This is a genomic window from Paraburkholderia sp. BL6665CI2N2 (assembly GCF_004366535.1).
Taxonomy (GTDB): Bacteria; Pseudomonadota; Gammaproteobacteria; order Burkholderiales; family Burkholderiaceae; genus Paraburkholderia.
Map to the genome: position 1 here is coordinate 692,060 of NZ_SORC01000001.1, position 57,223 is coordinate 749,282.

Here is a 57,223-nt window from a genome sequence, read left to right on the forward strand (position 1 = left end):
CGATCCGTCAACGCAAGCGCTGTTCGACAACGTGGACGTCGACCATGTGAAAGGCGCGATAGATCGCGCGATCCGGCCCAATCAGATCTTTGCCGTCGGCGGCCTGCCGTTCCCATTGCTCGACGGCGCGGCGGCGCGCGCGGTGCTCGAGCAGGTCGAAACGCAATTGCTCACGCCGCTGGGCCTAAGGACGCTCGCGCCGTCCGATCCAGCCTATCGTGGACATTACGGCGGGTCTCCGCTCGAGCGCGACGGCGCCTATCATCAAGGAACCGTGTGGCCGTGGCTGCTCGGCCCGTTCGTCGAAGCATGGCTGCGAGTCCACGGCGGCGCGGCGGACGCCCGCATGCAGGCGAAAACGCGCTTTCTCGACCCGCTCTACGCGCATCTCGATCACGCCGGTCTCGACCATCTCTCCGAAATCGCCGACGGCGATGCGCCGCACGCACCCGCCGGCACGCCGTTTCAGGCATGGTCGCTAGGCGAGTTGCTGCGCGTTGAACGCTTGCTTGCCGAGTTGGTGGCCGCCGGTGCCTAAACCGCGCTACGATGTGTGTCCCACCGCCAAGCCGAATGCAAGGACGTAGTCATGCCACCGCTGCGCGCTGCCAATCTGCTCGCCACCATTGAAGGTTCACGGCTGCATTCGGCCGACTGTGCGCATTGGCAGCGCTGGGGCCCCTATCTCAGCGAGCGGCAATGGGGCACGGTGCGCGAGGATTACAGCGCGGACGGCACCGCCTGGGACTATTTTCCGCACGACCATGCGCGCAGCCGCGCGTATCGCTGGGGTGAGGACGGCATTGCTGGCTTCGGGGACGACACGCTAAGCTGGTGCGTTTCGCTAGCGCTATGGAATCGCAACGACGCGATCCTGAAAGAGCGCCTGTTCGGCGTCACGAATGCGCAGGGCAATCATGGCGAGGACGTGAAGGAGCTGTACTTCTACGTCGACGGCACGCCGACGCATTCGTACATGCGCATGCTCTACAAGTATCCGCACGCCGCCTATCCGTACGACGACCTCGTTCAGGAAAACGCGCGCCGTGGCGGCGACATGCCCGAGTACGAAATTCTCGACACGGGCGTGTTCGACGATTCGCGCTACTTCGACGTGCAGGTGGAATATGCCAAACACGCGCCGGACGACATCCTCATGCGCGTGACCATCGAGAATCGCGCGGATCAGGCGGCCTCGCTCGACGTGCTGCCGCAAATCTGGGCGCGCAATTCGTGGTCGTGGAAAGAGAACAAGGACAAGCCCTCGCTCGTCGCCGGCACGGACCACCATGGCGAGGCGCAGGTGGTTGGGCACCAGCATGGGCATGAGCCGATCGTCGTGACGGCCTGGTCGAAAGACGTGCCGCAGATGACGTGGCTTTTCTGCGAGAACGACACGAACGTCAAGCGCCTCTTTAACATGGACGGCGCGGGGCCGTATAAAGACGGCTTCAACGATTACCTCGTGCATGGCAATGAGCAGGCGATCCGCCGCGACGCCGGCACCAAGGCCGGCGCGCATGCCGCGATCGAGCTCGAACCGTATGGCCGCGCCGTGGTGTACATGCGCTGGCGTCCGCAGTCGAGTCCCGACGACGCGCAACTCGATGCCGACGCGGTCTTCACGCGCCGCATCGCCGAGGCCGACGAATTCTATGGCGCGCTGCAACACGAGATCGCCGATCCCGACGCGCGTCTCGTGCAGCGTCAGGCGCTCGCCGGCATGTTGTGGTCGAAGCAGTACTACCAGTACGACGTGCAGCGCTGGCTCGAAGGCGATCCGCTTCAGCCGACGCCGCCCGCCAGCCGCAAGCAGGGCCGCAATAGGGATTGGCGGCACCTGTGCAATGCGGACATCGTGTCGATGCCTGATAAGTGGGAGTACCCGTGGTACGCGTCGTGGGATCTGGCATTTCATGCGGCCGCATTCGCGCTGATCGACCCGGCGTTCGCGAAACGGCAACTGCTGTTGCTGGTGAAAGACCGCTATCAGCATCCGAACGGACAGATTCCCGCTTATGAATGGGCGCTCGGCGACGCCAATCCGCCCGTGCATGCGTGGGCCGCTTGGCGCGTGTATGAAATCGACCGCGCGCTCACCGGCAAGGCGGATCGCGATTTTCTGGAACTTGTCTTTCATAAGCTACTGCTGAATTTCTCGTGGTGGGTGAACCGCAAGGACGCCGACGGCCACAATATTTTTCAGGGCGGATTTCTCGGGCTGGATAACGTCGGGATCTTCGATCGCTCATCGCCGTTGCCGACCGGCGGGCACATCGACCAGTCCGACGGTACGGCGTGGATGGCCGCGTACGCGCTCGACCTGATGCGTATCGCGCTGGAACTCGCCTACGCCAATCATGTTTTCGTCGACATCGGCGTGAAGTTCTTCGAGCATTTTCTGTATATCGCCGAGGCCGTGAGTTGCGACGACGGCTGCGAAACGGGCCTGTGGGACAGCGAAGACGAGTTCTTCTACGACAAGCTGCGCCTGCCGGACGGCAGCAGCATTCCCATGCGGCTGCGCTCGATCGTGGGTCTGATTCCGCTATTCGCGGTGCACGTGCTCGAAGAGCGTCTGCACGGCGGCCTGCCGGGTTTGCGCGAACGGCTGGTCTGGTTCCTCGAACACCGCCCCGATCTGGCGAGGCTGGTCTCGCGCTGGAACGAGCCGGGCAAGGGCAATGCGCTGCTGCTCTCGCTGTTGCGCGGGCATCGCATGAAAGCGTTGTTGCGCCGCGCGCTCGACGAAAGCGAATTCCTTTCCGATCATGGCGTGCGGGCGCTGTCGCAATACCATCGCGATCATCCGTTCGTGTTCAACCACAACGGCGACAGTTTCACCGTGAAGTATTTGCCGGCCGAATCCGATACGCGCGTGTTCGGCGGCAATTCGAACTGGCGCGGTCCGGTATGGATGCCGGTGAACTATCTGCTGATCGAGTCGCTATACGAATTTCACCGCTACTACGGCGAGGAGTTCAAAGTCGAGTATCCGACCGGTTCGGGCGAGAAGTTCTCGCTGAGCCAGATTGCCGACGAACTGGCGCGCCGCTGCACTACGCTGTTTCTCAAGAACAAGGACGGCGAGCGTCCGGTCATGGGCGCTTATCCGCAATTGCAGGCCGACCCGCGCTCGCGTGACCTGATCCTGTTCCACGAGTATTTCCATGGCGATAACGGGCGCGGTGTGGGCGCTTCGCATCAGACCGGCTGGACCGGGCTGGTTGCGCTGCTGTTGCAGCCGCGCGCGATGAGCGCGTCGGGCAACGTGCCGCTGGCGGGCGAAACAGATCAGGCGCCGATCCCGACGTCACCTTCAGCGCAAGCCACCGCGCCGGCACGCCCGGCCGAACCGGCGCCGGCTGCCGAACCGGCGCACGCATCGGTGAAATAGCGCGCAGTGGCGGCGCGGGCGAGTGAGGTTACACCAGCCATACAACGTCGCAAGGTGGGCAGGTTGCGTGGCCGTTTTTGAACTGTGTGGGTTCAAGCGTGGTCTTTCATGTACCACCACGTCCGTTCCATAGGTTTCCAAAAGTGAATCCCATGTCGACTACACCGAATATTCCAACAGCCGAGCGTCCCGCCGCCAGTCAACCACCGAGCTGCAAAGTCAGCGCGAGCCCGCAGGAAGCGCCGGCCTCGCCGCCCGGCAAGCGGCCGGCACCGCCGTGCACGCTGGTGATCTTCGGTGCCGGCGGCGACCTGACCAAGCGGCTGCTGATGCCGGCGCTGTACAACCTCGCCGTGGATGGCCTGCTCGACGATGGAATGAAAATCATCGGCGTGAATCACGGCGAGCGCGAGACGAGCGTGTGGCGCGAAGATCTGCACAAGTCGCTCGAACAGTTCGCCGCCGACAAAGCCAGCACCTTCCACGCCGGCAAGCTCGACGACAAGGCGTGGGACTGGGTCGCGCAACGCCTCGAATACATGGCCGGCGAATTCGAAACCGACGACACTTTCACGAAGCTTAAGCAACAGCTCGAACAGACGCCGGGCGGCAACGTGATCTTCTATCTCGCGGTCAGCTCGCGCTTCTTCAAACCGATCGTCGAACATCTCGGCAAGGCGGGTCTGCTGAAAGAAGGCGAGGGCGGCGGCTTCCGCCGCATCGTGATCGAGAAACCTTTCGGCACCGATCTCGCTTCCGCAAAAGATCTGAACGCGCACATCCTGTCGTATGCAAAAGAAGATCAGGTGTATCGCATCGATCACTTTCTCGGTAAGGACACCGTGCAGAGCATTCTCGCGGTGCGCTTCGCCAACGCGCTGTTCGAACCGGTGTGGCGGCGCGAATATATCGACAGCGTCCAGATCACGGCGGCGGAAACCATCGGCGTGGAAGGGCGCGGCAAGTTCTACGAACAGACCGGCGCGTTCCGCGACATGCTGCCGAACCATCTGTTCCAGTTGCTCGGCATGGTCGCCATGGAACCGCCCAATTCGTTCGATGCCGAAGCCGTGCGCGACAAGAAGGCCGAAATCTTCGACGCGATCAAGCCGCTGACGCCGGACGACGTGGTGTTCGGTCAATACGAAAAGGGCCCGGCCGGTGTCGGCTATCGCGAGGAGCCGGATGTCGCGCCGGGCAGCACGACGGAAACCTACGCCGCGGCGCGCGTGTTCGTCGAGAACTGGCGCTGGGCCGGCGTGCCGTTCTATTTGCGCACCGGCAAACGGCTGGCGGCGCGCCGCACGGAAATCTCGGTGCAGTTGAAACCGGTGCCGTTCCGCCTGTTTCGCGACACGCCCGTCGACGCGCTCACGCCGAACGTGCTGACCTTGCGCATCGATCCGGCGCACGGCACAAGCTTCGACTTCAATGTGAAAACGCCGGGGCCGGTCATGCAGATCGGCGCCGTGCAGTCGTCGTTCGACTATGGCGACTTCTTCGCGGAACGCGCGAACGTCGGCTATGAAACCCTGCTCTACGACTGCATGCTCGGCGACGAGACGCTGTTCCAGCGGGCCGACAGCATCGAAACGAGCTGGTGCGCGGTCGACGACGTGCTGCATCCAAAAACCGGCGGCGCGGTGCCGGTGCATGGCCATGCAGCGGGCAGCGAAGGCCCCGCGGAAGCCGACGCGCTATTGGCGCGCGACGGCAACGCATGGCGGCCGTTGAAACGGGATGCTGTGCAGAAGAAGTAATTCAACGACGAGTCGCACCAACACAATCGGGGGACACCGTGGTGACACGCAAGACGACACGCAAGACGGCGACAAAGGCGCCGGGGAAGACGGCGAGCAAAGCGCCGACGAAGGCGGCGTTTAAACCGTCCAGTAAGGCGTCAAGTAAGCCGTCGAGTAAGCCATCCAATAAGCCGAAAGCGACCATCAGCACCGAGCGGATACTGGCGATCGACGTCGGCGGCACGGGTTTGAAGGCCGCGATTATCGACGCGGACGGCAACATGAAAACCGAGCGCTTGCGGATAGCGACGCCGCATCCGTGCACGCCGGATCAACTCGTGGACGCACTGGCGAAACTGGTTGCGCCGCTCGTCGAACAGGAACCGCCGACGCTGATGTCGATCGGCTTTCCCGGCGTGGTGCGCAACAACCGCATTCTGACGGCGCCGCACTTCGGCGTGGAAGGCTGGCACGACATCCCGCTCGCCGACTCGCTGGCGCAACGTTTGGGCGGCCTGCCGGTGCGCATGATCAACGACGCCGAGATGCAGGGCTTCGCCGCGATCGAAGGCCATGGCCTCGAATTCGTGCTGACGCTCGGCACCGGTGCGGGCACGGCAATGTTCCGCGACGGCGAGTTGATGCCGCATCTGGAACTCGCCCATCATCCGGTTAGCAAGAAGGGCGTGGCGTACGACGAATACATCGGCGACGCGGCGCGTGAAAAAGCCGGGAATAAACGCTGGAACCGGCGCGTTGAGAAGGTGATCGGGATTCTGAGTGCGCTCGTGAACTACGACAAGCTGTGGATCGGCGGCGGCAATGCGGCACGCCTCACGTTCGATCTGCCGGCGAATGTCGCCACCGTTTCGAACGATGCGGGTATCGAAGGCGGCGCGCGTTTATGGCATCCGAGATCCGTGCGCGAGACGCGGCAACTGCCGGAAGCGAATGAGCGGACGGGCCGCTTCAAGTGATGTTGGACCGTCGCTGAACCCTGGCTGGAGTCGGAAATGAGGATTGGCAGCAATCGTTTACGCGTCGTACGACGCCTGTTACCGGTCGGCGTGTCTGCCGCGTTGGCGCTTGCCGCGGTGCATGTCCGCGCGGCGGAAGTCTTCATGGTGTCGTCGCCGGGAACGGCCGATGGCGGCACGCTGGATTCGAGCCACGCGGGGAGCGCGAACAACTGCGGCGGCGGTAATGTATCGCCGGCTCTGCAATGGCGGAACGCGCCTGCCGGCACGAAGAGTTATGCCGTGACACTGTTCGACCCGGACGGCGCGAAGGGTTTGGGCGTCGTGCACTGGGTGCTATATGGCGTAGCACCGTCGACGACCTCGCTCGGGGCCGGCGGCAGCCAGCCGCCCGGCAGCGTCTCGGGTGCGAATCAGACCGGAGGCATCGGGTATCGCGGTCCATGTCCCCCGGTCGGGGACAATCCGCATCACTACGTCGCGCAAGTCTATGCGCTCGATCTGCCGCCGGACGCGCTGTCGCCCGGTTTGACGAGGGATGCGTTGCTTGCCGCGATCAAGGATCACGTGATTGCGGCGACCAGCACGGTGCTGCGTTACGGGCGATAAACGCAGCGGCCTTCGCCCGCCGCGCATGAGCTTACCGCGCCGCGTCACCCCAGCGATATTCCAGGCTCGCTTCGTCGAGCTGCGTCTTGATCTGCTCATCGAGCACGAGTTCGGACGCCGCGAGCGTGTCGCTCAATTGCTCGACGCGGCTCGCGCCGATAATCGCCGACGTGACGAGCGGATTCGCCAGCACCCAGGCAAGCGAAACCCGCGTCAACGATTCGCCGGTCGGCGCAACGATCGCTTTCAATTGCTCGATCGTCTCGAACTCGCGTTTGTGCCAGTACCGTTGCTGATACATCGCGCCGGCCTTGCCGACAGTTTCGGTGAAGCGGCCGGACGCGGGCGCCGCGTCCAGTTGATGCTTGCCCGTCAGCAGGCCGCCCGCGAGCGGGTTGTACGGCATCACCGCCAATTGCTCTTCGGCGGCGAGCGGCAACAATTCGCGCTCGATCTGGCGGAACAGCAGGTTATAGCGAGGCTGCACGGAGACGAAGCGCGCCACGCGCAGCACATCGGCGCGGCCCAGCGCGCGCGCCAGCCGATACGCGAGGAAGTTCGATACGCCGATATAGCGCGCCTTGCCTGAGCGAACGATCACATCGAGCGCCTCGAGCGTTTCGTCGAGCGGCGTATTCGCGTCGTCGGAATGGAGTTGGTAGAGGTCCACGTAATCCGTGCCGAGGCGTTGCAACGAGGCGTCGATCGCATTCAGCAGATGTTTGCGCGACGCGCCTTGATCCCATGCCGACGGCCCCATCTTGCCTACTGCTTTCGTCGCCAGAATGAAGCGCTCGCGCTTGCCCTTCAGCCAGCGCCCTACGATCTCCTCCGTGCGGCCGGCAACATCTTCCGTGCCGCCGAGCGGATACACGTCGGCCGTGTCGATAAAGTTCACGCCGGCATCCGCCGCCGTGTCGAGAATGCGATGCGAGACGTCTTCTTCAGTTTGCAGGCCAAAGGTCATCGTGCCGAGGCACAGGCGCGATACGGTCAGGCCGGTGCGGCCGAACTTGCGGTATTGCATGATCAACTCCGGGGATGAACGAAACAGTTCGATAGGCAGTGTTGCAAAAAGGATAAACGGAGTCGGGATTGGGCGTCGGCCCCAGTCACGGCTGGTTGTTATTTGGTTGAAAGCTTTCTGCCGGCGTCTTTTTTACTCCCGACGCCGAAAGTCTTTCCTTTCAAAGGCCTTGATATTACAAACACGTAATGAACCGGCGTGCGGACAGGGCTGAAAATTACAAATAGCCTTCATTCGTAAAAAACAGAAACAATTCTGTTACTAGGGGTAAGCGGCGGCGCGATTGATGCGATTTTATGCGTATGGAATGATAGCGATTCTCATTTAACCAGCAGCCAGCCATCCCGACGTCGGTGCTCTGCACACGAGAACGGCAGCCAGCCAATTGCGACTTTGCCGTCGATTCCATCTCAGCCATGCGAATCCGGCAAACGCATCTCCGACGGGAATTCCCATGTTCAACCACACGCCGCTCGCGACAGCGTTAGCGTTAGCTTTTGCCGTTCCTTTTGCGACTCCGGCGGTCGCGCAGACTGCTCCGCAAACCACTTTGCAGCCGGCGGCCGCGAATGCTAATGCGACGACAACGACGACAACGACGACCGTCGCAGCCGACACCGGCAGCTTGCCCACCATCGGCGTCGCGGCTCAAGCTGAACAGCAGGACTTCCAGGCGGAGCGCGCGACGGTCGGTGCAAAGACGCCCACGGCGCTGCGCGACATTCCGCAAACCGTCACCGTCATCAACAAGGCCGTGCTGCAATCGCAAGGCGCCACTTCGTTCCAGGACGCGCTGCGCAATGCGCCGGGCGTAACGATCGGCGCGGCTGAAGGCGGCCAGATCGGCAACAACATCAACCTGCGCGGCTTCACCGCGCAGAACGACATCTACCTCGACGGCTTCCGCGATCGCAACCCGTACTATCGCGACACCTTCGACCTCGAAGAACTCGAAGTGCTGTATGGTCCGTCGTCGATGCTGTTCGGTCGCGGATCGACGGGCGGCGTGATCAACCAGGTCAGCAAGAAAGCGAACCTGCACGACTCGGCGGAAGTCACGGGCATGATCGGCACTGACGCGAAATATCGCAGCACGGTCGACGTGAACCATAAGCTGACGGATACCTCGGCGATTCGCCTGAACGCCTTCGGCCAAAGCCTCGGTTCGACGCGCGATGCGATGAAGAACAAGGACTACGGTATCGCGCCGGAAGTGCGCTTCGGCATCGGCACACCGACCGAAGTGACGATCTCCGCGCTGATCCAGCACAACTACGACATGCCGGACTACGGCGTGCAGGCGTTGAACGGCCGCCCGTCGCCGGTGCCGAAGAACACGTTCTACGGCTTGACCACCGACCGCACGATCCAGGACGTGCAAACGGTCACCGCCGCGGTCAAGCACAAGTTCTCGGACAACCTGATCCTGACGAACCAGACGCAGTTCTCGCACTCGATGACCGATGCGCGCGAAACCGCGCCGCAAGCGGTGTTGACGGGGCCGCTCGCCAGCAGCACCGCGTTGACCAACGGCAATTTCACGACGCTCTCGCCGTCGCAACTGTTCATCAAGTTGCAGAGCCATGACCGTGTGATCGAGAACCACTCGCTCTACAACGACACGATGCTCCAGTACAAGTTCGTTACCGGCCCGATCAAGCACGACCTGATCGCCGGTGTCGACCTCGGCCATGACAGCTATTCGAACCAGGCGTACACCCGCAACAACTTGCCGGTCGTGACGATGGTGAACCCGGCGTATCTGTCCAATCCCGCCGGCGTGACCACCACGGTCGGCAACCACGCCGATTCGGGCTCGAACGAAATTGGCGCGTACGTGAACGACACCGTGTCGATCGGCCAGCAGTGGAAGGTGATTGGCGGTTTGCGTTGGGATCGCTTCCAGGCGCAGATCCACAACACGATCAGCCTGCCGGGCTACGCGACGCAGACCAACTTCTTCACCAGCGTACGCGCCGGGGTAATTTATCAGCCGACCGACTGGCAGTCGTACTACGTGTCGTACGGCACGTCGTTCAATCCGTCGCTCGAAGCGCTGACGGTGACCAACCTCACGCAGAACCTCGCGCCCGAGTCGACCAAGTCGTACGAAGTCGGCGGCAAATGGGATCTGCTCGGCGGCAATCTCTCAGTGACGTCGTCATTCTTCCGCGAAGAAAAGACCAACGCGCGCACGCAGGTCTCGCCGACCGAATACGAACTCGACGGCGACATTCGCGTCGACGGATTCCAGGCCGGCGTGACGGGCCACATTACCGACAAGTGGCAGGTGTTCGGCGGCTACACCTATATGGACGCCATCATCCTGAAGGCGCGCGACGGTACGCAAGGGCACGTGCCGGCCAACACGCCGCGCAACACGCTGACCTTCTGGACCACCTACGCGATCACGCCGCACTGGGAAATCGGCGGCGGTCCGACGTATATGTCGCCGCGCTATGCGTCGAATACCAACTACGTGCAGGTGCCGGGCTACACGCGCTGGGATGCGACCGCTGCGTACCACGCGAAGAAATACGATGTGCGCCTGAACCTGCTGAACATGACCAACAAGTACTACTACGACGCGCTGATTCAGTCCGACGGCGGCCGTTCCGTGCCGGGTATCGGACGCACGTTGCTGGCGACGTTCGACTACCGCTTTTGATACGCGTTGAACCGATGCGTTAGGCTTGCCGTTCTCGAAGACGGCAAGCCGACGCAAAAAGGAAACACCATGTTGCTGCACATACCGAACGTACTGAACGCCGAGCAGTTGCGGCTCGTGCGCGAGCGGCTGGACCAGGCCGGCGATGCCTGGGTGGACGGCCGCGCGACCGCCGGCTATCAGGGCGCGCCGGTCAAGCGTAATCAGCAGATCGCCGAACACACGCCGGTTGCGCGTGAACTCGGCGACGTGATTCTCGCGTCGATCGAACGCAACCCGCTGTTCATCAGCGCGGTGTTGCCGAATCAGGTGTATCCGCCGCTGTTCAATCGTTACGAAGGCGGCATGCAGTTCGGCAGTCACGTCGACGGCGCCGTGCGCGTGCTGCCCAACGGTGTGAAGCTGCGCACCGACGTCTCGGTGACGCTGTTCATTTCCGACCCCGCCGACTACGACGGCGGCGAACTCGTGATCGAAGACACGTATGGCGTGCAGCAGGTCAAACTGCCGGCCGGCGACATGATCGTCTATCCGGCGACGAGTTTGCATCAGGTCACGCCGGTCACGCGCGGCGCGCGAATCGCGAGTTTCTTCTGGGTGCAAAGCCTCGTGCGCAGCGATACGCAGCGCGCAATGCTGTTCGACATGGACACGGCGATTCAACGGCTGAACGCCAGCAACGCCGACGATACCGCGCGCCGCAGCCTCGTCGGCATCTATCACAATCTGTTGCGGACCTGGAGTGAAACGTGAGCGTACCCGAGGCAATCGACATTCAATCGCCCGCGGGCATCGACCGGACGACGCGAGAGCCGCAGCGGCTGGACAACGACGAATTGAAAGCGCGGCAGCAGCGTTCGCGCCGCGCCACCTTCGTCAAATGGCTGCGCAAGGTGCATGGCTGGATCGGCTTGTGGGGCGCGGCGCTGGGTTTGCTGTTCGGCACCACGGGGTTCCTGCTGAACCATCGCGGCGGGCCGCTCAAAGTATCGACCGGCGAGCCGCAAGTAGCGCTGCTGCAAGTGCCGTTGCCGCAGCCCGCGCCGGAAACGCCGCGCGAGCTGGGCAAGTGGCTCAAGCAAGAACTGAAACTGGCGGGCACGCCTGGGCGCGTGCAGAAAGAGCCGGCTCATCCGGTGGCATGGGGCGAGCGTAGCGTCGTCCAGCCGGAGCATTGGCAACTCAACTTCGCGTCGCCGCATGAGAACACCTCCGCCGAGTACTGGGTGGGTAACGGCTATGTGACGGTCAAGCGCAGCGAGAACACATTTCTCGCCATGCTAACGAACCTGCACAAGGGCGTGGGTCTGAGCGTCGGCTGGGTGCTGCTGATCGATACGCTCGCAGGCAGCATCATCTTGCTGTCGCTCACCGGCGTTCTGCTGTGGACGGAGTTGAACAAACGCAAGACCATCGGCGCGGTGTTGGTGCTGGGCTCGATCGTCGCCGCGGTGTGTGTGGGCCTGCTTTAAAGACACTGCAAGCCCGCAGTGATCGAAGAAACCTGGTCGCACGGCGAAGGCATGGCGATCGGGAAAATTGCCTCTCCGCACACACTGCGTCAAGGTACGTTTTACCTGCATTTCGGTTTCATTTCGCGGCGTACCTTCGTCGCCGCCCAATCCTCCGCATAACGCTCAGTGCCGCGCCGCGAAAAGCCCGCTGCTTGCGGTTTCGGCGCGTCGTCTCACCTTCCTCCGGCACACCGCTACGTGCGAGAATCGCGCTACATCAATTGCGGGGTGATCGTTAGCCATCCATCGTATCGGGCACCGCTTTTGCAACAGCGGCCCGCACGAATACGACCCGCCGTGTCGAGGAGATCGCGTTGAAACAGCCGGACCGCTTCATGTCGGACGCACCGCCCGCCGGCGTCGCCGCGCCGTCCTTTCTTGCCGGTGGCGGCGAGCTGGGAGCGCTGATCCGCGCCTACGACTGGACGCAGACAGCACTCGGCGCGCCCGACACCTGGCCACAAGGCCTGAAGATCGCGATCCGCATCATGCTCACCTCGCGTCAGCCGATCTGGATCGGCTGGGGCGACGAGCTGCTCTATTTTTACAACGACCCGTACAAGTCGATCATCGGCGGGAAGCATCCGGTCGCGCTCGGTCAACCGACCCGCGTCGTGTGGCGGGAAATCTGGTCCGACATCGAGCCGCTTCTTGATACGGCGCTGGCGGGCGCCGAGGGTACTTTCGTCGAACAGAAGCTGCTCATCATGGAGCGCAATGGCTTTCCTGAGGAGACGTATTACACCTTCTCGTACAGCCCGATTCCCGCCGAGGATGGCGAACCGGGCGGCATCATCTGCGCCAACAGCGACGACACGGCGCAGGTGGTCGGCGAACGGCAACTGGCGCTGCTGAAGGAGCTGGCGGCGGCCAGTCCGGACGGCCGCGATTGGCGCGAAGCATGCGAACTCAGCGCGCGCGCGTTGCGAGCGAATCCGCAAGACCTGCCCTTCGCCTTGCTCTATGCAGCCGAACCCGGCAGCGACACGGTCACGCTGGTCGGCTCGTGCGGCATCGAGCCGGGCCATCCGGCGGCGCCGCAGACAATGCGCGTCGGCGAATCGCTCTGGCCGATCGCCGACGTCCTCCAGAACCAGGCGCCGCAGACCGTGCGCGACTTGACGCAGCGTTTCGGCACCGCGTTGCCGAGCGGTCCGTGGCATCTCGCGCCGGAGCAGGCAGTCATCCTGCCGGTGTCGGCCGGCGGCGAGTCGACGCAAACAGTCTTGCTGATTGCCGGCCTGAATCCTTGCCGTCTCGTCGACGACGCTTACCGCAGCTTCCTGAACCTCGTCGCCGGACAGATCGGCGCGGCGATCGGCTACGCGCAGGCATATGAAGAAGAGCGGCGGCGCGCGGAAGCGCTGGCCGAAGTCGACCGCGCGAAGACCACGTTCTTCTCCAACATCAGCCACGAATTCCGCACGCCGTTGACGCTGATGCTCGGCCCGCTCGAAGAACTGCTCGCCAGGCCGCAGCCGGCCGCGAGCGGTGATAACGCGCAGACACGCAGCGATATCGAAGACCGTGCGCTGATCGAGATCACGCATCGCAACGGTTTGCGCCTGCTGAAGCTCGTCAACGCGTTGCTGGATTTCTCGCGGATCGAGGCGGGGCGCATCGAGATTCACACGCAGCCCACCGACATCGCTTCCTTCACGGCCGAGCTAGCGTCGCTGTTTCAGTCCGCGATCGAGGCGGCCGGCCTGCGTCTCGAAGTTGACGTTCCGGCTACGCCCGTGATCGTGCAGATCGACCGCGAGATGTGGGAAAAAGTCGTGGTGAACCTGCTGTCGAACGCGTACAAGTTCACGTTCTTCGGCACGATCCGCGTCGCGGTTCGCACTGACGAAGGCGGCGGCGTCGAGGTCAGCGTCACGGATAGCGGCATCGGCGTCGCGGAAGAAGAAGTGCCGCGTCTTTTCGAGCGCTTTCACCGCGTGGCGGGCGCACCGGGCCGCTCGGTGGAAGGCAGCGGCATCGGGCTCGCCATGGTGCAGGAACTGGTGAAGCTGCACGGCGGCACGGTGCGGGTGGACAGTGTGCTCGGCGAAGGTGCGTGCTTTACCGTTTCGCTGCCGCGCGGCGCCGTGCTGTCCCAAGCCGAGGACGAAGCCGTGCATGCGTCCATGAGCAGGCACGCGCGCAGCTATGTCGATGCCGCGTTGCGCTGGAGTCCGGAGAACGAAATACTCGATGCCCCGTCGACCGGCGCAGCGCCGGCCAGCGAAACGTCGGAGGCAGCGCCGGCCGCCGCCGCGCGGCTGCTGGTCGTCGACGACAATGCGGATCTGCGTGAGTACATGAGCCGCATCTTGCGGGCGGCGGGCCACGACGTGCGGCTTGCCACCGACGGTCAGGCGGCGCTCGAAGCCGCGCGCGCCGAACCGCCCGATCTCGTGCTCTCCGACGTGATGATGCCGCGGCTCGACGGCTTCGGCCTGCTGCGCGCACTGCGCGCCGATCCGGATTTGCGCGACACGCCGGTGCTGATGCTGTCGGCCCGCGCGGGTGAGGAAGCGCGCGTCGACGGTATCGAGCACGGCGCCGACGACTATCTGACCAAGCCCTTTTCCGCGCGCGAACTGCTGGCCCGCGTGTCGGGCAACCTGCAACTCGCGCGCTTGCGTCGCGAGACCGAAATGAAGCTGCGCGAGGAATCGCGCACGCTGGAGATTCTCAATCGTGTCGGCTCGACGGTCGCGGCCGAACTCGACCTGAGCCGCGCGGTGCAGATCGTCACGGACGCGGCCACCGAACTGACCGGCGCCGCGTTCGGCTCGTTCTTCTATAACGTGCTCGACCAGAAGGGCGGCAGTTACATGCTCTACACGCTGTCCGGCGTGCCGAAGGAGGCGTTCGAGCAGTTTCCCATGCCGCGCAACACGGCGGTGTTCGCGCCCACGTTTCAGGGCGAAGGCATCGTCCGCGTCGACGACATCACGCTGGATCCGCGCTATGGCCACAACGCGCCGCATCGTGGCATGCCGGAGGGTCATCTGAAGGTGCGCAGCTATCTGGCCGCGCCGGTGCAGTCGCGCAGCGGTACGGTAGTCGGCGGCCTGTTCTTCGGCCACCCGGAGCCCGGCGTGTTCACTGAGCGCGCCGAGCGGATCGTGGCCGGCATCGCCGCGCAGGCGGCGATTGCCATCGACAACGCGCGCTTGTATCAGGCGGCGCAAATCGAAATCGCCGAGCGCACCAAGGCGCAAAGCGCGTTGCGCGATCTGAACGAAACGCTGGAGCGCCGCGTGATCGAAACGGTGGCGGACCGTGATCGTTTATGGGAGTTGAGCGAGGATCTGCTGGTGGTCGCCGACATCGAAGGCGGCCTGCAGCGTGTGAGTCCATCGTGGAGCACGGCGCTCGGTCACGACATGCACTGGCTGATGTCGCGTTCCTATGTCGATCTGGTTCACCCGGACGATGTCGAGACTGTCCGCACGCATCTTGCTGAACTGCGTAGAACGGGCGTGCCGGTGCGCTACGAAAACCGCTTCAGGCGGATCGACGGCACATGGCGTTGGGTCGCGTGGACGCTCGCGCTCGATCCGGACACCGCGCGCATTCACGGCGTGGGCCGCGACGTCACCGCCGACAAGGAAACCACCGAAGCGCTGCGGCACGCCGAAGAAGCGCTGCGCATGGCGCAAAAGATGGAAGCGATCGGCAAGCTCACGGGCGGCGTCGCGCACGACTTCAACAACCTGCTGCAAGTGATCGGCGGCAATCTGCAACTGCTGGCGAAAGACGTCGCCGGTTCGGAGAAGCCCGAGCAGCGTGTGCGCAATGCACTGGCGGGCGTCGCGCGGGGTGCGAACCTCGCCTCGCAACTGCTCGCGTTCGGGCGGCGTCAGCCGCTCGCGCCGAAGGTCGTCAATCTCGGCCGCTTCGTGCGCGGTCTCGACGACATGCTGAGGCGCGCGCTCGGCGACGGCGTCGAAATCGAAACGATCGTGTCGGGCGGCTTGTGGAATACGCTGGTCGATCCGTTCCAGGTCGAGAACGCGCTGCTGAATCTGGCGATCAACGCGCGCGACGCCATGAACGGCCACGGCAAGCTCACGATCGAAGCCGGCAACGCCGCGCTCGACGACGCCTACGCCAAACGCAACGCGGAGGTCACGCCGGGCCAGTACGTGATGCTGGCGGTTACCGACACGGGCCTCGGCATGTCGCCGGAAGTGCGCGAGCGCGTGTTCGAACCGTTCTTCACGACCAAGCCCGAAGGCCAGGGCACGGGCCTCGGCTTGAGCATGGTGTATGGCTTCGTCAAGCAGTCCGGCGGCCATGTGAAGATCTACAGCGAAGAGGGTCACGGCACCACGATTCGCATCTATCTGCCGCGGGTGCGCCAGGAAGAAGACCTCGAAACGAATATCGAAGCCGGTCCCGCCAAGGGCGGCACGGAAACCATTCTCGCGGTCGAGGACGACGAGGAAGTGCGCACGACCGTGGTCGAAATGCTCTCCGATCTCGGCTACCGCGTGCTGAAGGCGAAAGACGCGCAAAGCGCGCTGGCGATCGTGGAAAGCGGCGTGCCGATCGACATGCTGTTTACCGATGTGGTGATGCCCGGCCCATTGCGCAGCACCGAACTCGCCCGCAAGGCGCGCGAGCGATTGCCGTCGATCGCGGTGCTGTTCACGTCGGGCTACACGGATAACGCGATCGTGCATTCAGGGCGGCTGGATGAAGGTATCGAATTGCTCAGCAAGCCGTATACGCACGAAGCGTTGGCGCGCAAAGTGCGCTACGTGCTGCAAGCGCAGAATCCGCGGGCGGTGGAAATCGCCGAGGCCGAGCAGCATCTTCTGGAGATCGATCCGCCCATGATGCCGGATAGCGCCGATAGTTTCGTCACTCAGACGCGGCCGCGGATTCTGCTGGTGGAAGACGACGAGCTGATTCGTGTGAGCACGGCCGAATTGCTGCGCACCTTCGACTTCGACATTCTGGAAGCCGAAGGCGAGCCTGACGCCAGGCAGATTCTCAGCGAACACACGATCAGCGTGATGCTGACCGACGTGGGGCTGGCGGGCAAGTCGGGCATCGATCTCGCGCTCGACGTGTGTCGCGAGCGGCCTGACCTGCGCGTGATCTTTCTGACCGGCTACGACCTCGTGCTGACGCCGGCGCAGCGCGCAGTCTTGCCGCACGCGATCCTGCTGCGCAAGCCCTACGATCTGCTCGATCTCATCGATGCGCTGAAAACGCCCGTGCGCTAAACCGCGCTGCGCGCGGCCGGCGTTGCCGGCGCGCCAGCGCGAAAGTGCGTGCTCGCGCTAGAATTCCTGGAGACCGCCATAATTGCTGGTTCCACCGGAATTCGCCGATGACCACTCCCGCCAACGACGTCGACGCCGCACTCGTCACGCGGCGCTCGATTCGCGCCTTTCTGCCCACGCCGGTGCCGCGCGCCGATATCGAAGCCATTCTCGAAGCCGCCAGCCGCGCACCGTCGAGCACCAATACGCAGCCGTGGAAGGTCTGCGTGGTGACGGGGGAGTCGCTGGCGCGTCTCTCGCAGGCCTTGCTCGACGCTTACGACCACCCGCGACGCGACGCGCTGTACCAGGAAGAGTATCCGTACTATCCGAATCGGTGGGTGTCGCCGTACATCGACCGGCGCCGCAAAATTGGCTGGGATCTGTACGGTTTGCTTGGCATCGAAAAAGGCGACAAGGCGCGCATGCACGAGCAGCATGCGCAAAACTATCGGTTCTTCGGCGCACCGGTGGGCTTGTTCTTTACCATCGACCGGGTGATGGGGCGCGGCAGCTGGCTGGACTACGGCATGTTCCTGCAGGCGATCATGACGGCCGCGCGCGGGCGAGGTCTCGATACGTGTCCGCAAGCTGCCTTTACGCCGTTTCATCGGGTGATTGCCGAGCAACTCGGCTTGCCGCCTGAAGAGCAACTGGTGTGCGGCATGTCACTCGGCTTTGCCGACGAAAACGCTTTGGTCAACACGTTACGCACCGAGCGCGAACCAGTCGAACGGTTCACGCGATTTCTCGATTGACGGCGCTTGATCGCGATCGAGGCAAGTCCCCACTTTCCATCGGACCCATATGAAAACATCGCGTCGCCATTTTCTGCTGCTCGGCGTGAGCGCGGGCTCTGCGCTCATGCTCACGCGCGCCGCTTTCGCCGACACCGCGAACAGACTCAGCGAATCCGATCCGAAGGCGCAGGCCGTCGGCTATAAAGAGGATGCGTCCAAGGTCGACAAAGCGAAGTTTCCGGGCTACGCCGCCGGACAAAGCTGTGCCAACTGCTCGCTGTTTCAGGGCAAAGCCAACGACGCATACGGCGGGTGCACGCTGTTCGGCGACAAGCAGGTCGCGGCGCTCGGCTGGTGCAGTTCGTACTCGAATATGTGAACGGCAAGAGGCGGTGCGCGATCCGGTTCACCGCGCGCCGCATTCACGGCGGTCAATTCAACGCGCTCAGCACCAGTTCGTGCGAATGGCCGATCCATACGGCGGCGTCGCGATGATCGCGTAGCGCATCGCCCGTATTGGGGTGCAGGAAGATATCCAGCGCGCCGTGATTCAGCGTGAGCCAGCCGACCACGTCGGCGAACTGAGCCTGCGTGAACGCGAGCTGATACGACCACATGGGATGCGGCCCAACCGGGCGTTCGTGAAAGCGGCCCAGTTGCAGTGCGTCGCCCCAGTGTGCGTCGATCTGCTCGCGGAAGGTCCATGCGGCGTCGCGGCTGCCCGCGTCGAAATACACGTGGGCGTGCCAGCTTGTGATGGCGGAGGTGTCGCGAAAGGTCATAACAGGTCCGGTGCGTGTCAGTCTTTATCCGACATTCATTCTGCTTCAATTTCCGCCGACGCGCGCGGCGCGCGCCTCATGTGAAACTGTCTCTCATCTTGGCCGACGATCTCGAAGCCGAGGCGCTCATACAGGCGCTGTGCGGGATTGCCTTTGAGCACCTTGAGGGTGACCGGCAACGCGTCGGCCTGCGCGGCGCGCAACACCGTGTGCAGCGCGCGTTCGCCGATACCGCGCCGCTGCAGCGCCGGCTCGATCTGCAATTGCACGACGACCCACTCGGTGTCGGCGCGATACGCTTTAAGCAAACCGGCGGGCACGCCGTCGATGCAAATCACGCGTGCCGTGTCATACCGATGCAGCAGACGAGCGCGATGCTCGGTGTCGTCGGACGGCTCGCCGACGCGCGCGAGATGCTCCGTCATGGTCGCCTTGCGCAGCTCGAATAGAAAGGCCTCGTCTGAGTTCAGTGCGGGGCGCAGGGTGAAGACAGGTTCCTCAACGGACATGTTGGTAACGTTTCCGGCGAACCGGCGGCCAGTAAGAATGGACGTGAATTGTCGCGCCAGCAGCGCTTTTTTACCACGCAGCTATGTTGCGCCTCTCGAGGTTGCTATGCCCCGGTCATGCGGATGCCGTCGTTGCGGCGTCCGCGCTGCGACGGATTCGTGCGCTGCCGCGCGCGTCGTTTCAGGCGCCGTCGGCGTTTACGGCTTACTGGCGGCACGTTGCCGGCTGTTCGCGTCGCGCTCGCCACGGTTCGTGCGACGTGTTTGGCGCCCGTTGGCATGCGCTTTGCTTTTGCCTCACTCGCGAATTGCTGGCGCGTGGGGGTTCGAACGTCGAACCGCCGAGGAACGACGCCAACTGGCATGACAACGAAAATGCTGAATACGAAACCACATACGGTCACGCACGGCGTCGACGCCGAGGCGATCACGCTCGTCTTTTATCCCGATACCGGCTGTCTGCGCTTTGCCGATGCGCGCGGTACGTGTCACGAGCTTCGGCCGCCGCATTCCTGGTTCGCGCTGTCGTCCGCGTCGCGAGGCGCGCGGCGCGGCACGCAAGCCATGACCGAGGGGTTGAATGCGTTGCTGCACGAGTTCCGCGCGAAACGTCCGCGCTGGCCGGGCGCGCACGCTTCAGTCCATTCGACGGTGGTCGAACGCACAGTGAACGCTGCCGTGGAGCGATAGCGTTCATTGATCGGTTGAAAGAACTCGACGAGTGTTTCGCATCTGTATTCAGATTTTTTCGGTGTCGTTCGTTCAACACGGCGAGCGGTTTAACGAACTTTGCGAGGTGGGCCATGGAGATTATCGAGTTTGAACCAAGCGTCTCGGCGGACGGACGCGCGGTGATTTTCCAGCTTTCGACGCGAGGCCGGGACCTCGAATGCGCCGTTACGCGTGAGGCCCTGGAACAGCATTTCTGGTTGCAACGCGACGCCGGCGAGGAACGCGTGCTGAAGACGTTCGCTGACGGCCGCAAACGCATCACCGCTGTGGCGGAAAGAAAACTGCTGGCGCGTCCGGGCGAAAAAGTGCTGCTGACGATCAGCGATTTCGCCGCGCGCGGTTGACGGGATCACGCCGCGCGTCTTGCAAGCCCACATGCTCAAAGAAGATCAGCGAGCGACGGTGACGGCGGCAGTGCCGTCGCTCCCGTCATTGCGGTTCCGATCGGCGCGTTTTTCGGCTGTGCGGTCGAACTCGTCGACAAAGAGCCCGCTCAGTCGATAACCGCATGTTCCGCTGTCGCAGCGTGTGCTGCGCGGCGCTCACTTCTGACGAAACCGGCCAGTTACACCGATTCGCCAAACTGGCCTGCCAAATCCCTTCGCTTCGTCCAATTGCATTCGCACCCGCCGGAATACACTGCTTTCCATGGAGCGACAACTCACCGAGCCCCATCGACGCGGTCTTCCCCCCGCGTTGTTTTGAACCGTACCGTTGATGGCAGTTTGCCGCGCTTGTCGAATGCGGCAGGGCAGTAAAGCAGTAGTTAGTAGAAGCAATGCAAACGGCGCGCGATCCATGTAGTTTGCGCGTGAATCAGCAGGGGGTTGCAGTCAGGCGATGTTGAAGGCGAAGGACCCGGCTGTAATTGCAGTGAGCAGTTCCGAAACGAATGTTTTTTGCAGCAGCAGTATCGGCAGCACGGTTTTATTTGTCGTGGTAGTTCAAGCAACACGGTTTTAGCAGATGCAGTTCAAGTAACAACAGCTTTGCGAGTTTGCGGTGGGTATAGGTCGGCGAGCATCCACGCGCGAGTACGACTGTTCCATCCTGTCAGACCCTGTTCCCTCGCGGGAACAGGGTTTTTTTTCGTCGTGACACGCCACGCGACTTGCAATTGGCAAGTTCGAACCGATATTTCAACGTTGCGCTGCGCGCCACGCTTTTGGCGGAATCGAGCAACCGGCCGGTGGCGCAGTGTGAGATGCTGCATACGAATAGACTTGAAGTCGTTTAAGTCTGTCTTAATAGTTGCTTGCCATGATGGCTTCACAGACTCACATCAGGGCCTGTCAAGCCGCCGGCGTATCGGCGGCGTTTGCCACCGGAGCAGAAGAATTCGGTGGCGAAGCCGAGAGTTAGAGAAGGAGGTTGAACCGATATGTCCAATAAATCGCGAGTCCGCAAGCACAACCAGTCGGCCATGTCCCCGTTGTTGCGCGCGCTGACCTATAGCCGCACCGCTCATGAGCCGGTTACGTCGGCGATGCTGCTGCAGTGCTATACCGCCCTCGACGCATTCCGGCACGGCCACGGCTCGCGGAATCTGCATATGACGTTGAGCCGGCATTTGCTGGTGTCGCAAGAACTTGCGCGCCTTGGCCTCGGCGAAGACGTTCTGTCCGACATCGAGAGCGCACATGCCGCGATGGTTCAGCTCGATATGCGCGAACACGACGAAGGCGCGTGGGCACTGCAAGACGGCGAATACGCCCGCTTGTGCACGGCGTTGGCGATTCTCGACGGACAACTGTCCGTGGCATCGCTGAGCGAGATCGCGAGCGCCGAAGCGCGAATGATCGAAGGGTTGATGAGGTCCGCGCAGGTGCAGGCGATTGCTGAAGCTACGGTGTAAGCCGCCGCACGCGTTTCTCCTTTCTCATACGCGCAAATGAAACGCCAACGCCCCACGGGGCGTTTTTTTATTCTGTCGTGTCGAGAGACCAAGGCAAGGCGCTAATCGTTATGCCGTCGAAATGCTTCAATGTAGCGTTATCGCGCTGCCCAATAGAAATTTCCCAATGGCGTGCGGAATTTACGAGTCTCCGTAAGACGCCCAATTGGCCGCGGCATCGGCGCCGGATCAGGTTTGCCGGAGGCTTTCATGCTTGTTAGACTGCCTTTCGCTAGCCCACCGCACGCGCGTTTTGCGTTCAGGCGCCTCCGGGGCGTTCACATCCGCGGCGCGATCAAAATCGGAGACGCCATGTCTTATATGCTGCTCATTGTCGAACCCCCGAATCAACGGATTGAACGCGGTGAAGCCGCGGGCCGCGAAGTCTACGATCAGATGGTCCGCTTCGCCTCCGATCTGAAAGAACGCGGCAAACTGGTCGCCGTCGAATCGCTCACCTCCTTGAACGACGCCGTGCGCGTGCAGGTGCGCGACGGTCAGCCGAAACTGCTCGACGGCCCGTTCGCCGAAGCCAAGGAAATGGTCGGCGGGTTCTTCCTCCTGAATTGCGAAACGCGTGAAGAAGCCCTGGCGATTGCCCAAGCCTGCCCGGCTGCAACGTGGTGCACGGTCGAAGTCCGCAAGCTCGGACCTTGTTTCCTTTAGCCGATTCGCGCATCGACAGCATGTGGTCTTGGGGTTTTCCCTGGCGGATCGGCAAAGGTGTCGATCCGGCCGCGTGTTGCTCGTCGTGTGAGTAAGAAGCCAGCCACGGCGCGGCTCTTCCTCTCACAACGATAAGGAGTCGCGGCGATGCGATTCATGATCCTCGTCAAAGCCACCGTTGCCAGCGAAGCCGGCGAGATGCCGGAAGCGTCCCTGATGGCCGCGATGGGCGCGTACCACGAAGAACTGGCCAAAGCCGGCGTACTGCTCGACGCCACCGGCCTGCAACCGAGTTCGAAAGGCTGGCGCGTTCGCTACAGCGGCGGCAAGCGCTCGGTGGTCGACGGGCCGTTTCCAGAAACCAGGGAACTGATTGCCGGCTACACATTGATCCAGGTGCGCTCGCGTGAGGAAGCCATGGAGTGGGCGCGGCGCTTTCCGGCGCCCTCCGGCGAGCAGGCGGACGGCGAAATCGAAGTGCGTCAATTGTTCGAATTCGACGACTTCGAACCCGGCCCGGAGTCGGACCGGCTCCGCGAACTGGAAGCCGGCAAGCGCTGAAGCTCAAACGCAAAGCGCGCGCCGCGCCGGCTTTATCGAAGGGATTCATCATGCTCACGGCGCGACGGTTTTCGCATCGAGCGACCCAAGGCACGTATGGAGATCGTCGATACGGCCGCGCCCTGTCCACAACCGATCATTGGACTCCGTCATGCATAAGCAGATCTACGTCAATCTCGCGGTCGACAATCTCGAACGATCGAAAGCCTTCTTCAGCGCGATTGGTTTGAGCTTCGAACCGCAATTCACGAACGAACAGGCGGCCTGTCTGATTCTCGGCGATAACATCTACGCGATGCTGCTGGTCAAGGACCTGTTCAAGTCGTTCACTCGCAAGTCGCTGTGCGATCCGAAGGAGAGCACGGAAGCACTGGTGGGATTGTCGTGCGAAAGCCGGGCGGAGGTGGATGCACTGGTTGCCAAGGCGCTCGCCGCCGGCGGCACCGTACCGCGCGCGCCGCAGGACTACGGCTTCATGTATGGGCACGGCTTCGAGGATATCGACGGCCACATCTGGGAGCTCATCTACATGGACCCGAATGCCAGAGCGAGGGGCTGAAGCCGTGACCACGGCAGCCACCCACCGTGCCATCGAGGCAGTCTGGCGGATCGAGTCCGCCAAGGTCATCGCCCACGTCGCGCGGATCGTGCGCGACGTCGGGCTCGCCGAGGAATTGGCGCAGGACGCGCTGGTGGCCGCGCTCGAACATTGGCCCGACGCGGGCGTGCCCGACAACCCGGGAGCATGGCTGATGGCGACCGCAAAGAACCGTGCGCTCGACCGCTTGCGGCAGGAAGCGCTGCATGCCCGCAAGCGTCAGGAGCTGGGCCACGATCTCGACGCGCTGGAGGCGCACCTCGTGCCCGATTTCGTCGATGCCCTCGATGCCGCCCGCGCCGACGATATCGGCGACGACCTGCTGCGGCTCGTGTTCACCGCGTGCCACCCGGTGTTGTCGACCGACGCGCGTGTCGCGCTTACCCTGCGCCTGCTCGGCGGCCTCACCACGGACGAAATCGCGCGCGCGTTTCTGGTGCCGGAGCCGACCGTCGCGCAGCGTATCGTGCGGGCCAAGCGCACGCTCTCTGCGGCCAAGGTGCCGTTCGAGGTGCCGCAGGCCGACGCACGCGCGCCGCGGCTCGCCTCGGTGCTACAGGTCATCTATCTGATTTTCAACGAAGGCTATTCGGCCACGGCCGGCGACGACTGGATGCGTCCGGCGCTCTGCGAGGAAGCGCTGCGACTCGGCCGCGTGCTGAGCGGTCTGGTGCCCGACGAAAGCGAAGTGCACGGCCTCGTCGCGCTGATGGAGATTCAGGCCTCGCGCACGCATGCGCGCACGGATGCGCAAGGGCGCCCGGTGCTGCTGCTCGATCAGGATCGCAGCCGCTGGGATCCGCTGCTGATCCGTCGCGGGCTGGCCGCGCTCAACAGCGCGCATGCGCTAGGCGGCGCGAGCGGCCCGTATGCGCTGCAGGCAGCGCTCGCCGCGTGTCACGCCCGTGCGCGTCGGGCGAGCGATACCGACTGGGTGCAGATTGTCGCGTTGTATGACGCGCTAGCGCAGGTGGCGCCGTCGCCCGTGGTCGAGTTGAACCGCGCGGTGGCGGTCGGCATGGCGTTCGGTCCGGCGGCCGGCCTGGAGATCGTCGATGCGCTGGCAAGCGACGCCGCGCTGGCGAACTATCACTGGCTGCCGAGCGTGCGCGGCGATCTGCTGGCGAAGCTGGGACGTGTGGAAGAAGCGCGCGCTGAATTCGAACGCGCCGCCGGGATGACGCGCAATGCGCGCGAGCGCGAGCTGTTGCTCGAACGCGCACACGGTATCGCGCATTGAGCCTTGTCACGTATCGCTCCGACGTACGCCCTCGTGTCAGACGGCGCATGCCCGCAGCAGATAAAACGCGCGCGGGCCACGCTCTTGCGGCGGATCGCTGAGCGGTTCGAGGTAGCGGGTAATGCCGATCCGATCGAATCCCGCGGCCAGGCAGGCGGCTTCGAGTGCTGCTGCGTCGTGCACGGTGAAACCGTACTCGGCAAATGGCATTTCAATTGCCGCCTCTGGTGTGATGGCCGCGATGACCAGCGTGCCCTCCACACGTAACACGCGGCGAATTTCCTTGAGGCCGGCCTGCAGGTCTGGCCAGAAATACGTGCTGTTGCTCGCCACCGCTTTGTCAAACGAGGCGGTGGAGAACGGCATGGCAACGACGTCGGCGGTTTCGAGCCTGACCCGGCCGTCGCGCACAAAAGCCGCGTTGCGGCTGCGAGCGGCGGCGATCATGGTCGGCGATATATCGATGCCGGTGAAGCGCAGTCTCTCGGCTTGATCGAGCACGAAGGCGATGTGGCCGCCGTTGCCGAGGCCGACTTCGAGCACTCGCTCGTTCGCGTGCAGGTCGAGCAGATCGAATGACGTCATGATGACGGCGTGATTCGATCGCTCCAGCATAGCGCCGACCGCTACGCCGATCTTGCCCGCAGGACAGCCGAGCTGCGGCAGAAGAATGCTTTCCTCGAGATCGGCTGTCACCTCGCCTGACGGACCAGTTGTTTCTCTCACAGCGGAACCTCCATGACAGATCGCACCGCTTGCAGTGTTCGCCGCAGACGCGCGTATGGTACGTCCTCCTCAATTTATGTCATGAAGCCACGCCGTGGGTATCTCTTTAATACCCATGCGCGACGCAACGAAGTTCGGGCCGGGAATCACCACGCCGGCCGCCTATACAGAGAAAACGCCTGGAACCGCGGATCCATCAACCACGCTGCACGCCTTCATTCGCGCCGTGCGGCGCACTATCGCCGCACGGCGCTTCGCCCATCAAGCCGAGAAAAGCGCCAACGCGCCGGTGATCACGCCCGCGCCCGCCACCACGAACGAGAGATTGCGCAGCCATTTCTTGCGCGTCAGCAACGTGATCGCGCACAGGGCGATCGCCACCTGAATCAGCGTGGTGGCTTGTGCCCAGCGATGATGGCCATGCAGCAACGCTTCGCTGTGCGTGTCGTTATCGACGACTTCCTTTTCGAGCGCTTCGGCCTTCGCGCGGATCGGCTCTTTCTGCTGCTTGTATTTGTCGACGTCGGCGAGGAATTTCGCATGCGCGTCCGTGTTGCCGGCGGACAGCGCCGCGCCGAGGTCGGCGAGATTTTCCTTCTCGCCCTTCGCCTGGTAGTAGTTCCACTGGTTCGACGCTTCGGTCTTTTTGATCGCGGCTTCGTTCTTGTAGTACAGCGCGAGATTTTCGCTGTTGCCGCTCTGGTACGCGCACAGCGCGCCGATCGTCGCGAGAATGGCGGTGATCACGGCCATGCGGCTCGCAAACGGATCCGCGTCGTGATGACCGGCATGTTCCACGGCATGGTCGTGCGGACCATGCACTTCATATTCTTCAGGCATCTGATTCTCCGAGGCAAAGCTTTTCCTGTCATCTGCGGGCGACGTACGGCCCCGTCGGGCTCAATCTTAGCGTGTGACGCAGGGTGACGGAAAAGGTGCCTTTGAGAAGCGGGGCCGTGTCGGCGTTTTATTCGACGACTCCGCGCGATTCAGCCCGGGAGAAGCGCGCCGGCAAGATGCGTGTCAATGCATGCTCGACGCCTGCTATGGCCGCACCAACGGGATCATATGTTTCGCCGCCGGACATGCCGGGCAGTCCGACCCGCGCGACGGTCGGCGGCGCGGGCGACTTCGCGTCCATCACGCTGTAGAGGCGGCCGACCAGCACGCCGGCAGCCAGCGAGATCAAATGCGCTTTCGTGACTGTCGTATCCAGATGAGAGGCGGGTCGCCACGCCCGCCGGCCGCAATGGCGATTACATGGTGATGACGACCCGGCCGCGCGTGCCGGCGGCCACGGCCTCGTAGGCTTCGCGAGCGCGTTCGAGCGGGAAGGTCTGCGCGATGGCCGGCCCGGTCAGCTTGCCGGTTTCGAAGCCCTCCACCAGCGCCGTCATCAACGGCGCCGATTCCGCGACGCCGAGCTTCGCGCTGTCCACTCCCAGCAATTGCGTCTCGTTGTGATAGAAGTCGATCAGATCGAATTCGACGCGGCGCTTGCCCGTGCCGCTGATTTCGAGCACGCGGCCACGACGTTTGACGAGGCTCAACGCGGTCTCGAACGCCACACCGCCGACTGTGTCGTACACCACGTTCACACCCGCGCCGTCGGTGAGCGCTCTCAAGCGATCCGTGACGTTTTCATCGAACGGGACATAGTCGTCGATCAGGCGACCCGCCGGCGTGTCCGCGTCGAGCGGATGACGGTCGACGGCGATCACGCGGGCGCCGTGCGCCTTGGCGATCTGCACCACCGCGCCGCCCACGCCGCCACCCGCGCCGATCACAGCGATAGTTTCGCCCGCTTGCAGGCGCGCGTACTCGACCGTGCCGAGCCAGGCGACCACGAAGTTCACGCCGATCGCGGAGGCTTCGGCATGGTTCAGCGTTTTGGGTTTGCGTGCGAGTGCCGCGAGCGGCACCTTGATGAATTCGGCGTGAGTGCCATCGCGCGTGAAGCCGATGTCGCCGCCGGTGCCCCACACTTCAGCACCGAGCCAGGCCTGCGGGCCGTCCACCACCACGCCGCTAAAGTCGCGGCCCGGCGTGCGCGGCAGCACCGTGTGTTCGAAATGCCCGGAGACGTTCTTGACGTCGCTCGGATTCACGGATGCCGCCTTGATCTGCACGACGAGGTTGTTGGCATCGGCTTGCGGGGTCGGCAGATCGATGTAGTCGAGCACTTCAGGGCCGCCAAAAGATTTGAACTGGATGGCTTTCATCGTATGTCGCTCCGATTGGATTCCGGGCTGCGTTGCGCAGTAGATTAAACGTTAGTCTGGGTGACCGGCACTCAGGCGTTGAGACAAAGACTGTCGAGAATCGGAGTGGATAGTGCCGCGCGAGCGAATGGGCGTCGGCGTGGGCGTCGTCGCGGACTTCGGGCACGGCGGCTCGGTTCAGGCTTCGCGCATTGCCGGCGAAGGTCGCGGACCGGGGCCATTCGTTCGCGAAGCATAGCGCGAGGCGCGGGTCTGTGCAGCTTGCGTGCCGGTCGGCCGTTCGGGATTCGCCTGGATGCGCTCAGGTGCGATGACCCATCAACAACAGCAGCAGCGAGAGGGTCACGATCGAGCCCACGGTCGACAGCAAGATCGTTTGCGAGGTGATGTGCGCTTCACGTTCGTAGAACTCGGCGAGCATGAATGGGCCGGTGCCGGTGGGCAACGCGGCGAGGATGACCGCCATTTCGACCAACGTGGACGAGAGTCCGAACACGCGCGCCGCCAGCCACCAGGTCAGCGCCGGCTGCACGAGCAGCTTGACGCCCGTCAGCAGCCAGGAAATGCCTCGTGCGCCAGCGTCGGATGGGCGCTTTTCGGCGAGAAACAGGCCGAGGCTCACCAGCGCGCACGGACTCGCCGCGCCGCCCAGCAGTTTCAGGAAGGTCTCCGCGCTGGCCGGCAACGCGACATGGAGGCTGGCAAACAGCACCCCCGCAATCGGCGACACGATCAGCGGATTGCGCGCGAGAGAGCGCAGCACTTTCAAACCCAGCTTATGCGGCGTGCGCTCGGTCTGCAGACCCACTTCGATCAGCACGATTGCAACCGCGAACAGCACGCAGGCGACGAGGATCGTGGCGATCGTGGTCGGCGTCAGGCTCGCCGAGCCGAACGCGATCATGCCGAGCGGGAAGCCGATGTAGCCGGTGTTCGGATAGGAAGCCGCGATCGCGTCGACGCTCGCATCGGCGAGATGCCGGCCGGTCATCAACCGCATCGCCAGAATCAACACGAACACGCTGACGCACGCAATCGAAAATGTGGCGACGAACGCCGGTTGATAGAGCTGCTGCCACGTGGCGTGCGCCATGATGTCGAACAGCAGCGCCGGCAACGCCAGCCAGACCACGAAGCGATTCAGCTCCGACGCCGAGTTGGGTCCGAGCACGTTGCGCCGGCGGCAGGCGAAACCCGCGAAAATCAGGCCGAAGACGGGAAGCAGGATTTCGAGGGTGGCTAACATCGACGCGCAAAGATGGGGGAAGAATGGCGATTCGCCAGCGTAGTGGTTAGCGGCGATACAATCAAATCCTGTTTTCATCCGCGGTCTCGCGCGCGGCGTCTGAAGATCGCGCGACTGGCCGGTGAGCTGTTCGTGCTCGCGTCCGAAGAAGTCGCGCCGACATTGCGCGCGGCGATCCTTGAGCATTGCCGCTCGGGCGGCTTCGAGCCCGACATACGTTTAGAAATGCAGTTGCAACAGGCGGTGCTGAGTCTGGTCGACGAAGGGGTGGGCGTGACGCTGATGCCGGCTTCCCTGCGCTGCGTGCAACTCGCGGGCGTGGTGTTCCGGCCGCTAGTCGATGCGCCGCTGATCGACCAGGTGTTGGCGTGCCCGGCGGCGAATCGCAATCCGTGTCTGGCGCGCTTTCTCGAACTGGCGTGAGAGCCGGGCCTATGAACTGGCGAGGTGGTTTGTCCTTGCCGGGTCCACGGTGTCGTCCGGATAACGCAGCGCATCTCGCTTGATGAGCCGGCGGCACCAGAAGGTCCAGGCCGTCAGGCCGGCATAGACGCCGTACCTCAGCACGTTGGAGGCGATGACCGAGCGCGGATCGTCGGGCCATTGCCAGACGATCAGACTGCGCAAGATATTCTCGCCCGTCATGCCGATGCCCCACACGAGCGTCATCAAGCGGATGTACGCGACGAGCGAGGGACGTTCGCGCCAATGCCTTTCGAAGCTCTCGACGCTGCGATGATCCTCACGCGACATGGTCGAGCGGGCGAGGTAAAACACCAGCGGCTTGGGCAGCGCGAGCGACAGCAGGAACGACACGCCGATCATGCCGGAGACCATCGGATCTGCGATCTCGCGCATTCGCTTATTGCCGCCAAAGCCGATGCTGAGTGCGAGCAGCGAGAGCACGATGCCGACCAGCACTTGCGCGCTGAGCGCGTCGAAATGGCGATAGCGCAAAAGGTCCCAACTCATCCACGCAATCAGCGGCAGCGCCGACGCGGCCAGCGCGCCAAGCTGGCCCCAGTGCGGGAACGCAAGCCGGTAGGCGAGCACGGGCAAGGCGACGTTCACGATCAGCGCGGTGAGGTAGCGCAGGCGGAGTTTCATCGACGGTGCGGTGGTGAGCGTGGCAAGGATGTACGGGCATACCCGGCGAGTGTAGGGCGAAGTCTCTTCGCATGCCATAGCTTTGCGGCACGCGCGCGTGGCGGGATTTTTTCCATGTCCCTGGCGCGCAAAAAATCTGCGATCATCGAGCCGCTGATTGCCGAGCCACTCCATCCACTATCCGCTCCTACGCAATGTCGCTTGCTCCCACGCTCCTCACCACCCCCCGCCTCACCCTGCGACCCCACACGCGCGACGATTTCCTCGAAAGTTACGCGATGTGGTCCGATCCCGAAGTGATCCGCTATATCGGCGGCAAGCCCTTTACGCGCGAAGAAGTCTGGGCGCGTCTGCTGCGCTACGCCGGACATTGGGCGATGCTGAACTATGGCTATTGGGTCGTGCGGGAGAAGGAGAGCCGCCGGTTTCTCGGCGAAGTCGGCTTTGCCGACTACCATCGCGAGATCGAGCCGTCATTGATGGTGCCCGAAGTCGGCTGGGCGCTGGACCCGGCCGTGCATGGCCGCGGCTACGCGACCGAAGCCGTGCGCGCCGCGCTCGAGTGGGCCGACCAGCAGTGGCCGGATGGCGAAACAGCCTGCATCGTCGCGCCGGAGAATCTGCCGTCGCTGCGCGTTGCTCATAAGTGCGGGTATCGTGAGCAACTTCGCACCACGTACAAAGGCAAGCCGACCATCGTGCTGCGTCGGCCGGCCCACACGGTTTGAGCCGGCGCGCCGCGGTTGCCGATTACCTCAAGCGAGCGTTGTATGCCGGCCGGCTCGACGCCCGGCTCACTGAGCGTCGGGGCTCGCCGCCGCCCGCTGCCGTGCGATTAGATCCACCAGCCGTTCGACCTGCTGCCCTTGCGCATCGAAATTGCCGGTATCGAGCCATCGCGTATAACTCGGACGCAGCGCGGGCCATTCACTGTGGATGATCGAAAACCATGCAGTGTCGCGATTGCGTTCGCGATACACGATCGCCTGGCGGAAGATTCCCTCGAACGTGAAGCCGTAGCGCAACGCCGCCGCGCGTGACGGCTCGTTCAACGAATCGCACTTCCATTCGAAGCGCCGATAGCCGAGTTTGTCGAACACCTGCGTCATCAGCAGAAACATCGCTTCGGTGGCGACGCGCGTGCGCTTCAGGCGCGGCGAATACGTGACATGGCCGACTTCGATCACGCCGTTCGCGCGGTCGATCCGCATCAGCGCCAGCGTGCCGACCGCTTTGCCGGTCGCCAGATCGATCACGGCGTGGTGCAGCGGATCGGCGGACGCGGCGGCGCGCGTCAGATGCTCGCGATAGGCGGCGAGGCTCTCGAACGGACCGACGCTCAGATAGGTCCAGTCGCGGCCGTCTGTGGCCGAGCTGTACGCGTCGTAGAGGTCCGCCGCGTGACGTTCCACGTCCACCGGTTCGATCCGGCAATAGCGGCCTGCCAGCGGCTCGCGGCCAGGAGCCTGGGCGCCGTTCCAACCCGGCACGGGGGCGCCGATCGGCTGGTCGAATGCGTTGCGTCTGGATTCCATATCGTTGATCCCATGCAGGAAGGTTGAAGGTTGCTGTCGGTTACGAATGATCGTCGATGATGAGAGAACGATACGGCAAACGTGGTATGTTAAAAAGATCCAACACAACGTCATTTGATAGGTCCAGCTGCGATGATCGAGATCATTGGCCCGCTCAGCAGTCCGGCTGCGTCGGCGCTCGCCGGCGGCGGCGCAAAGCCCGAGCCGCTGCAAAAACAATTGCTCGAGCGCCTGCAGCAGGCGATTCTCGCGGGCCGTTTGCCGGCGGGATCGCTGCTGCCGTCATCGCGCCTGCTCGCGGCGGAAATGGGCGTGTCGCGCAACACCGTGGTGATCGCGTACGAGCATCTGGCCGCAGTGGGTTATGTGGTTGCCGACAAGAAGGGCACGCGCGTGAGCCCGCTCTCCAGCCCGTCCGCACGCGGTGAACCGCCCTCGCAGCCGGCCGCGCGGGACGTGGCCTACGCGGCCCGCGTCGGGCAGTTCGCGGCCACGCGCACCCACGCCGACAACACCTTGCCTCTGACACCCGGCACGCCCGCCCTGGACCGTTTCCCGTCGGCCGCGTGGCGGCGCGCGCTCGAACGCTCCATGGAGCGCGCGTTGCCCCTCGCGCTCGGCTACGGCACGCCTGCTGGCGAGCCGGCATTGCGCGACGCCATCGCCGCACATTTGCGCATGGCGCGCGGCGTGCGCTGCGAAGGCTCGCAAGTGGTGATCACGGAGGGCGCGCAAGAGGCGCTGAACCTGTGCGTTCGCCTTTTCACCAATCCGGGCGATGTCGCGTGGGTCGAGGACCCCGGCTATCGCGGCGCGAAGGCCGCGTTCAATCTGGGCGACCTGGCCACGCTGCCAATACCCGTCGACGCGGAAGGCATGGCGGTGCCATCCGACGCATGGCGCACGCAGCCGCCGAAGCTGATCTACACGTCGCCTGCGCATCAATATCCGACCGGTTCGGTGCTGTCCGTGGCGCGTCGTCTGGAGCTGATCGCCCAAGCGCGCCGCAGCGGCGCGTGGCTGATCGAAGACGATTACGACGGCGAGTTCCGCCACACCGGCGAGCCGATCGCCAGCATGCAAGGGCTGGTCGAGGACGCGCCCGTGCTGTACGTCGGCTCGTTCAGCAAAACGATGTTCCCCGCCCTGCGCATCGGTTTCGTGGTGCTGCCGCGCCCGATCGCCGCGCACACCGCCATCGCGGTGCAGGAGATGCTGCGCGGCGGGCATCGGCTCGAACAACTGGCGCTCGCGCATTTCATCGAAAGCGGCGAGTTCGGGCGGCATCTCGGGCGCATGCGGCGTCTGTACCGCGAGCGTCAGCAGGCGTTGCGCGACGCGCTGACCACGCATTTCGCGCCGTCGCGGATTCTCGGCGGCAATTGCGGCATGCATCTGACGCTGCGTTTGCCGCCGCGCATCGATGATCGGACGCTCGCCGAACGTGCGCTCGCCCAAGGGCTCAATCCGCGCGCGCTGTCCGGTTTCGCGTTACAGCCGCGCCCCGAAACGAATGGGCTCGTGATCGGTTACGGCAGTACGCCGGCCGAACGACTGGCGCCCGCAATCCGTGTGCTGGCTGGGCTCGCGGCCGAGTTGGACGGCAAGCCGAAGCGCCGTCCGGCAGCCGCGTCCGCCGCGAAGACGCTCGCGTAACTTTTTGCGTTTGTCCGCGTGGCCCATGTCGCGCTATCGTGTCGGTTATGCGCGGCGACTTCGGAATGTGCGACATCGACGAATCGCCCGCAGCTCATGCCGCCCGCGCCGCACCGCAACATCGCGTGACACGCGGTGCTGCCAGCGCGCTTACCGGGCCGTCGCCTGGCTCCGGCATGAAAAAAGCCTTTGTTGTGGTTATCTATGATGATCTATCCGACCGGAGACGACATGAAGGAAATCGAACCGACCCCGTGGTTTGAGCTTGAGGCCCACACGCCCGTTCGTGAAGGCTGGTATGAGGTGCAGTTGACGAGCGGGGACACGGCCTTTGCGAAGTTTGGCGACGGCGTATGGACCGAGAAACCGTTGCTCGTGTTCACCCACTGGCGCGGCTTGTCCGCCGATCCATCGACAGCCGGCGAAGGCGAAGCCGAATCGATCGCCGCCGAGGCCACCGCGGCCCAAGGCGTGCGCGCCGCCTGGAACGCGTTCTTCCCAGGGCTTGGCGAGGAACAGCACAAGCCACTGGACGCCGTGCCCAACGGTAAAGCGCCGCACTGATGCACGCCGGGCGGCGGCTCACGAGTTGCCGCCCTGATTTGCCTGACGTTACTCGCGCTTCAGCGCCTTAACGTTTGAGCGCCTCGGCAGCCAGCCTGCCGATCTCCATATCGATGCCGGGCGCCTCGCCCGTCTCAAGAATCCACGCCGCGGACAAACCGGACCACGCCAGTATCCACTGCAGCAGACGGCGCCGATCGAGTCCAGCCATCCGCGCGACCCGTTCGACGCGACGCTCGAACCATCCCGGCCGCAACGCCGACGCCTCGTCCGGATTGCAGAAAATGTTTGCGTAGTCGAATCCGCGTTCGCCGTAGAGACCTTTCGGGTCGATCGCCAGCCAGCCGCGTAGGCCGAAATCGAGCACGTTGCCGTGATGGATGTCGCCGTGCAACACCACAGGGTCTTGCGGCGCGGCGAGCAGGACTTGCGCGACGGTGGCGCTGTCCTGCAACCAGCCGCCGTATTTTTGCGCGGCCGGCCAGAGGCTTGCGAACCAGCGCGGTAAATCGATCAATTTGGGCAGTGGCTTGTTTCGCGGCGCGTGGAGCCGCGCGGCGGTGGCGCAGAGAATGCGGGTGGCGTGGTCGTCGGCGTCGCTATTGCCGGAGCGTGCCAGGTCCGCCAGCGCGTGACTGCTTTGCGCGCGTTCGAGCAGCAGGGCGTCGGCATCGTGCGCGAGCACGCGGGCCGCGCCTTCGCCGTCCCACCACACCATCAACCGCGCGCCGAATTTCTCTTCGGGTTCCTGCGCGACTTTCAGCATCGCGGGAATGCCGTGATGGCGCACCGGCAGCAGCCGGCTGCTGTGTGTGCGAATCGGCGCGCCGTCCTGCTGCAAATCCCATTTGACGATGTATTCAGTGAACATTCGAGCTTCAGTTCGCGAGCGCGGCGACGTTGCCGTCAGCGGTATGCACGCAGACGATATGCACGGCTCCTCCAACGGATGAGACGGTCTTGCATTCTCGCCTGGATCGGCTCGGCATGGCGTGCGCAGCGCGCATCGAGCCCCGGCGCTACAATCGCTCTCATTCATCTGATGCGGGATCTACGCGTGGCCGGCGGAACGTTCTTTGCCACGGGCGATGCGTTCGAGGTAGACGCCGTGGCGAATGGCGGGGCCAGTGAGTGAGAAGGGCCCAGTGCGCGCCACTACTTGCTTCGAAGGAACTTGCCCACCTTCAATTCCAGTAGTGCAACGAGTTCCGGCTGCATGAATGCGTAGTCGTCGGAAATGTCGAGACATACGACTTTCTTGCCGTTCAGGCACGCACGGAATTTTGCCGACAGCCGCGCGCGATGCGCCTTTTCCATTACGAAGACGATGTCGGCCCAGCGAACCTGCTCGGGAGAAAGCGGCACGTCGGCATCTGCACCGAGACCCGCCGAGTCGGTCTCGACGTCGGGCCAACTGCTGAACACTTGCTCAGCAGTTGGACTGCGCAGGCGGTTTTTGCTGCAGACAAACAAGGCACGTATCACAGTGGGTATCGCCGCCAAGTCGCTATCCCTGCGGCACGAATAAACGAATCACTCACGCGTCGCCCTCCGCAAACTTCTTCAGCGCGTCCCCCGCTAACCGATACCGTACCCATTCGCTTTGCGCGCTCGCGCCGATCGATTCGTAGAAGCCGATGGCCGGCTCGTTCCAGTCGAGCACGCTCCATTCGAACCGGCCGCAACCGGTATCGCAGGCAATGCGTGCAAGGTGACGCAACATCTGTTTGCCCGCGCCGCTGCCACGCGATGCTGGCGACACGTACAGGTCTTCCAGATAAAGCCCCTGCTGGCCGAGCCAGGTGGAATACGAAAAAAAGTAGACGCAAAAGCCGATGGGCTCGCCGTTCATCTCGCAGATCAGCGCCTTCGCGCTGGAAGCGGCGGAAAACAGGCTCGCTTCGATGTCTTCGACGGTTGCGACGACTTCGTGCTCCGCTTTTTCGTACACAGCGAGTTCGGTGATGAAGCGAAGAATCAACGCTGCGTCGGCGGCGCGAGCGGGACGGATATGGATAGTCAAGGTCAGAGGCTCGATTGATCGGTTGAGTGGTGCAGACCGAAGTTTCGCGCAGACGCACGGGCTTCGGATCAGACATGCATCGTAGCGTTTAACATGCCGTTCTGACCAGAGCGCGACAAGAATGCGATTGACGTCGCGTCACAAAATCGCTTACCGTCGATCCATGGACTTCCACTCGATTCCCTTCGCAGCCGTCACCACCACGACGACCACCTTCACAGGCGGGTCGTCTGGAGGTTGCGCGCACTAGAAGCAGGACGCTGTGGCAACCACCAAAGGCCTCGCCGGAAACGGACGGGGCCTTTGGCGTTTCTGGACCTCCGTTTGCGGCATCCATTCGCGGTAACCGATCAATGGAGCAAGACAGTGAACGATATCGACCATCGTGTACTCGGCAACAAACTCGACCTCTTCCATCAACAGGAAGAAGGCGCCGGCATGGTTTTCTGGCATCCGCGCGGCTGGGAGCTGTATCGCGTGCTCGAAGATTATGTGCGTGCGCGCATGCGTCGCGCGGGTTTCCGCGAGATTCGCACGCCGCAATTGCTGGCGCGCTCGCTGTGGGAAAAGAGCGGGCACTGGGAGAAATTCGGCGCGGCGATGTATTCGTTGGCCGATGCGGAAGAAGGCCGCGCGCTGTGTCTGAAGCCGATGAGTTGTCCCTGTCATGTGCAGGTATTCAATCAGCGCGTGCGGTCTTATCGCGAGTTGCCGGTGCGGTACAGCGAGTTCGGCGCGTGTCATCGCGATGAGCCGTCGGGCTCGCTTGAAGGGCTGAAGCGCACGCGTGCTTTCGTGCAAGACGATGCGCATGTGTTCTGCACGGAGGCTCATATCGAGGCGGAAGTCGGCCGCTTCTGTGCATTGCTGCGTGCGGTCCATGCGGATCTCGGTTTTCCCGGGTTCAAGGTCGCGCTCGCGACGCGGCCGGCTATGCGCGCGGGCGACGATCAAACGTGGGATCGCGCGGAAGATGCGTTGGCGAACGCGGCGCGTGCGGCCGGGCTTGAGTTCGACGTGCTCGAAGGCGAGGGCGCTTTTTACGGGCCGAAACTCGAATTTCATCTGAAGGACAGCCGTGCGCGGAGTTGGCAGTGCGGCACGATCCAGCTCGATTTCGTGCTGCCCGAGCGGCTCGACGCGGAGTTCGTCAACGAGCGCAATGAGCGTGAGCGGCCTGTGATGATTCATCACGCGGTGCTCGGCAGTATGGAGCGGTTCATCGCGATGCTGCTCGAACATCACGAAGGATGGTTGCCGGTGTGGCTGGCTCCTGAACAGGTCGTGGTCGCGACGATTAGCGATGCGAATAGCGCTTACGCGCAAGAGGTCATGCAGGCGCTCGATGATGCGGGTGTCAGGGCGGTCCTTGATAGCCGGCCCGAACGGCTGGAGAAGAAGATCTTCGATGCGCGCGAGAAGCAGGTGCCGCTTCTGGTCGTGGTGGGCTCGCGCGATGAGCGGGATCGGACGATTAGTATTCGGCTGCGGGATGGGCGGCAAATGAATTTGTCGTTTGCCGAGGGAGTCGAATATTTGAGGGTGGCGGGGCAGCCGCCGGGGATGGCTCCAAACGTTTAACGCGACGGTTGCCGGGGGGTGTTTCGAGTCGCGCCCTCCGGCCGGTCGATTCGATGGCGGACGGCGCGGCGTCATGCCTTAAAGGCAAGGACTTACCGCAGTTCCATAACAACCGCCCCCACCGCACCAACGGCTCCACGTCCACTCGCGCTTCGGCCAGCTGGCGCGCGGCCGCCAGAATCCGGCTCACGTCGAACTGGCCGAGCGCCTGTTCGGACAACGCGATCTCTGTCACCGTGAAGCGGGCAAAATGCGCGCTGACGTGCGGCAGTTCGCTCAGCATCGCCGCCGTCATCGGCTCGAGCGCGGTGTTCGACGACGGCGTCAGAATATCGAGCCGGATTCGTTTGCTTTGCATCTTGCAGCGTCCCCTTTCCTTTAATCGGCGAGCAACAGCTTCACGCCCTCAGCCGCTTCGTAACGCAGCGCGTCGAGATCGAGACCGGGAATCACGCCGTTATCCACCACCACGCGACCGTTCACCACGTTATAACGAACGCGCGCCGGCTCGCCTGCCGTCACCGGCGCAACGGCAACATCGTGGAAACCGTTGAAGCGCAGATCGCTGACGTCATACAGCACGAAGTCCGCCGCCATGCCGACCTCAAGCGTGCCGACCGCATCGAGCCCGAGCACGCCCGCGCCACCTGCGCTGCCCCAATGAATCGTCTCTTCGACGGTGGTCGCCGACGCGCCCTGCGCCGCGCGATGCACGAGCCATGCGAAATGCGCTTCGTTGGTCATGCTGCCGGATTCGTTCGACGCCACGCCATCCACGGCGAGCGACATCGGCACGCCCGCGGCCGCCATCTGCGGTGCGGGCGCGATGCCGCTGCCCAACCGCGCATTACTGACCGGGCAATGCGAGCATCCGCTGCCGGTTTCAGCGAGCATCGCAATCTCGCTCGCTTGCAGATGCACGAGATGCGCGAACCACACATCCGGACCGAGCCACTCGTGATCGGCGACGAACTCGACCGGCAGTTTGTTGAACCGCTCCTTGCAGAAATCGACATAACGGGTCGTCTCGGACAGATGCGTATGCAACCTCAAACCCATCCGCCGAGCCGCTCGCGCGACTTCAGGCAACAGTTCGGGCGGCAGGGAAAACGTTGGCGTGGTCGGCGCGACTACGACGCGACGCATCGAGGCATCGCCACCGTCGTGATAGCGCGATTTCAAACGTTCGATATCGGCGAGCATCTGATCGAGCGTCTCAGGCTTGAGCGCGACTTTGGAAAACCCCGGATGATCCCCCGCCGCCTGCAATGCGCCGCCGCGGCACAACACGAAGCGCATGCCGAACGAGGCCGCTTCGTCGAATAGCAGATCGCCGGTTTCGGTGGTGCCGTCCGCGTGGTAGAGATAGTGATGATCGGCGCACGTCGTCACGCCGGAGAGCAGCAGCTCGGCAAGACCCAGGCGAGCGGCAACGCGCGCCAGCTCCGGCGTAAAGCGCGCGAGACGCGGATACGGCACGGCAGCCAGCCATTCCTGCAAATCCGCATTGATACCGGACGGCACGGCCTTCAGCAGATTCTGGAACAGATGATGATGCGTGTTCACCCAGCCCGGATACACCACGCAGGAACGCGCGTCGATTACGCGTTCGTCGGCACGCGGTTCGAGATTCGGCGCGATGGTTTCGATACGGCCATTGCGAATCCGCAGATCGACCTGGCCGAGCCTTGCGCGCTCGCCGGTCATTCCGCTCATCACCGCGACAGGGTTTTTGATCAGCAACGGTTCAGTTTGCATGCTCACGATTCGATATCCTTTCAGTTACTGCGAAGCGACTGTCTTTGCAAAGACCGCCGCGCTCGTCATGCAGCATCCGCTTATTCGCGGACCATGTTGTGCGCCGGCACGACGTCCTCTTCGTGCGCGCCGTTGAGTACCGCGTTCAGCACGACGGAAACGAGGCACGCCAGCACCACGCCGCTGTGCAGGAACGGTTGCGTCCAGTCGGGCATGTGCTTGAAGACTTGCGGCGCCATCACCGGAATCAACGCGGTGGCGATCGTAAAGCCGACGATCAACACGTTGTAGCGATTGCGCTCGAAGTCCACTTTCGCCAGCGTCTGCACACCGGCCGCGACCACAACGCCGAACATGGCGATACCTGCGCCGCCGAGCGCGGCGGAAGGCGTCGACGCAACCACCGCGCCGATCTTCGGCACCAGCGCCACCACGCACATCAGCACGCCGCTGATCGCCACCACCCAGCGGCTGCGCACCCCGGTCAGAATGACGAGGCCGACGTTCTCCATGAACGCGATGAACGGAAAAGCCGCGAACATGCCGGCAATCGCGCTCGCCAGACCGTTGGCGCGCATGCCGCGCACCACGTCCTCCTCGCTCACGTCCTTATCGACGATGTCGCCGATCGCGACGAACAGGCCCATGGATTCGACCATCTGCACCACCATCACGACGATCATCGTCAACACCGGCACCAGCGAAAACACGGGCGTGCCGAAGTGAAACGGCAACGGCATGGTGAACCACGGCGCTTGCGCCACGCTCGCGAAGTTGCCCATGCCGAGCGAGCACGCCAGAATGCCACCGGCAATCAAACCGATCAGCACTGACAGATTGCGCAGGAACGCATTGGCAAAACGGTTGATCGTGAGAATGACCAGCGCGACGAACAGCGTGACGCTCAGGAAGGGCAGCGCGCCGAACTGTTGTTGCGCGGCCTCGCCGCCACCGGCCCATTGATACGCGACGGGAAACAACTGCAAGCCGATCACGGTCACGATGCAGCCGGTCACTACAGGTGGGAAGAACCTTCGTAAGCGCCCGACCAGCGGCGCGGCGAACATCGTGAACAGACCCGCGCCAATCACCGCGCCGCACACGCCGGCGAAACCGACGCCCGGACTCGTGCCGATCGCAATGACCGGTCCGACGCTGCTGAATGCGACGCCCTGCAGAATCGGCAGACGCACACCGAACTTCCAGATGCCGACGGTTTGCAGAATCGTCGAGATGCCCGAGCAAAACAGCGCCGTGCTGATGAGCACGGTGGTGTCGGCCGGCGACATTTTCAGCGCCGACGCGACGATCAGCGGCACCGCGATGGCGCCGATGTAAGCCACTAGCATGTGCTGCAAGCCGAGCGTGATCATCTGGCGCTTCGGCAGAATGCGATCGACGGGGTGTATGGCGGTGTTCATGACGTGTCTCCAAATTATGGTTATCGATCGGAGCGTGCCGCACGGACCTAGCCGCGCGGCACTACGACGCGCGCCGACCGGATCTCCCGTCAGGCCGCAACCGGCACGGCCAGACAGGCGTGGAAGCGGTCGGTCAGTGCGGCGCGATCGAGATCGCGTCCGATGAAAACGATGCGGCACGAGCGCGGCTCACTACCCCACACTTGCGCCGCGCGCAGTTCGATGACGTTGTGCACGCCTTGCAGCACGTAGCGATGCGACTGGCCTTGCACGGCGAGAATGCCCTTCATACGGAACAGGTTCGTGGCATCCGAGTCACGCAGTTCGGCGAGCCATGCTTGCAGCGCGTCGAGGTCGATATCCGCATCGACTTCGATCCCGACCGAGGAAACGCTTTCGTCGTGCTGGTGATCGGCGTGATCGTCGTCGTGATGGGCATGCTCGTGTTCGTGTTCGTGTTCGTGTTCTTCGTGACCGTGCGCGTGTTCGTCTTCATGCAGGCCATCAGTCTCGACGAGGATCTGCGAGAACTCGTTTGCACCTACGCCAAGAATCTTGCCGAGGTCGATCTGCGCGTAGCTCGATTCGACGATTTCCGCTGTGGCATTGAGTCCACGAATGCGTTGCGTAAGCGAAGCGATATCGTCTGGTCTCACCAGATCGACCTTGTTGATCACGATCCGGTCCGCGCACACGATCTGATCGACGGCCTGGTTGTCGCTGCCGTCGAGCACCAGATCGTCCAGATGCGCGGCGATATGCTTCGCATCCACCATCGTGACGACGGCATCGAGGGTGACTTGTTTAGCAATGGGATCGTCGAGAAAGAACGTCTGCGCGACGGGATACGGATCGGCGAGCCCGCTGGTTTCGACGATGATGTGATCGAGCCGGTCCGGCCGCTCCACGAGCATGCGCACGATCCTCACCAGATCCTCGCGCACCGCGCCGACGCAGCACACGCAGCCATTCGTCATTTCATAGATCTCTTCGGTCGATTCGAGCACTAGGCCACCGTCGATGCCGATTTCGCCGAATTCGTTTTCAATCACCGCGATCTTGCGGCCATGCTTCTCGCGCAGGATGTAGTTGAGCAGCGTCGTTTTGCCCGCGCCGAGAAAGCCGGTCAGCACCGTGACGGGGATTTTCTCGATTTCGTTGTGAGTGGTGTGAATGTGATTCATGGCTCGTCTCCGTTTCATCGTTCGTACTGCGGTTCGGCTATCAGGCGATATGCGGTGCTTATGCTTGAACTTCTCGCCAGCGTTTGACGGTGCCCGCTTCGAGACCAAACAGATCGAGCACACGGCCAAGCGTGTGATCGATCATCTGGTCGAGTGAAGCGGGGCGCGCATAAAACGCCGGCACGGGTGGCGCGACGATCGCGCCCATTTCGGTTACGGCAATCATGTTGCGCAGATGCGCCAGCGTGTACGGCGTTTCACGCGCGAGCAGCACCAGCGGGCGGCGCTCTTTCAACGTGACATCGGCGGCGCGTGAGATCAGGTTCGACGACATGCCGCTGGCAATTTCGGCAAGCGTCTTCATCGAACACGGCGCGACGATCATGCCCAGCGAGCGGAACGAGCCGCTGGAGATGGCCGCGGCCATGTCGTCGCAGCGATAGGTGGCGCTCGCAAGCGCGCTGACGTCGGCGAACTTGTAGTCGGTTTCGTGCGTCATCGTGAGCAGCGCGCTGCGTGAGACGGCCAGATGCGTTTCGATATCGAGCTGACGCAGCAATTGCAGCAGACGCACGCCATACGTAAAGCCGGATGCGCCGCTGATGCCGACTACGAGTCGCCGCGCGCTCATCGCTGTACTCCGGCGGCGCGGGCCAGAATGTCGACGGCCTGTTGCGAAGCGCGTTCGCTGATCCGTGCGCGTATGCCGTCGAAATGCGAGCCGCGCGTCGCGTCGATGCCCATACGCGACGTGGTGCCCGCCGCGGACGACGAAGGATCGAGTGGACTGCCCGGCAAACCATCGACGATAAACACGTCCTGGTGCGGCTGAAAATGCGTGGCGATCGCCCACAGCACCTGCGAGTCGTTAGTGATGTCGATGTCGCTATCCACGGCGACGACGTTCTTCAGGTAGGGATCCCAGCCGAGCAGCGCGAGCATGATCTGGCGTGCTTCGCCGTCGCGCGTCTGATTCAGCGCGACGTAGCAATGGAAGTGGGTGCCGGAGTTGGGATAGTGCAATGCTGTGACGGACGGAAAGCGCGCCTTCAGCTTCTCGCTCATCTCCGCTTCACGCGGTAAGCGGGCTAAAGTCAGATGTTCCGCGTAAGGACCGCCGACTACATCGACGAGCCACGCATCGTTACGGCGCATCATCGTGTCGAGGCGCAGCACGTTGTTCGTCGAGCGGTCCGACGAATAGCCGGTGAATTCGCCGAACGGGCCTTCTTCGGCGTGCGCGGACGGATCGATCGTGCCTTCCAGCACGAACTCGGCGGAAGCGGGTACGCCGATGCCGTAGCGCGGCGTGCGCACCAGTTCCAGTGGCGCACCGAACAGACCGCCTGCGATTGCGCGTTCGTCGGTGCCGAACGGCACGCGTGCGGCGGCGGCCAGCATGAACAGCGGATGCGCGCCGATCACCATCGCGACTTTCAACGTGTCGCCGCGTGCCTGAGCGGTTTGCAGCATGCGCCAGAGGTGGCCGCGTGAATGCAGGCTGGTGGCCAGCGCGTTTTTCGCGTGACGCATCGAGCGGTGATAGCTGAGGTTCGCCACACCGGTGACCGGATCTTCCGCGACGATCACCGCATTTGTGATGTATGGACCACGGTCGGTATCGAAGTGGCGGATCATCGGCAATTGTGCGAGATCTACTGCGTCGCCTTCAATCACCTGATCCAGTACGGGGCCGTTCGCAACGAACACGGGTGCGACAGGCGCATTGGCGCGTTGTTGATATGCGTCGAACAGGCCGGCCGCGTCGACATTGAACAGACGCCCAATACGTGTACGCGAAGCAAAGAAATTCGTGACGAGAGGCGTTGCGATCCCATTGACCTTTTCGCAAACCAGCATGGGATGCTGCCCGCGTCCCGCGAGTTCGGCGACGATCGCCGTAACATCCTGGTCGGCGGACAGTGGCTGCGAGAGCGTCAAAACATCATCGGGATAGTGCTCGCGATACGCATGCGCAAAGCGATGAAAATCCTGCGCGGCGTGGAGGAGGTTATCCGCCATAGTGAACTCCGTGTGAGCAACAGAGGCAGGCGCGGCGCGAACCGCGCCTGCTTTCTTTCGAACGATCAATCAGTCAGCGTTAAGCCGGCTGCGTGACGTCATTCACATAAGTCGCCTTCAACCGCTTCTCCGCTTCGGCGAGATCCTTCGGCGGCTTGGTCGGCTCGATTCCGACCAGACGGGCGATGTTGTTGCCCATATAGTCTTCGAGACCGTCCTCGTCCAGATTCATGCCTTGCGGCGCGGGACCGCACAGCATTTCCAGTTCGCGCAGCCACATGCCCGGTTCGTTTGGCGGCGAATCCGTGCCGAACACGATCTTGTTGCGCGGCAATTCGCGAGCGAATTCGACGATGCGCGACTGATAGCACCAGCCCGATTCGCAATACACGTTCGGCGTATCCATCGCCATCCAGAACGCTTCGAACGAATAGTTGCCACCCGTCTGAATCCCGAAGTGACCGATGATGAAATTCACCATCGGGAATTCGCGGATGATCGGATAGAACTGCGTCGGAATCGTGTACGGTCCATCGCCGGTGTGAATCAGCACGACCACGCCGAGCTCCGCGCATTTCTTCATGGCCGGACGCAACCAGTCGAGCGCGCGGTCCGGCCGGTAGCCGTGCATGTTCGCGTGCAGCTTGAGCATCTTGAAGCCGTATTCCTTCACGTGGAACTCGAGTTCCGCCGCGCCGTTTTCCGGACCCCAACGCGGGTTGTACGTGAAGTTGCCGATAAAGCGATCCGGGTACTTCTGCGTCAATTCGGCGATATACGACATGTAGTCGCGAATGCCTTCACGACCGCGGCGATTGCCGTCGCGATAGCCGGTGTTGCCCGGCGGCGGCTGAATGAAGCCCATGTCGATCCGGCGCGGCTTGCCGTTGATGATGTACGGACCGTCCATCATCTTCAGCAGGCGTTCGCCGGTGAATGGCTCCCCGGTATGACGCCACGCTTCGTCGACGAGATTCGTGGGATGCAGATGGGTGTCGATGATCATCAGCGGGCTCCTGCGTAGTCGGCCTGGCCCGCGTGTTTCTTCGCGGTGCCGGCGTAGTGTTTCAGATAGGCTTGCGCTTCTTCCACGCTCTTCGGCGGCGCGCTCGGCTCGATGCCGATCATGCGGGCGAGGTTGTTGCCGAGATAGTCCTCGAGCGTGTCTTCGTCGAGATTCAGGCCTTGCGGCGGTTCGTGACACAACACTTCGAGCAGGCGCAGCCACATGCCCGGCTCGTTCGGCGGCGTGTCGGAACCGTAGAGAATCTTGTGCGTGGGCAGTACCTTCGCGAATTCGACGATTCGCGATTGCAGGCACCAGCTCGATTCGCAATACACGTTCGGTGTATCGAGCGCCATCTGGTACGGCTCGAAGCAATACACACCGCCCGTCTGCACACCGAAGTGCGCCATGATGAAATTCACCGACGGGAATTCGCGAATCAGCGGATACCACTCGCTCGGAATGCTGTATGGGCCGTCGCCGGTATGCAGCTTCACGAGCAGGCCGAGGTCCGCGCATTTGCGCAATGCGGGGCGCAACCAGTCGAGCGCGCGGTCGGGACGGTACGCATGCATGTTGGCCTGCAACTGCACCATCTTGAAGCCGTGTTCCTTCGCATAGAACTCGATGGCTTCAGCGCCGTTCTCCGGACCGCAACGCGGGTTGTAGACGAAACAGCCGAGCAAACGGTCCGGATACTTCTGAACGCATTCGACCGTGTACGCCATGTAGTCGTCGATCGACTCGCGGCCCGAGCGATCGCCGTCGGTCCACGTGTAGATGGTGTTGCCTTGCGGCGGCTGGATGAAGGCCTTGTCGATGCGGCGAGGCTTGCCGTTGATGATGTAAGGGCCGTCCATCACTTCGATCAGACGCTCGCCGGAAAATGGCTCGCCGTCATGGCGCCACGCGAGGTCGACCAGATTGGTCGGATAACAGCTAGTGTCGATGATCATGTACTCGATCTCCTTGAGAGGAACTGGTGTATCCAGTTGCCGGATCGCGGGCAGGCGCATCGATGGAACCCAGCCCGTTGGGCTTGCCCATGCGGCCCTTTGCAAGACGCTGTTTTTGAGCGCCTTCCCCTCGCCGGCATCGAGTGTCACACTGATGTGCACTGCTGCTTGCGATGCAGTCTCACAAGATAAAAACGCTCTGTACAATATTTTTTAACCACGATCTTGATACGTTTGCGATATGGACATCCGGCTGTTGCGTTACTTCGCGGTGCTTGCCGACGAACTGCATTTCGGCCGGGCAGCCGCGCGGCTGCACATTTCCCAGCCGCCGCTGAGTCAGCAGATTCGTATCCTCGAAGAAGAGATGGGCACTGCGTTGTTCTCGCGCTCGCAGCATCGTGTCGAACTCACGGAGGCAGGGAAAACACTTAAAGAGCAGGTGCCGTTGATCTTCGCGCAGTTCGAACGCGCGATCGATCTGACACGCTGTGCGGGACGCGGCGAAGTGGGGAGCCTTGAGATCGGCATCATCAGTTCCGCGATGGTCGAGCCGATTCCACACGCGCTACGCGTATTCGCGGAGAAACATCCGCAAGTACGGTGGACGCTGCACGAGATGACGCCGGCCGCGCAGATTCTCGCGTTGAAAGAGCGGCGGCTCGATGTGTGTTTCTTCCGCGTCTCGCACGACGACCCGGAGATTCGCAGCGAAGTGGTGATGCGCGAGTCGGCGGTGGTGGCGCTGCCGTTGGGGCATGCGCTTGCGTCGCGTGGGGAGATTGCGTTGCGGGAGTTGGAGGCCGAGCGTTTCGTGTCGTTTGGTTTGCGGCAGTCGCAACTGGCGCGTTTTCTACAGGACTGTTGCGTCGAAGCAGGGTTTACTCCGCGGATCGAACAGGAAGTGGTCGAGGTGCACACGCTGTTGTGCCTCGTGCGCGAAGGCTTGGGCGTGGCGCTGCTGCCTTCATCCGCGCGGCAGTTGTCGACAGGAGGCGTTGCGTTTGTGCCGGTCGCTGCGCCGCGTCCCGAAGTATCGCTGCACGCGCGCTATCGTGCCGAAACGCCTTCACCGGTGCTGTCGCTGTTTCTCGATACCGTGCGGGAAGTGGCGGCCAGTACGACCTAACGCGTGCTGTTGGTTTGCGCGACCAGGTTGCGGATCACGTCGATTAACGGCGCCACACGCTCGGCTTTCTCGCGCGGCCAAACGGCGTAAAGGTTGTAGTGCGTTGGAATTTCCACTTGCGTGAGTTCGACCAGATCGCCGTTGCGTTGCGCGTCGGCGGCGAGCAGGCCGCGTGCCAAACCTGCGCCCACGCCCGCGCTCGCGGCTGCGATCAGCCCGGCCGCGTTGTCGAAAACCGCTACTGCGTCGGGCTCGACCTCGGGCAAGCCCGCAGCTGTGAGCCAGGGAATCCACGAGCGCTTCGTATAGCCTAGCAACGGCAAATCCAATAGTTGCTCAGGCGTGAGCGGCACGCTAAGCCCGCGTGCCTGTAATAGCGAAGGCGAACCCACCGCCGTCAAACGGTCGCCGCAAATCAGGGCGTTTTCGAAGCCATCCCATTCTCCATATCCATATCGCAACGCAATATCCACGCGCTCGAACGCGCTGCGATCGTGGCGCGGCGTGGACAACACCGTGAGCGATGTGCCCGTCAGCGCGCCGAGCAACGTGGGCAAACGCGCCACCAGCCAGCTCTGCGCGAGTTCGGGATCGACGTCGAGCGTGATGGACTGCTTGACCGTCCGCTCTTTTACCGACGACAACGCGCGATCGATCTGCTCGAAGCCATCCGCCAACTGATTCGCGAACAACACGCCCGCATCCGTCAGCACCACGCGGCCGCTTTCGCGTACGAAAAGCGGTTGGCCGACGAACTCTTCGAGCGTGCGGATCTGCTGGCTGATCGCGCTATGCGTGAGCGACAACTGCCGCGCTGCGCTCGAAAAGCTGCCGACGCGCGCGGCCTGCAGAAAGGCTTGCATCGACTGAATGGACGGATAGCGCTTCAACATGGTGTTAGCCGGACTTACAGGCGGTGGAAGAAATGGTCGCTGGCGTTGCGCTTAACGGCTTTGAATAATGGCCGCAAGCGCGCGGCCCTTATCACGCATCGACGCATCCACTCATGCATGCGCCGCGCCGCACAACACATTCAGGAGACAGCGCATGATCGAGATCGTGGTCAACGACACGCGGCACTCGCTCGACAATGTACCGGAAGACATGCCCCTGTTGTGGGTGTTGCGCGACCGGCTCAAATTGACCGGCACGAAATTCGGCTGCGGCGGCGGCTTTTGCGGCGCGTGTACGGTGCATCTGGAAGGCGAGGCAGTGCGCTCCTGTTTGCTGCCCGCTGTTGCCGTGGCGGGCAAACGCATTACGACGATAGAAGGGTTGTCGAAGGACGGCCGGCACCCGCTGCAACTCGCGTGGATCGCGGAGGATGTGCCGCAATGCGGCTACTGCCAGTCCGGCCAATTGATGCAGGCGGCCGCGTTTCTCAAGGACAAGCCGATCGTCAACGACGAAACCATCACGGCGGCAATGTCGGGCAACATCTGTCGATGCGGCACCTACTCGCGGATTCGCAAGGCGATCAAGCGGGCGGCGTCGGGCGATCCGGCGTTGGCGACGGTGGATATGCCTGAGTGCGCAGCGGCCTGCTTGTCCTATGTCACGAACGAGGAGGCCTGAATGCGCAACGACAAAGAGGTGTTGACCGGTGGTCATGGCGCTGCGCGTCGGCGGTTTATTAAACAGAGTTCGGCGTTGGTGGCTTCCGGGCTCGCAATCGGCTTCCAGTTGCCCGAAGCGTTTGCCAAGGGCGACGACAGAAGCGGCGATCCCAAACCGCAGGCCGGTGAATTCGAACCGAATGCGTGGGTGCGCGTGCTACCGGACGATACGATCAAACTCGTCGTCCATAAACACGATTCCGGCACGGGGACGCGTACCGCGCTCGCTGCGATGGTCGCGGAAGAACTGGACGTCGATCTGTTTCGCGTCGATGTGATCACGCCGGAGAATCCGTTTTACGGCGACTACATTCATCCGTTGTGGAAAGTGTTTTCGACGGGCGGGAGTACGAGCGTGTCGTTGGAATACGAGCGCTTGCGACGTGCGGGCGCGACGGCCCGCGCCATGTTGATTGCTGCTGCAGCGAAACAATGGAATGTGGCGCCGTCGACGTGTTCGACAGAAAACGGCTTCGTGGTCGATAAGGCCAACGGCAAGCGTGCGAGCTATGGGTCGCTTGCGCAGGTCGCGGCGCAAATGCCCGCGCCGAAAGACGTTGTTTTGAAAGATCCGTCGCAGTTCAGGTACATCGGCAAATTGCGGAATAAGCGCGGCGCTGCGGAGAAGGCGAGGGGCGCATTTCCGTACAGCATCGACGTGTCGTTGCCGGGCATGCTGGTCGCGGTCGTCGCGCATGCGCCAGTGATCGATGCGCGTGTGCGCAGCGTGGATGCTGAGGCTGCGTTGGCCGTGCCGGGCGTGCGGCAGGTGTTGCAGATTCCTGGCCGGCCGGACATTCTCGGCGGCAATCAGGCGGGTGTCGCTGTGTTGGCCGATGACTACTGGTCCGCGCATAAGGGGCAGGCGGCGTTGCATGTGGAGTGGGAAGACAGTCCGCTGGAGACTTTCGATAGCAGCACGCTTGCTGCGCGTCAGGCGGCGTGGCTCGATGATCCTGCGGCGCGGGTGGTGCCGACTATTCAGAGTGGAGATTCGAAGAGCGCGTTTCCGCACGGGGCGCGGGTGATTGAGGCTGCTTATTCGATGCCTTATAAGGCGCAGTGTCCGCTTGAGCCGATTAACGTGACTGCGTGGGCTAAGAAGGACGGTTCAATTGAGTACTGGGGTGGGCTGCAAGTGCCGTCGACGGTGCAGGAAGCGGCTGAGGTGATCGGCGGTATTCCCACGAATCGTGTCGTGCTGCACGAGCTTGTTTCAGGTGGCAGCTTTGGGTCGCGTGAGTCGAAGTACTGGCTTTTTGAAGTGACGTGGCTCGCGTTGAAAGTCGGGAAGCCGGTCAAGTTGATGAATAGCCGTGAAGATGAAATGCGGGCACTTCATTACCACTCGGCGAGTTTTCATCGGGCGAAGGCTGTGCTCGATTCGCGCGGGAATCTGGCGACGTTGCAATTGCGCGCGGTGATGCCTGCTTCGCCGGAACAATGGGAGCCTGGGTACTTCGATCGGCCGGATCGGATGGATTACAGCACCACGGAAGCGATCAGCAAGTATGAGTTTGCTTATGGGGCGCCGCATGTGGATATTGGTTGGGTGCGGCATGAGACGGGTGTGCCGACTGGCTGGTATCGGGCGGTGAGTTATATCCCGAATGTGTTTGCGGTTGAGTCGTTTATGGATGAGGCTGCGCATGCGGGGCATCGGGACCCCGTTGAGTTTCGGCTCGCGCATATGAAGGATCCGAGGCATCAGGCTGTTTTGCGGGAGGCGGCGAAGCGGGCCGGGTGGGGGCAGGCGCTCCCTGCCGGGACTGCTTTGGGCGTGGCGACCAATCAGGCGTATGGCAGTTATGTGGCGGTGGTGGCGCGGGTGACTCGGAAGGGTGGTGGCGTTGTGATTGAGAAGCTGACTTGCGTGGCGGATTGCGGGTTGGCGGTTTCGCCTGGCGGGGTCGAGGAGCAGCTTTATGGTGGCTTGATGTGGGGACTAGGGCATGCGACCGCGGATCGGGTCGATATTCGGCACGGGCAGGTGCAGCAGAAGAACTTCGATACGTACCGGGTGATGCGGATGAGTGATATGCCGGAGGTCGATGTTTTTATCGTGCAGGGAGATACGTCTAAACCCGGTGGCGTGGGGGAGTTGTCGAGTCCTTCGGTGGCGCCGGCGGTGGGGAATGCGGTTTTCAGGCTGACCGGGAGGAGGGTTAGGGAGACGCCTTTTGATCTGGTGAAGATGGCCGGGAAAGCGAAGGCTTGAGAACGAGGCCGGTCGGTCACATTGCGATATCCCAAGGGATGATAGCTTGCGTAATGGGATCGATACCTTGCTGTCCGCATGTCGGTCTAAACCGGCGCTCGCCGTTCATCCGCCGTGCGGCTCAGATCGGCGTTTTGCTGTCATTCGCGACGCGACGCGGACAGCCGCAGTCGAGGCGTGCCGTCAACTCTGCGGTTGGTCCTGTGGAACAATATCGCCCGCGGCGACGACGGCATTCCTTCCACTCCTTTTGGCCGCGTACAGCGCCAGATCAGCTGAATTCGTCAATTCATCTAGTGACGATGGAAGTGAGCGTCGACCAGTCGCGCATCCAATACTCACCGTGAAATGTGGAATTGCTTCGAATGGTATTGCCGGAGGACCACAGTCAACTTCCTGACGGATAGCTTCAGCGATCTTAAGTGCTCCCGCTTTGTCCGTATGGGGCAGCACGACAACAAACTCTTCCCCGCCATATCGCGCAGCGAGATCGCCACGACGACGCACGTGTCGATTGATACATTCCGCGAGATGTTTCAATGCAATATCACCTTGCGCGTGACCGTGCCTGTCGTTGTATTGTTTGAAGTTATCCGCATCGACGAACAGCAGCGACAAAGAACCATCGCTGCGCTGCAGTGTTGCCCACTCGTTTTCGAGGGCATGGTCGAGAGCACGGCGGTTCTTGAGCCCTGTAAGCGAGTCGGTTCGCGTTAGCTCCTTGAGCAGTACCTGAGCCTTTGCGTGGTCCCGCAATGCAAAAGCAAGGAGCCAGACCACCGCGCAGAACGCAAGGCTAACAGACGACGCGGAGATTCCGACTATCCATGTCAGTCGTTTCCAGGAAGCCAGTACGTCAGTTTCCGCCGGCGCGACAACGGCGATAAGCGGCGTTCCGGGAACCCGCTGGAATGTATATAGGCGCACGACCCCGTCCGAGATCGAGGGGGCAGCATAGAACCCGGAATCATGGTTGACCATACGCGGAAACGTCGGTGACTTACCCACGTTGACCAGCCTGGCATTGCTCATTGCGGGATTTCTGGCCACCAGCGTACCGTCCGTGCGAACGATCGCAGTGACACCGTTTGGCCCAACGTCCAGTTTTGCGAGCAGTTGATTAAAGTATTCGACGTCAATGGCAACAATCGCCACTCCGGCGAACGACCCGTCTGGCCGGTTCATTCTTCGCGTCATCGCAATTGACTGCGCCCCTGGCCGCGACCGCGGCCGGTAGACGGATGACACATAAAGGCCAATATTCGCCGAATTGCGATGTGCAATGAAATAGTCACGGTCGCTGAAATCCCAATTGTGGGCGCGCGAGCAGCAGCCGTCGGTCAGATGACCCCGATCATCTGTGATTCCCATGCCGGTGACGTACTCTGCAGCGGTTCGATCAAACAGCAATTCGTGACGTAGGTCCGGATCCATAGCTTGGATGGCGGGATTGTTCCGCGACGCTACCAGAGTGCGAAGGGACGTGTCAGACGTTTCAATGGTCCGGGCGATGTTGCTGACCAGAACGGCGGTGACGTTTCTGGACATTTCATGAGCATGTTCGACAGTCGTGTCACGAGCGGCCAGAAGCGTGAGCGCGCTGATTGCCATTACGGCCACTGCCATCAGGCTGGCTAGAGCACCGACGATCAAGGGATGTCGGCCCGCGAGAACAGCCAGTTTTCCGGTGGTGATAGAAACAGACACGTTAATGTTGTCGTGAGAACACTCGGTCCATACGTCGTCGTCGCGTAGTCGTGGCGAGAATATCGACTTGGTGCAGCGGCAAAGGATTGCCCGAGTGTCGTGGCTAGCCGCTGACTGGGTTTACGGCAAAGGCAGTAAAAAGTAGAGGCTACGGCACTTCTGCAGGACAATTTTACCGCACCCGCTGACGGCAAAAATGGCCAGTAGCGCAATTGGAGCACTGCGCCCGCAGGCTTGCGGTCACTCGGACTCGGCTCGAAAAACAAGCTATCGACCGATTCTAAAAGAGCTACGACCGAGCGCGAGACGCTACCAAGACAGAATTAAAATATATTTGTATCGATATCAACAAGCATGTAGATTACGTTACATGAATGAATTCACCGACTGGCTGCTGCTCGTGCTGTCGCTGCCGACGGACAGTGCGACGGCGCGCATGCGGTACTGGCGCGCGCTGAAGGCAAAAGGCTGTGCGGTCCTGCGCGATGGCGCGTATCTGCTCCCCGTGTCAGGAGAGGCGGGGATGGCTGAAATGTGTGATGGCATCCGACAGGCAGGCGGGGCCGCCTATTTGATGTGGTTTACAAGCCGCGACGCGTCACAGGAACAGCAATTTCGGACCCTATTCGACCGCGCAGACGACTACGCGAATTTTCGGCGGTCCGTAGAGGATGCCCAGAAAACGCTTGCCAGCATCAGTCTCACCGAGGCCTCCAGGCTCGTGCGCAAGATACGTAAGGAATTTGAAGCGATTGCAGCAGTTGACTTCTTCCCCAACGACTCATTGGTTCGAGCGCAGTCCGCCTGCCACGACTTTCTCGAAGCTGCGGAAGCCGTGTTGTCTCCAGGTGAGCCACACGAGAGCGAAGGAGCCATTCGCCCCCTGAATCATGACAAGTTTCAGGGGCGCGTTTGGGCGACCCGTCAACATCTTTGGGTTGATCGGGTGGCCAGCGCGTGGCTCATCAAACGTTTTGTTGATAGCAACGCCCGGTTCCTGTGGCTTGCTTCCCCGGGTGACTGTCCTGAGGACGCTGTAGGGTTCGACTTCGATGGCGCGAGTTTCTCGCACATCGATGGCCGCGTGACCTTTGAAGTGCTCGCTGCCAGTTTTGGCGTCGATAGCGAGCCTGGGATGACGGGACTCGCGAACATGGTTCATGCGCTCGATATCGGTGGCCTCGTCGTACCGGAGGCCGCCGGCTTCGAGGCAGTCATGACAGGTGCACGAGAACGCGGCCTGGGTGATGACGACCTCGTTAGCGAAATGGGTCGTGTGCTGGACTCTTTGCTCGCACATTTCGCCGCAACTGAAAAGAGTACAGCTAGATGACGTAGCGCTCGTCCCGACCGCGCCATTGCTCTATTCAATCCAGTCGCACGCCGCAGTCAACAAGTCGAGGCGAAGCCAAAAATGAAACACAGTCAGTTAGAGCATGAGGATGACATGGCTACTACTCGAGAGGCGCCGCCCGAGTCAGTCAGCTTCCGGCGGGCGTTCTGGTATTGGCTTCGCCTTGGTTTCATCAGTTTTGGTGGACCTGCGGGGCAGATTGCCATCATGCATCAGGACCTGGTCGAGCGGAAAAGGTGGATTTCCGAAAAGCGGTTTTTGCATGCTTTGAACTACTGCATGATTTTACCTGGCCCGGAGGCACAGCAACTCGCCACGTACATCGGTTGGTTGATGCACCGGACATGGGGCGGCGTCATTGCCGGGGGTCTCTTCGTACTGCCGTCCCTCTTCATCCTGATAGCGCTTTCATGGATCTACACGGCATTCGGCAGCGTGCCTGCAGTGGCTGGTGTGTTATACGGCATCAAGCCGGCCGTTACCGCCATTGTCGTGTTCGCGGCTTACCGCATTGGCTCTCGCGCCTTGAAGAACGCCTGGTTATGGGCAATTGCAGCGGCCGCGTTCCTCGCCATTTTCGTATTGAATTTGCCATTTCCCGTTATCGTCCTGGTCGCGGGCATCATCGGTTACTTTGGCGGTAAATATGCCCCGACCAGGTTCGCTGTTGGCGGAGGCCACAAAGCCGGTGACACCGCTTTTGGCCGCGCAATCCTCGACGACGACACACCCACGCCCAGACACGCGCTCTTCACGTGGAGGCGCTTTGTTGTGGTGTTTGCCGTCTTTGTTCTTATCTGGCTCGTCGTCATCGGCACGCTAACCGTCTTGTATGGCTGGAGCGGAACGTTCACGCAAATGGCATGGTTTTTCACTAAAGCTGCGTTGCTGACGTTCGGCGGCGCATATGCCGTTCTTCCTTACGTCTACCAGGGCGCGGTCGACAACTATCACTGGCTGACCAGTCTTCAGATGATAGACGGCCTCGCCTTGGGCGAGACGACACCGGGACCGCTCATCATGGTCGTCTCCTTTGTGGGATTCGTCGGCGGCTGGACCAAGGTCGTGTTCGGCCCAGACGCCGCACTTGCGTCAGCAATCGTCGCCTCTGTCGTCGTGACGTTCTTTACTTTCCTTCCATCCTTCTTGTTCATCCTGCTCGGCGGCCCATTCATCGAGACGACTCACGGCAATCTGAAATTCACAGCGCCGCTAACTGGCATAACTGCAGCTGTAGTTGGTGTGATCGTGAACCTCGCCGTGTTCTTTGCCCTTCACGTGCTATGGCCACATGGGCTGCACGGCGGCTTCGACTGGCCATCGCTGGTGATCGGCTTGAGCGCAGGCGTAGCCTTGTTTCGATTCAAGGTCGGCGTGATATCAGTCATTTTGACATGCGGCCTCGTGGGTCTCGCGTTGCGGTTGTTTCTGTTTTAAGGAATGCGAACCCAATGCGGCTCACGGCCGTCAAGCTATCAGCCTTCCTGCAACAACACACCCGTCTGCGGCTTTCCCCAATGCAACACTTGCGGTTCCTCGTGCATTTCACGCCCGATGCCATGTCCGCAATATTCCCGAACGACCGAATAGCCATTTCTGCGAGCGTGCCGCTCGATAGCATGACCCACATCGCCAAGTCTGGCGCCGGGGCGAACGGCCTTGATCCCTTTCCACATCGCTTCGTAGGTCACTTGCACGAGCCGTTTTGCCAGTGGAGACACCTCTCCCACAAGATAGGTCTTACTGGAATCCGCGATGTATATGAGCGGACACATCGGTCGCATCGCGCTCATCCTTCAGCCGATAGCGCGCTTACCGACGACCCACCCGCCACATGCATCTGCATCGCCGGGACGAGCGGGCGGGTTCCTCAGTTCTTCAACGGCAGCCAGATCTCAAGCCCGCCCATCCCGCTGACGGGATCGAACTTCTCGTCATAGCGCTCAAAATTCGGCGCATCGGCAGGAATATGTCCCGATGCCGGCAGCCACTGATTCCAGATCGTATTCCAGGTGCGCCGGATAGTCGAAACATGCTCGCGATGGCTGAACACCGCATACCGCTGCGGCGAAATACGCAAGCGGCTCAGATCGGCAGGTAATGCCGAGAAGTCGCTGACTTCGACGCCGCACAGATAGTCGATGTTGCCGCTGTCGTCCGCGTTATAGCAAACGCCATAAGCCACATCGCCGACTTGCCCCGGCACTTTGCCGAAGTAGTCGCCAAAACGCTGCCACTGCGACGGAATCGCGGCACAGGTTTCGCTGGTGTAACGCTCGCTCAGGCCCGCGACGAGAAACGCTTTGCCGTCTTCAAAGCGCGGCGGTTCGAGATGGGTAAGCAGGGTTTCGTCCATTTTGATCGGCTCCACGAGGGCGAGATTGTCGAGATGGCCACGCGCGCGCAGCGCGTCGGGCGTGAGCCCGAATTGATCGCGAAACGCACGCGTGAATGCCTCGTGAGAGCCGTAGCCGGCGTCGATGGCGACCGCGAGGATATCCGGTGCGCCGCTCGCCAGCCGACGCGCCGCTTCGCTCAAGCGACGCCCGCGTACGTAGCGCATCACCGAAAACCCCGTGGCCGCTTCGAAGGCGCGCGCCAGGTGAAAACGTGACACGCATCCGCAGTTAGCGATGTCGTCCAGCGTCAACTCGTGGGCAAAGTGGCTTTCGATAAACCACAGCGCTTTTCCAACCGGGTTCATATGGCTCTCATGTCAGCATGGAACCAGCATAGCGAGCGCCGATGCGGGGTGTTTGATCGGGATTGCGGTTTTGCGGAAACGCGTTTTAATAGTTTTCGGTCGCGGCTTTGTTGCCCGCGGCGGTGGAATGTTCGTCCGCTGCCGGCGCGTGGTGACCGTGAGCGTCTTCGTGAGCACCCGCACTACCCGCGTGCCCTGTCCGCAACAATAAGCCACCCAGAATCCCCGCCACCGCTGCAAAAATCGCCCCAGACAAAAACGCGACGTGATACCCGCTATTCAGCGCCGCCACGGCATTGCCAGACGACGCCTGCATCGCCTCACTCCGCGCCGCGGCAAGACTCGCCAACACCGCAAGCCCGAGCGCGCCACCCATCATGAACGACGTATTGACGATACCCGACGCGAGCCCCGAATCGCCAGGATCAACATCGCTCATAGCCGCGAGCAGCATCGGATTAAACGCAATTCCGGCGCCGAAGCCGAGCAGAATCATCCCCGGCATGACATCGAGCACAAAACTGCCGCCAACTGGCGCGCGGGCGAACAACGCAAGACCGCAAGC

53 protein-coding genes and 3 pseudogenes (2 of these 56 cut by a window edge) are annotated in these 57,223 nt (G+C 62.4%); 29 read left to right on the forward strand and 27 right to left on the reverse strand.

The genetic code is table 11. The features are described from left to right. The 3 genes from B0G81_RS03010 to zwf form a co-directional block, all read left to right on the forward strand. On the forward strand, window positions 1-538 hold the end of the coding sequence (locus B0G81_RS03010) for an amylo-alpha-1,6-glucosidase (protein WP_134133474.1). Its footprint begins 1,448 nt before the window's first position; the window shows 538 of its 1,986 coding nt (coding positions 1,449-1,986); the start codon falls outside the window, past its left edge; its stop codon occupies window positions 536-538. Between the two features lie 51 nt (window positions 539-589). Continuing rightward, entirely contained in the window at window positions 590-3,397 is a 2,808-nt protein-coding gene (locus B0G81_RS03015; protein ID WP_134133475.1) for a glucosidase, read from the forward strand. 152 nt (window positions 3,398-3,549) lie between these two features. Next, a complete protein-coding gene (zwf, locus tag B0G81_RS03020; RefSeq protein ID WP_134133476.1) occupies window positions 3,550-5,157 on the forward strand; it encodes a glucose-6-phosphate dehydrogenase in 1,608 nt (535 codons plus the stop codon). Between the two features lies 1 nt (window position 5,158). Here the strand turns inward: zwf and B0G81_RS43460 are convergent, their stop codons facing one another. Then, a complete protein-coding gene (locus tag B0G81_RS43460; RefSeq protein ID WP_166678900.1) occupies window positions 5,159-5,422 on the reverse strand; it encodes a hypothetical protein in 264 nt (87 codons plus the stop codon). Here B0G81_RS43460 and B0G81_RS03025 point away from each other — a divergent pair. Both B0G81_RS03025 and B0G81_RS03030 read left to right on the forward strand, forming a co-directional pair. After that, a complete protein-coding gene (locus tag B0G81_RS03025; RefSeq protein ID WP_134142976.1) occupies window positions 5,343-6,116 on the forward strand; it encodes an ROK family protein in 774 nt (257 codons plus the stop codon). The genes B0G81_RS43460 and B0G81_RS03025 overlap by 80 nt on opposite strands. 36 nt (window positions 6,117-6,152) lie before the next feature. After that, complete coding sequence (locus B0G81_RS03030; RefSeq protein WP_134133477.1) at window positions 6,153-6,725, forward strand: YbhB/YbcL family Raf kinase inhibitor-like protein; 573 nt, start codon at window positions 6,153-6,155, stop codon at window positions 6,723-6,725. Between the two features lie 31 nt (window positions 6,726-6,756). Here B0G81_RS03030 and B0G81_RS03035 read toward each other — a convergent pair whose 3' ends face one another. Then, window positions 6,757-7,752, reverse strand: coding sequence for an aldo/keto reductase (locus B0G81_RS03035; RefSeq protein WP_134133478.1), 996 nt, complete (start codon window positions 7,750-7,752; stop codon window positions 6,757-6,759). Between the two features lie 454 nt (window positions 7,753-8,206). On the opposite strand from B0G81_RS03035, the gene B0G81_RS03040 reads away from it, so the two are divergent. The 7 genes from B0G81_RS03040 to B0G81_RS03065 all read left to right on the forward strand — a co-directional run bounded on the left by B0G81_RS03040 (window position 8,207) and on the right by B0G81_RS03065 (window position 18,320). After that, on the forward strand, window positions 8,207-10,420 hold the full coding sequence (locus tag B0G81_RS03040; RefSeq protein WP_134133479.1) for a TonB-dependent siderophore receptor: 2,214 nt from the start codon (window positions 8,207-8,209) through the stop codon (window positions 10,418-10,420). A 69-nt stretch (window positions 10,421-10,489) separates the two neighbouring features. Continuing rightward, window positions 10,490-11,173 (forward strand): Fe2+-dependent dioxygenase, encoded by a 684-nt coding sequence (locus tag B0G81_RS03045; RefSeq protein WP_106279046.1) that lies wholly within the window; start codon window positions 10,490-10,492, stop codon window positions 11,171-11,173. Then, complete coding sequence (locus B0G81_RS03050) at window positions 11,170-11,892, forward strand: PepSY-associated TM helix domain-containing protein (protein ID WP_134133480.1); 723 nt, start codon at window positions 11,170-11,172, stop codon at window positions 11,890-11,892. The genes B0G81_RS03045 and B0G81_RS03050 overlap by 4 nt, the downstream gene beginning before the upstream one ends. Window positions 11,893-11,910: 18 nt before the next feature. Then, complete coding sequence (locus B0G81_RS43465) at window positions 11,911-12,054, forward strand: hypothetical protein (RefSeq protein WP_166678919.1); 144 nt, start codon at window positions 11,911-11,913, stop codon at window positions 12,052-12,054. Window positions 12,055-12,269: 215 nt separating this feature from the next. Then, window positions 12,270-17,162, forward strand: coding sequence for a response regulator (locus tag B0G81_RS03055; RefSeq protein WP_134142977.1), 4,893 nt, complete (start codon window positions 12,270-12,272; stop codon window positions 17,160-17,162). Between the two features lie 107 nt (window positions 17,163-17,269). Next, window positions 17,270-17,959 carry a nitroreductase gene (locus B0G81_RS03060; protein WP_134133481.1) on the forward strand — a complete coding sequence of 230 codons (690 nt, stop codon included), beginning with the start codon at window positions 17,270-17,272 and terminating at the stop codon, window positions 17,957-17,959. A gap of 49 nt (window positions 17,960-18,008) precedes the next feature. Then, window positions 18,009-18,320, forward strand: a complete 312-nt coding sequence (locus B0G81_RS03065) for a high-potential iron-sulfur protein (RefSeq protein WP_116122841.1) — start codon at window positions 18,009-18,011, stop codon at window positions 18,318-18,320. 52 nt (window positions 18,321-18,372) lie between these two features. Here the strand turns inward: B0G81_RS03065 and B0G81_RS03070 are convergent, their stop codons facing one another. Continuing rightward, a complete protein-coding gene (locus B0G81_RS03070) occupies window positions 18,373-18,723 on the reverse strand; it encodes a DOPA 4,5-dioxygenase family protein (RefSeq protein ID WP_116146505.1) in 351 nt (116 codons plus the stop codon). A gap of 35 nt (window positions 18,724-18,758) precedes the next feature. Beyond that, the gene (locus B0G81_RS03075) at window positions 18,759-19,232 is read right to left on the reverse strand and encodes a GNAT family N-acetyltransferase (RefSeq protein ID WP_134133482.1); all 474 of its coding nucleotides are present in this window, start codon (window positions 19,230-19,232) and stop codon (window positions 18,759-18,761) included. Between the two features lie 375 nt (window positions 19,233-19,607). On the opposite strand from B0G81_RS03075, the gene B0G81_RS03080 reads away from it, so the two are divergent. The 7 genes from B0G81_RS03080 (at window position 19,608) to B0G81_RS03110 (ending at window position 24,923) form a co-directional block, all read left to right on the forward strand. Further along, window positions 19,608-19,922, forward strand: coding sequence for a hypothetical protein (locus B0G81_RS03080; RefSeq protein WP_134133483.1), 315 nt, complete (start codon window positions 19,608-19,610; stop codon window positions 19,920-19,922). Between the two features lie 113 nt (window positions 19,923-20,035). Beyond that, on the forward strand, window positions 20,036-20,308 hold the full coding sequence (locus tag B0G81_RS03085; RefSeq protein ID WP_106279033.1) for a DUF1488 domain-containing protein: 273 nt from the start codon (window positions 20,036-20,038) through the stop codon (window positions 20,306-20,308). A 1,037-nt stretch (window positions 20,309-21,345) separates the two neighbouring features. Beyond that, the gene (locus B0G81_RS03090; protein ID WP_116122845.1) at window positions 21,346-21,819 is read left to right on the forward strand and encodes a hypothetical protein; all 474 of its coding nucleotides are present in this window, start codon (window positions 21,346-21,348) and stop codon (window positions 21,817-21,819) included. A gap of 351 nt (window positions 21,820-22,170) precedes the next feature. Continuing rightward, window positions 22,171-22,524 (forward strand): YciI family protein, encoded by a 354-nt coding sequence (locus tag B0G81_RS03095; RefSeq protein ID WP_116123891.1) that lies wholly within the window; start codon window positions 22,171-22,173, stop codon window positions 22,522-22,524. Between the two features lie 147 nt (window positions 22,525-22,671). Beyond that, window positions 22,672-23,085 carry a YciI family protein gene (locus B0G81_RS03100; RefSeq protein ID WP_134133484.1) on the forward strand — a complete coding sequence of 138 codons (414 nt, stop codon included), beginning with the start codon at window positions 22,672-22,674 and terminating at the stop codon, window positions 23,083-23,085. Window positions 23,086-23,236: 151 nt separating this feature from the next. Next, the gene (locus tag B0G81_RS03105) at window positions 23,237-23,644 is read left to right on the forward strand and encodes a VOC family protein (protein WP_106279025.1); all 408 of its coding nucleotides are present in this window, start codon (window positions 23,237-23,239) and stop codon (window positions 23,642-23,644) included. Between the two features lie 4 nt (window positions 23,645-23,648). After that, the gene (locus B0G81_RS03110) at window positions 23,649-24,923 is read left to right on the forward strand and encodes an RNA polymerase sigma factor (protein ID WP_116122848.1); all 1,275 of its coding nucleotides are present in this window, start codon (window positions 23,649-23,651) and stop codon (window positions 24,921-24,923) included. A gap of 36 nt (window positions 24,924-24,959) precedes the next feature. On the opposite strand, the gene B0G81_RS03115 is transcribed toward B0G81_RS03110, so the two are convergent. The 5 genes from B0G81_RS03115 to B0G81_RS03135 form a co-directional block, all read right to left on the reverse strand. Further along, a complete protein-coding gene (locus B0G81_RS03115; protein WP_134133485.1) occupies window positions 24,960-25,649 on the reverse strand; it encodes a class I SAM-dependent methyltransferase in 690 nt (229 codons plus the stop codon). 261 nt (window positions 25,650-25,910) lie between these two features. Beyond that, complete coding sequence (locus B0G81_RS03120) at window positions 25,911-26,489, reverse strand: DUF4337 domain-containing protein (protein WP_116122850.1); 579 nt, start codon at window positions 26,487-26,489, stop codon at window positions 25,911-25,913. Between the two features lie 127 nt (window positions 26,490-26,616). Beyond that, window positions 26,617-26,838 (reverse strand): DUF1427 family protein, encoded by a 222-nt coding sequence (locus tag B0G81_RS03125; RefSeq protein ID WP_243856341.1) that lies wholly within the window; start codon window positions 26,836-26,838, stop codon window positions 26,617-26,619. Window positions 26,839-26,905: 67 nt separating this feature from the next. Further along, window positions 26,906-27,871, reverse strand: a complete 966-nt coding sequence (locus B0G81_RS03130) for a zinc-binding alcohol dehydrogenase family protein (protein WP_134133486.1) — start codon at window positions 27,869-27,871, stop codon at window positions 26,906-26,908. Between the two features lie 301 nt (window positions 27,872-28,172). Beyond that, the gene (locus tag B0G81_RS03135) at window positions 28,173-29,117 is read right to left on the reverse strand and encodes an AEC family transporter (RefSeq protein WP_134133487.1); all 945 of its coding nucleotides are present in this window, start codon (window positions 29,115-29,117) and stop codon (window positions 28,173-28,175) included. Window positions 29,118-29,192: 75 nt separating this feature from the next. Between B0G81_RS03135 and B0G81_RS03140 the strand changes: the two are divergent. Then, window positions 29,193-29,540: pseudogene (locus tag B0G81_RS03140) on the forward strand (LysR family substrate-binding domain-containing protein); the annotation flags it as partial. Between the two features lie 9 nt (window positions 29,541-29,549). On the opposite strand, the gene B0G81_RS03145 reads toward B0G81_RS03140, so the two are convergent. Continuing rightward, the gene (locus B0G81_RS03145) at window positions 29,550-30,224 is read right to left on the reverse strand and encodes a VC0807 family protein (RefSeq protein ID WP_134133488.1); all 675 of its coding nucleotides are present in this window, start codon (window positions 30,222-30,224) and stop codon (window positions 29,550-29,552) included. A 194-nt stretch (window positions 30,225-30,418) separates the two neighbouring features. Here B0G81_RS03145 and B0G81_RS03150 point away from each other — a divergent pair, with 194 nt between their 5' ends. Continuing rightward, a complete protein-coding gene (locus B0G81_RS03150) occupies window positions 30,419-30,952 on the forward strand; it encodes a GNAT family N-acetyltransferase (protein ID WP_134133489.1) in 534 nt (177 codons plus the stop codon). A 66-nt stretch (window positions 30,953-31,018) separates the two neighbouring features. On the opposite strand, the gene B0G81_RS03155 is transcribed toward B0G81_RS03150, so the two are convergent. Then, a complete protein-coding gene (locus tag B0G81_RS03155) occupies window positions 31,019-31,759 on the reverse strand; it encodes a GNAT family protein (protein WP_134133490.1) in 741 nt (246 codons plus the stop codon). Window positions 31,760-31,891: 132 nt separating this feature from the next. On the opposite strand from B0G81_RS03155, the gene B0G81_RS03160 reads away from it, so the two are divergent. Beyond that, window positions 31,892-33,415, forward strand: a complete 1,524-nt coding sequence (locus tag B0G81_RS03160; RefSeq protein ID WP_134133491.1) for a PLP-dependent aminotransferase family protein — start codon at window positions 31,892-31,894, stop codon at window positions 33,413-33,415. A gap of 231 nt (window positions 33,416-33,646) precedes the next feature. After that, the gene (locus B0G81_RS03165; RefSeq protein ID WP_012428912.1) at window positions 33,647-33,979 is read left to right on the forward strand and encodes a hypothetical protein; all 333 of its coding nucleotides are present in this window, start codon (window positions 33,647-33,649) and stop codon (window positions 33,977-33,979) included. A 67-nt stretch (window positions 33,980-34,046) separates the two neighbouring features. Here B0G81_RS03165 and B0G81_RS03170 read toward each other — a convergent pair whose 3' ends face one another. The 3 genes from B0G81_RS03170 to B0G81_RS03185 form a co-directional block, all read right to left on the reverse strand. Continuing rightward, complete coding sequence (locus B0G81_RS03170) at window positions 34,047-34,850, reverse strand: aminoglycoside phosphotransferase family protein (RefSeq protein WP_134133492.1); 804 nt, start codon at window positions 34,848-34,850, stop codon at window positions 34,047-34,049. A gap of 284 nt (window positions 34,851-35,134) precedes the next feature. Continuing rightward, the gene (locus tag B0G81_RS03180; RefSeq protein ID WP_134133493.1) at window positions 35,135-35,464 is read right to left on the reverse strand and encodes a low molecular weight protein tyrosine phosphatase family protein; all 330 of its coding nucleotides are present in this window, start codon (window positions 35,462-35,464) and stop codon (window positions 35,135-35,137) included. A 52-nt stretch (window positions 35,465-35,516) separates the two neighbouring features. After that, window positions 35,517-36,002, reverse strand: coding sequence for a GNAT family N-acetyltransferase (locus tag B0G81_RS03185; protein WP_134133494.1), 486 nt, complete (start codon window positions 36,000-36,002; stop codon window positions 35,517-35,519). A gap of 366 nt (window positions 36,003-36,368) precedes the next feature. Between B0G81_RS03185 and thrS the strand changes: the two genes are divergently transcribed. Next, complete coding sequence (gene thrS, locus B0G81_RS03190) at window positions 36,369-37,583, forward strand: threonine--tRNA ligase (protein ID WP_134133495.1); 1,215 nt, start codon at window positions 36,369-36,371, stop codon at window positions 37,581-37,583. Window positions 37,584-37,719: 136 nt separating this feature from the next. On the opposite strand, the pseudogene B0G81_RS03195 reads toward thrS, so the two are convergent. From B0G81_RS03195 to B0G81_RS03230, 8 genes and pseudogenes are all read right to left on the reverse strand, one after another. Beyond that, a pseudogene (locus B0G81_RS03195) lies at window positions 37,720-37,941 on the reverse strand (Asp/Glu/hydantoin racemase); the annotation flags it as partial. 20 nt (window positions 37,942-37,961) lie between these two features. Further along, on the reverse strand, window positions 37,962-39,347 hold the full coding sequence (locus B0G81_RS03200) for an amidohydrolase family protein (protein ID WP_134133496.1): 1,386 nt from the start codon (window positions 39,345-39,347) through the stop codon (window positions 37,962-37,964). A gap of 74 nt (window positions 39,348-39,421) precedes the next feature. After that, window positions 39,422-40,762 (reverse strand): nucleobase:cation symporter-2 family protein, encoded by a 1,341-nt coding sequence (locus B0G81_RS03205; RefSeq protein WP_134133497.1) that lies wholly within the window; start codon window positions 40,760-40,762, stop codon window positions 39,422-39,424. Between the two features lie 89 nt (window positions 40,763-40,851). Then, entirely contained in the window at window positions 40,852-41,946 is a 1,095-nt protein-coding gene (locus tag B0G81_RS03210; protein WP_134133498.1) for a GTP-binding protein, read from the reverse strand. Window positions 41,947-42,004: 58 nt separating this feature from the next. Then, window positions 42,005-42,577: a UbiX family flavin prenyltransferase gene (locus B0G81_RS03215; protein ID WP_134133499.1), complete on the reverse strand. Its 573-nt coding sequence runs from the start codon at window positions 42,575-42,577 to the stop codon at window positions 42,005-42,007. Next, complete coding sequence (locus tag B0G81_RS03220; RefSeq protein WP_134133500.1) at window positions 42,574-43,968, reverse strand: UbiD family decarboxylase; 1,395 nt, start codon at window positions 43,966-43,968, stop codon at window positions 42,574-42,576. The genes B0G81_RS03215 and B0G81_RS03220 overlap by 4 nt, the downstream gene beginning before the upstream one ends. 79 nt (window positions 43,969-44,047) lie before the next feature. After that, window positions 44,048-44,974, reverse strand: a complete 927-nt coding sequence (locus B0G81_RS03225) for an amidohydrolase family protein (protein ID WP_012428924.1) — start codon at window positions 44,972-44,974, stop codon at window positions 44,048-44,050. Beyond that, a complete protein-coding gene (locus B0G81_RS03230) occupies window positions 44,974-45,930 on the reverse strand; it encodes an amidohydrolase family protein (RefSeq protein WP_134133501.1) in 957 nt (318 codons plus the stop codon). Before B0G81_RS03230 ends, B0G81_RS03225 begins: the two co-directional genes overlap by 1 nt. Before the next feature lie 241 nt (window positions 45,931-46,171). On the opposite strand from B0G81_RS03230, the gene B0G81_RS03235 reads away from it, so the two are divergent. Beyond that, window positions 46,172-47,059: a LysR substrate-binding domain-containing protein gene (locus B0G81_RS03235; protein ID WP_134133502.1), complete on the forward strand. Its 888-nt coding sequence runs from the start codon at window positions 46,172-46,174 to the stop codon at window positions 47,057-47,059. Here B0G81_RS03235 and B0G81_RS03240 read toward each other — a convergent pair. Further along, on the reverse strand, window positions 47,056-47,952 hold the full coding sequence (locus tag B0G81_RS03240) for a LysR substrate-binding domain-containing protein (RefSeq protein ID WP_134133503.1): 897 nt from the start codon (window positions 47,950-47,952) through the stop codon (window positions 47,056-47,058). The two genes, B0G81_RS03235 and B0G81_RS03240, sit on opposite strands and share 4 nt — an antisense overlap. A gap of 154 nt (window positions 47,953-48,106) precedes the next feature. On the opposite strand from B0G81_RS03240, the gene B0G81_RS03245 reads away from it, so the two are divergent. Together B0G81_RS03245 and B0G81_RS03250 are read left to right on the forward strand one after the other, a co-directional pair. Then, entirely contained in the window at window positions 48,107-48,634 is a 528-nt protein-coding gene (locus B0G81_RS03245; RefSeq protein ID WP_134133504.1) for a (2Fe-2S)-binding protein, read from the forward strand. Continuing rightward, window positions 48,635-50,893, forward strand: coding sequence for a molybdopterin cofactor-binding domain-containing protein (locus tag B0G81_RS03250; protein ID WP_134133505.1), 2,259 nt, complete (start codon window positions 48,635-48,637; stop codon window positions 50,891-50,893). Window positions 50,894-51,076: 183 nt separating this feature from the next. Here the strand turns inward: B0G81_RS03250 and B0G81_RS03255 are convergent, their stop codons facing one another. Continuing rightward, window positions 51,077-52,519 carry a diguanylate cyclase gene (locus B0G81_RS03255; RefSeq protein ID WP_134142978.1) on the reverse strand — a complete coding sequence of 481 codons (1,443 nt, stop codon included), beginning with the start codon at window positions 52,517-52,519 and terminating at the stop codon, window positions 51,077-51,079. Between the two features lie 451 nt (window positions 52,520-52,970). Between B0G81_RS03255 and B0G81_RS03260 the strand changes: the two genes are divergently transcribed. Further along, on the forward strand, window positions 52,971-53,933 hold the full coding sequence (locus B0G81_RS03260) for a chromate resistance protein ChrB domain-containing protein (protein ID WP_134133506.1): 963 nt from the start codon (window positions 52,971-52,973) through the stop codon (window positions 53,931-53,933). A 114-nt stretch (window positions 53,934-54,047) separates the two neighbouring features. After that, on the forward strand, window positions 54,048-55,391 hold the full coding sequence (gene chrA, locus B0G81_RS03265) for a chromate efflux transporter (protein WP_134142979.1): 1,344 nt from the start codon (window positions 54,048-54,050) through the stop codon (window positions 55,389-55,391). Between the two features lie 41 nt (window positions 55,392-55,432). Here chrA and B0G81_RS03270 read toward each other — a convergent pair. From B0G81_RS03270 to B0G81_RS03280, 3 genes and pseudogenes are all read right to left on the reverse strand, one after another. Beyond that, window positions 55,433-55,714 (reverse strand): annotated as a pseudogene (locus B0G81_RS03270) (M24 family metallopeptidase); the annotation flags it as partial. Between the two features lie 110 nt (window positions 55,715-55,824). After that, the gene (locus tag B0G81_RS03275) at window positions 55,825-56,658 is read right to left on the reverse strand and encodes an AraC family transcriptional regulator (protein ID WP_134133507.1); all 834 of its coding nucleotides are present in this window, start codon (window positions 56,656-56,658) and stop codon (window positions 55,825-55,827) included. Window positions 56,659-56,743: 85 nt separating this feature from the next. Beyond that, a protein-coding gene (locus B0G81_RS03280) for a DHA2 family efflux MFS transporter permease subunit (protein WP_134133508.1) crosses the window boundary here: on the reverse strand, window positions 56,744-57,223 show its end. 1,029 nt of this gene lie beyond the right edge of the window; only the last 480 of its 1,509 coding nucleotides appear in the window; its start codon lies off the right edge, out of view; it ends in the stop codon at window positions 56,744-56,746.

Bases quoted from the DNA above. Each gene is read 5' to 3' on its own strand.
- B0G81_RS03015 (WP_134133475.1), top strand. From the start codon at position 590: ATGCCACCGCTGCGCGCTGCCAATCTGCTCGCCACCATTGAAGGTTCA.
- zwf (WP_134133476.1), top strand. From the start codon at position 3,550: ATGTCGACTACACCGAATATTCCAACAGCCGAGCGTCCCGCCGCCAGT.
- B0G81_RS43460 (WP_166678900.1), bottom strand. From the start codon at position 5,422: ATGTTGCCGTCCGCGTCGATAATCGCGGCCTTCAAACCCGTGCCGCCG.
- B0G81_RS03030 (WP_134133477.1), top strand. From the start codon at position 6,153: ATGAGGATTGGCAGCAATCGTTTACGCGTCGTACGACGCCTGTTACCG.
- B0G81_RS03035 (WP_134133478.1), bottom strand. From the start codon at position 7,752: ATGCAATACCGCAAGTTCGGCCGCACCGGCCTGACCGTATCGCGCCTG.
- B0G81_RS03040 (WP_134133479.1), top strand. From the start codon at position 8,207: ATGTTCAACCACACGCCGCTCGCGACAGCGTTAGCGTTAGCTTTTGCC.
- B0G81_RS03045 (WP_106279046.1), top strand. From the start codon at position 10,490: ATGTTGCTGCACATACCGAACGTACTGAACGCCGAGCAGTTGCGGCTC.
- B0G81_RS03055 (WP_134142977.1), top strand. From the start codon at position 12,270: ATGTCGGACGCACCGCCCGCCGGCGTCGCCGCGCCGTCCTTTCTTGCC.
- B0G81_RS03060 (WP_134133481.1), top strand. From the start codon at position 17,270: ATGACCACTCCCGCCAACGACGTCGACGCCGCACTCGTCACGCGGCGC.
- B0G81_RS03065 (WP_116122841.1), top strand. From the start codon at position 18,009: ATGAAAACATCGCGTCGCCATTTTCTGCTGCTCGGCGTGAGCGCGGGC.
- B0G81_RS03070 (WP_116146505.1), bottom strand. From the start codon at position 18,723: ATGACCTTTCGCGACACCTCCGCCATCACAAGCTGGCACGCCCACGTG.
- B0G81_RS03075 (WP_134133482.1), bottom strand. From the start codon at position 19,232: ATGTCCGTTGAGGAACCTGTCTTCACCCTGCGCCCCGCACTGAACTCA.
- B0G81_RS03080 (WP_134133483.1), top strand. From the start codon at position 19,608: ATGCTGAATACGAAACCACATACGGTCACGCACGGCGTCGACGCCGAG.
- B0G81_RS03085 (WP_106279033.1), top strand. From the start codon at position 20,036: ATGGAGATTATCGAGTTTGAACCAAGCGTCTCGGCGGACGGACGCGCG.
- B0G81_RS03090 (WP_116122845.1), top strand. From the start codon at position 21,346: ATGTCCAATAAATCGCGAGTCCGCAAGCACAACCAGTCGGCCATGTCC.
- B0G81_RS03095 (WP_116123891.1), top strand. From the start codon at position 22,171: ATGTCTTATATGCTGCTCATTGTCGAACCCCCGAATCAACGGATTGAA.
- B0G81_RS03100 (WP_134133484.1), top strand. From the start codon at position 22,672: ATGCGATTCATGATCCTCGTCAAAGCCACCGTTGCCAGCGAAGCCGGC.
- B0G81_RS03105 (WP_106279025.1), top strand. From the start codon at position 23,237: ATGCATAAGCAGATCTACGTCAATCTCGCGGTCGACAATCTCGAACGA.
- B0G81_RS03120 (WP_116122850.1), bottom strand. From the start codon at position 26,489: ATGCCTGAAGAATATGAAGTGCATGGTCCGCACGACCATGCCGTGGAA.
- B0G81_RS03130 (WP_134133486.1), bottom strand. From the start codon at position 27,871: ATGAAAGCCATCCAGTTCAAATCTTTTGGCGGCCCTGAAGTGCTCGAC.
- B0G81_RS03135 (WP_134133487.1), bottom strand. From the start codon at position 29,117: ATGTTAGCCACCCTCGAAATCCTGCTTCCCGTCTTCGGCCTGATTTTC.
- B0G81_RS03145 (WP_134133488.1), bottom strand. From the start codon at position 30,224: ATGAAACTCCGCCTGCGCTACCTCACCGCGCTGATCGTGAACGTCGCC.
- B0G81_RS03150 (WP_134133489.1), top strand. From the start codon at position 30,419: ATGTCGCTTGCTCCCACGCTCCTCACCACCCCCCGCCTCACCCTGCGA.
- B0G81_RS03155 (WP_134133490.1), bottom strand. From the start codon at position 31,759: ATGGAATCCAGACGCAACGCATTCGACCAGCCGATCGGCGCCCCCGTG.
- B0G81_RS03160 (WP_134133491.1), top strand. From the start codon at position 31,892: ATGATCGAGATCATTGGCCCGCTCAGCAGTCCGGCTGCGTCGGCGCTC.
- B0G81_RS03165 (WP_012428912.1), top strand. From the start codon at position 33,647: ATGAAGGAAATCGAACCGACCCCGTGGTTTGAGCTTGAGGCCCACACG.
- B0G81_RS03170 (WP_134133492.1), bottom strand. From the start codon at position 34,850: ATGTTCACTGAATACATCGTCAAATGGGATTTGCAGCAGGACGGCGCG.
- B0G81_RS03205 (WP_134133497.1), bottom strand. From the start codon at position 40,762: ATGAACACCGCCATACACCCCGTCGATCGCATTCTGCCGAAGCGCCAG.
- B0G81_RS03210 (WP_134133498.1), bottom strand. From the start codon at position 41,946: ATGAATCACATTCACACCACTCACAACGAAATCGAGAAAATCCCCGTC.
- B0G81_RS03215 (WP_134133499.1), bottom strand. From the start codon at position 42,577: ATGAGCGCGCGGCGACTCGTAGTCGGCATCAGCGGCGCATCCGGCTTT.
- B0G81_RS03220 (WP_134133500.1), bottom strand. From the start codon at position 43,968: ATGGCGGATAACCTCCTCCACGCCGCGCAGGATTTTCATCGCTTTGCG.
- B0G81_RS03225 (WP_012428924.1), bottom strand. From the start codon at position 44,974: ATGATCATCGACACCCATCTGCATCCCACGAATCTCGTCGACGAAGCG.
- B0G81_RS03230 (WP_134133501.1), bottom strand. From the start codon at position 45,930: ATGATCATCGACACTAGCTGTTATCCGACCAATCTGGTCGACCTCGCG.
- B0G81_RS03235 (WP_134133502.1), top strand. From the start codon at position 46,172: ATGGACATCCGGCTGTTGCGTTACTTCGCGGTGCTTGCCGACGAACTG.
- B0G81_RS03240 (WP_134133503.1), bottom strand. From the start codon at position 47,952: ATGTTGAAGCGCTATCCGTCCATTCAGTCGATGCAAGCCTTTCTGCAG.
- B0G81_RS03245 (WP_134133504.1), top strand. From the start codon at position 48,107: ATGATCGAGATCGTGGTCAACGACACGCGGCACTCGCTCGACAATGTA.
- B0G81_RS03250 (WP_134133505.1), top strand. From the start codon at position 48,635: ATGCGCAACGACAAAGAGGTGTTGACCGGTGGTCATGGCGCTGCGCGT.
- B0G81_RS03255 (WP_134142978.1), bottom strand. From the start codon at position 52,519: ATGGCAGTGGCCGTAATGGCAATCAGCGCGCTCACGCTTCTGGCCGCT.
- B0G81_RS03260 (WP_134133506.1), top strand. From the start codon at position 52,971: ATGAATGAATTCACCGACTGGCTGCTGCTCGTGCTGTCGCTGCCGACG.
- chrA (WP_134142979.1), top strand. From the start codon at position 54,048: ATGGCTACTACTCGAGAGGCGCCGCCCGAGTCAGTCAGCTTCCGGCGG.
- B0G81_RS03275 (WP_134133507.1), bottom strand. From the start codon at position 56,658: ATGAACCCGGTTGGAAAAGCGCTGTGGTTTATCGAAAGCCACTTTGCC.